The following is a 54486-nucleotide window of genomic DNA, read 5'->3' on the forward strand; positions in this document are numbered from 1 at the left end:
AAACGGCGAAACCGGGGCCAATGGCGGGCTCTGCCAAGCCTTTTTCCGCAGCCTGTTAAATCCCGCTCAGGCTGAGCCTGTCGAAGCCCCCGCCGAGTGCCCCCATCGACGACACCTGCCGGAAGCGACAACATCCCCACTATTGTATGGTTGGCCCCGGCGCACCCCGCCGCTAAGACAGTCGCGCCTCCCCCACGCGACACTCCCGAAAGGCCCCGATGGAAGAACATGCCCAGGCATTCCTGCTGCGCGACGGTTTCCTGCTGCTGGGGACCGCGCTCGGCTTCGTCCTGCTGTTCCGGCGGCTGGGCATCGGCGCGACGCTGGGCTTTCTGACCACCGGCGCGGTGCTCGGCCCTTATGTGCTGGACCTCGTCGGCGATCCCGAAAGCAAGATGGGGATCGCAGAACTGGGCATCACCCTGCTGCTGTTCATCGTCGGCCTCGAACTCGCCCCCGCGCGCCTGTGGAAGATGCGGCACGAGATCTTCGGCCTCGGGCTCTTGCAGGTAGTGCTGTGCGGGCTGGCGGTATCGGGGGTGATCTACCTCTTCACCGGCTTCAGCCTGGAAGCCTCGCTCGCGCTGGGGTTGCCGCTGGGTCTGTCCTCGACCGCGCAGGTGCTGCCGATGCTGCAGAGCGCCGGCCGCCTGCACACCCCGTTCGGTGAGCGGTCATTCGCGATCCTGTTGTTTCAGGACCTGTCGATCATACCGCTTATCACGATCATCGCCGCGATGAACCGCAATCCGGCACTGCCTTCCGGGCCGCCGGGATGGGTGCTGGGCCTGGAGACGGTCGCCGCCATCGTCGGGCTGGTCCTGGCCGGGCGCTTCGTGATCCGGCCGCTGTTTCGCCTCATAGGCAACCTCGGCGAGCGCGAGATGTTCGTCTTCGCCGCCCTGTTCACGGTCATGGCCTCGGGCGCGCTGATGCAGATGCTGGGTCTGTCGACCGCGCTGGGCGCCTTCATCGCGGGCGTCATGCTGGCGGATTCCCCTTACCGGCACGAGTTGGAAGCCGACGTCGAACCGTTCCGCGCGATCCTGCTCGGCCTGTTCTTCATGTCAGTCGGCATGTTGCTGGACTTGTCCGCCATCGCCGAACGGCCGCTGTTCGTTATTGCCATGGCGCTCGCGCTGATCGCGGTGAAGGGCGGCATCATCTTCCTGCTCGGCCTCGCCTTCCGCATGGAGTGGCGCAGCGCGCTGGCGCTAGGCCTGCTGCTGAGCCAGGGCGGCGAGTTCGCCTTCGTGCTGTTTGCACAGGCCAGCAACGCGATGCTGGTGGGGCCGGAGGCGACCAGTCTGTTCAGCGCCATCGTCACGCTCTCGATGGTCACCACGCCGTTCCTGATGATGGCGACGCGCGGCATCCGCGAGCGCCCCGAAGGCAAGAAGGAAGAACGCGAAGGCCCGCACGAGGACGGCGCCAACGCGATCGTCGTGGGCTATGGCCGCTTCGGGCAGACGGTGGCGCAGATGCTCATCTCCGCCGACATCGAAGTGACGATGATCGACACCGACATCGAGATGATCGACATCGCCAAGGGCTTCGGCGCGCAGGTCTGGTTCGGAGACGGCACCCGCATCGATCTCCTGCGTCAGGCGGGCGCCGCCGATGCCGAGCTGATCGTCTTCTGCATCGACGGCGACCAGCTGACCGAACCGTTCCTCCAGGCGGTGCATCAGGCATTCCCGAACGCGCAGATCCACGCCCGTGTATTCGACCGCCGCGCACTGCTGCGCCTGAAGGATTCGCCCGTCACCTCGATGGCGCGTGAAGTGATGGAATCGGCGGTGGTGCTGGCGCGCAAGGCGCTCAAGGGACTGGACGTGGCGCTGGCCGACATCGACCGGGCGGAACAGGCCTATCGCAAGAGCGACAAGGAGCGCCTGACGCTGCAGTACGAAAGCGGCGACCTGCGCGCGGCAAGGGAACACATCATCACCCAGCGACCGAGGGACCGGCGGTAAACCTCCGTCGTCATTGCGAGAGGTGGTCAACCCACGAACGGCGCCGCCACTTCCGGCGGCACGCGCATCAGCCGACCGGAGGCGATGTCGATCATCGCCCATGTAGTGCGGGCCGAGACGATCACCTTGCCCGCCGCGTTCCGGAAATCCACCCGCCGGTCGAAGCGCGCGCCGCTCGGCCCTTCGGGAATGAAGGTCTCTCCCGTCACGCTCTCCCCCTCGCGGATGTTGCCGCGATAGTCGATCTCGTGACGGGTAACGAGCCAGGCGTACTTTTCCTGATGTTCGGCCGGGGCGACGGCGGCCCAGTGCGCGCCCGCCATCGCCTCCATCCACTGCACCCACACCGCGTTGTTGACGTGGCCCATCACATCGATGTGCTCAGGCAACGCGGTGAAGGTGAGGGTGAACATCAGCCCTCGATTCCCAGCTGCCACAGGATGAAGGCGAACTCCTCCGCGGTTTCCTTCAGGCTCTCGAACCGTCCCGACTTGCCGCCGTGGCCTGCGCCCATGTTGGTCTTGAGGATCAGCTCGTTGCCGTCGGTCTTCACCTCCCGCAGCTTCGCCACCCACTTCGCGGGCTCCCAGTAGGTCACGCGCGGGTCATTGAGGCCCGCCGTCACCATCAACGGCGGATAGGCCTGCGCCTTGACCTGATCGTAGGGGCTGTAGCTCAGGATCAGGTCGAAGGCGGCCTTGTCCTCGATAGGGTTGCCCCATTCGGGCCATTCGCCCGGGGTCAGCGGCAGGGTGTCGTCGAGCATGGTGCTCAGCACATCGACGAAGGGCACATGCGCGACCACCGCACCGAACAGTTCGGGATCGGAATTGATAACCGCACCCATCAGCTCGCCGCCCGCCGAGCCGCCCGAGATGCTGATCCTGCCCGCCTCGGTGAAGCCGCGCTCGATCAGGCCCTTGGCGACATCGACGAAGTCGTTGAAGGTATTCTCGCGCCGTTCCAGCTTGCCCGCCTTGTACCATGCGCGGCCAAGATCGTCGCCGCCCCGGATATGCGCGATGGCATAAGCGAAGCCGCGATCGACGAGGCTGAGGCGCGAGGTCGAGAAGCCCGGATCGATGGCGATGCCGTAAGCGCCGTAGCCATAGAGATGCAGCGGCCCGGCTCCGGTCCGGTCCTTGCGGTAGACGATCGAGACGGGGATCGCGGTGCCGTCACGCGCGGTGATCTCAAGCCGCTCGGTGGCGTAGAGCGAGGCGTCGTAGCCCGAGGGGATTTCCTGGACCTTGAGCGTCTCCAGCGTGCGCGCGGCGACATCGTAGTCCATTACCGAGGACGGAGCGACCATCGACTCATAGGTCAGCCGCAGCTTCTCCATGTGCCATTCGGGATTGTTGGACATGCCTGCCGAATAGCTGGCCTCCGGGAAGGCGATCGGCTCGATCCGGGTCGGATCGTCGTAATAGCGCAGCTCGATCTGGTCGAGACCGGCGCCTGCCCCTGCCGACTTGCGCCCCTCGATCACGTAGAAGTCGCGGAACAGGTCCATGCCGGTGAGATAGAATTCGTCCGTGCCCTCGATCAGCGTCGTCCACTCGCCGGGGTTCGCCAGCGGCGCGGTGGCGAGGCGGAAGTTCTCGTGCGTGTCGTTGGTGTGGATGTAGAGCACGTCCTCGCGCTCATCGACGTCGTACTCCACGCCCTTGACGCGCGGCTTCACCAGAATCTGCTCGCCGAGCGGATCGTCGGCGAGGACCATGCGGCATTCGCTGGTCTCATGATCGCTGGTCCCGATCAGCAGCCACTTCTCGTTCGACGAGAGCGAGGAGCCGACGCGGAAACCCTCATCGTCCTCGTGGAACAGCTCGACGTCGTCTTCCACCGGCTGACCCAGCCAGTGCAGGCGGGCATTGTCGGTGCGCCACTGCTCGTTCGCGAGCGAGTAGACGAGGCCCTTGTCCTGCGCCACCCAGACCAGCGAGGACAGCGTGCCGGGGATTTCGTCAGGCAGCAGCTGCCCGGTGGTCAGGTCCTTGATCCGCGCGGTGAAGCGTTCCGAACCGTTGTCGTCATAGGCGTAAGCGAGCAGCCTGCCGTCCGTCGTCGTCGAGATCGCGCCGAGGCGGAAGTAGTCCTTGCCCTCTGCCAGCGCCACTTCGTCGAGCATCAGTTCGGGCTCGCCGCCCGCGACGGGTTTGCGCCACCACTTCTTGTATTCGGCGCCTTCCTCGAACTCGATCCAGTAGAGCCAGTCGCCGTCCTTCTGCGGCACCGACGAGTCGGCTTCCTTGATGCGGCCGCGCATTTCCTTGAACAGCGCGTCGATGCGGCCCTTGTGCTGGTCCATCTTCGATTCGAACCAGCGGTTCTCCGCCTCGAGATGGTCGAGGACCTCCTTGTCCTTCACCTCGGGATAGCCGGGATCGCGCAGCCAGGCGTAGTCGTCGCTGACGGTGACGCCGTGATGGGTGAAGGAATGCGGCTTCTTCGCCGCCTGCGGGGGACCGATGAGGGTCTGGGTGGAATCTGCCATGGGCACTCATCTAGAGTCTGCGCGGGTGGAGTTGAAGCGCCTTGCGAAAAATTCGCAGGTGAGCGCCGGGTTCGCATTCCTGCCGCATGGCTCCGGGTGTGCGGCACGATGGATGCTGAAACGAGTTCAGCATGACGGGGGTTGGGAGCGATCAATCCCTCCCCCTCACCTTCCTACTTTCGTCACCCTGAACTTGTTTCAGGGTCCATCCATCGGTTAATTCTGCCCCATCGGCGGGAAGCCCAACCCCACCGCCAAATCCCTCCACTCCGGGTTCTCGGCATTGATGAGGTTGATCTTCCAGTCGCGATGCCAGCGTTTCAGTTGCTTCTCTCGAGCGATGGCGCGAAGCATGTCACCGAACATCTCGAAATGAACGAGGCGGTGAACATCGTAACGTGATGTGAAACCGGGCAATACATCATTCCGGTGCTGCCATAGCCGACCGATCAGGTTGGACGTGACGCCGATGTAAAGCGTGCCGTAGCGCCCGCTCGCGAGGGTGTAGACGCAAGGCTGGCGTTCCTGCCGCATGGCTCCGGGTTTGCGGCACGATGGATGCTGAAACAAGTTCAGCATGACGACCTTGCGGAAGGTTAACCCAATGCCGGCCTCCCTTCCCCTCCCGCCGCGCAAAGCCTATGTTCGCCGCAACACCCCCCCGAAGTGCGAAAGCCCATGACATGCTGATGAATACCCATGAAGCCCGCCTCGATGCGCTCCGCAAGGAACTGAAGGCGCGCGGCCTCGACGGCTTCGTGATCCCGATTTCCGACGAGCACATGAGCGAGTACGTCGGCGCCTATGCCCAGCGGCTCGAATGGCTGACCGGCTTCGGCGGCTCGGCCGGGACCGCCGTGGTGCTGACCGATGCTGGTCGCTCGCCCGCCGCCGCGATGTTCGTGGACGGGCGCTATACGCTGCAGGTGCGCGATCAGGTGGACGGGCGCATCTATGCCTACGAAAGCGTGCCCGCGACCAGCGTTCCGGCATGGCTGGCCGCCAACGCCCCCGAAGGCGCCAGGATCGGATACGACGCATGGCTCCACGGATCGAAGTGGGCGCAGGCCGTGGAAGCCACCCTGGCGGCAAAGGGCGGCGCCCTCATCGCGGTCGAGGGCAATCCGATCGACGCTGTGTGGGAAGACCAGCCGCTGCCTTCCGCTGCCCCCGCGATCGTCCATCCCGACCAGTTCACCGGCGAGGCCAGCGAGGCCAAGCGCGCCGCCGTTTCCGAATGGCTCTCCGCCAAGGGGCTCGACGCGACGGTGATCACCGCGCTCGATTCGATCGCCTGGCTGCTCAACATCCGCGGCGCCGACGTGGACCGTACCCCCGTCGCGCTGTCCTACGTGATCGCGCGAAAGGACGGCACCGCCGACCTGTTCATCGCCGGGGAGAAAGTGACCGACGAGGTCCGCCGCCACCTCGGCAACGCGGTCACCATCCGCGAACGCGCCGCCTTCACTCAGGGCCTGCGCGAACTGGCGGGCAAGCGCGTTGCCGTCGATCCCGAACGCGCCGTCAGCGCCATCTTCGAGGAGCTTCGCGGCGTCGGCGCCACTCTGGTCGAGGAGCGCGACCCCACGGTGCTGCCCAAGGCGATCAAGAACCCGGTCGAGCAGGCCGGTCACCGCGCCGCTCAAGGCCGCGATGCCGCCGCCGTGACGCGCTTCCTCCACTGGCTCGCGGTCGAGGCGCCCAAGGGCGAAGTCACCGAACTGTCGGCCGCCGCGAAGTTGCAGGACTTCCGCGCGCTCGATCCGACCTTGCGCGACCTGTCGTTCGACACGATCTCCGGCGCCGGGCCGAATGGCGCGAGCCCGCACTACCGCGTGTCGGAGGAAACCAGCCTCACGCTGGAGCCGAACTCGGTCTATCTCGTCGACTCGGGCGGGCAGTATCCGGACGGCACCACCGACATCACCCGCACCGTCTGGGTCGGGCCTGATGCGCCCTTCGCCGAAGTGAAGGACCGCTTCACCCGCGTGCTCAAGGGCCACATCGCGCTCGCCCTCGCGGTGTTCCCCAAGGGTACGGCAGGCAGCCAGCTCGACGTGCTGGCGCGCCATGCGCTGTGGCAGGCCGGGCTCGACTATGCCCATGGCACCGGCCACGGCGTCGGCAGCTTCCTTGCGGTCCACGAAGGGCCGCAGCGCATCGCCAAGTCCTCGGGCGGGCAGGCGGGCACCGACCAGCCGCTGCTGCCGGGCATGTTCCTCTCCAACGAGCCGGGCTATTACAAGACGGGCGAATACGGCATCCGCATCGAGAACCTGATCCTCGTCGAAAGCCGGGAGATCGCGGGCTCGGACGGCGAATACTGCGGCTTCGAGACGCTGACCCATGTGCCGATCGAGCGGCAGCTGGTGGACACATCGCTGCTCTCTCCGGCCGAGATCGCGTGGTGGAACGACTACCACGCACGGGTGCTGGAGATCGTCGCGCCGCAGCTTGAAGGTGACGCGCTGGCATGGCTGCGCGCCCAGTGCGAGCCGCTCTGACATGACGGCGCGCGACCTTCGCACTTATCCGGTCCACCTCGGCCTCGGTGCAAAGGTCGCGGACCAGCCCGCCTTTACCGGCATGGACTGGTACGCGGCCTATGGGGAGCGCACCGCAGCCGACGGGAAGGAAGGTCGGCTCGTCAGCATGTTCGACTTCGCGTCGAGCTGGGATTCGTGGGAGATGCATCCGGAGGGCGACGAACTGGTCGTGTGCCTCTCCGGCGAGATCACGCTGATCCAGGAATATCCCGATGGACGGCTTCACTCCGAGACGCTGCAGCCGGGGCAATACATCGTGAACCCGGCGGGCGTGTGGCACACCGCCGACGTCTCGCAGCCTTCGAGCGCGCTGTTCGTGACGGCGGGAATGGGCACCGAAGGCCGCCCGCGCTGATCGAGGCTTTTGCCCTCGGCGTGGCGCGGCCTCAAGTCCCGGAGCCTGCCGGTTTGCAATCGGATGAACACCCCGCCCCACTTGTGACAATTCACGACAATAAACGCTCCTCCCGGCACAACTGCGCGACAACCCGCGTTTAGACAGGATCACAGAGAGCCGCAGGACAGTTCTTCCCCCTCCCTTCCCTTGCTGTCCTGTGGCTCTCATCCAATTGTTACGGGACAAGACACATGACCTCGATGAAGACCCTGCTGCTCGGCCTTTCGGCCGCTGCACTGACGATCGGCGGCGTGGCCTGCGCCCAGGCCCCTGCGAACAACGCCCCTGCGAACCAGAAGCCGCGCATGGAGCGTCCGAAGATGGACGCCGACGGCGACGGCGTGATCACCCGCGCCGAGGCGCAGGCCCGCGCCACCGAACTGTTCGCGAAGCTCGACGTCAACAAGGACGGCAAGCTCGACAAGGCCGACCGCGAACTGATGCACCAGCAGAGGCGCGAGAAGATGTTCGCGAAGCTGGACACCAACGGCGACGGCTCAATCTCCAAGGCCGAGTTCATGTCCGATCGCGGTCCCGAAGGACGCGGCCCCGGTGGTCCCGGCCCGGACGGCATGGATGGCCCGCCGCCCCCGCCTCCCGGCGGTGAGCACGACGGCATGCGCCCCGGTATGCATGGCGGCAAGATGGGTCGCGGCGGCCATCACGGCGGCCCCGGTCGCTTCGGCGGTCCGCGCGGCGGCATGATGATGGAGAAGCAGGCCGACACCAACAACGACGGCGCCGTCACCCAGGCCGAGTTCGTTGCTGCTGCCCTCAAGCGCTTCGATGCGCAGGACACCAACCACGACGGCAAGGTGACCACGGAAGAGCGCGCAGCCGCCCGCAAGGCCCACATGGACGAGCGCAAGGCCCGCTGGGAAGCCCGAAAGACGCAGACCAAGGCTGACAAGTAAGCTGCGAACTGACAGGAAGGCGCGGTAACGCCATGGATTTAGAGATGAACGATACCGCGCCTCCAAAGCTGCTGCTCGTCGACGACGAGGCTTCCCTTCGCGAACCCCTGGGCGACTACCTGTCGCGGCAGGGGTTCGCCGTCGTCCAGGCATCGAGCGCGGCCGAGGCCCGCTCGCGCCTGCGGGACGCCAAGTTCGACCTCGTCCTGCTGGACATCATGATGCCCGGCGAGGATGGCCTGTCGCTCTGCCGCCATCTGGTCGAGGCGCAGGACGTGCCGGTGATCTTCCTCACCGCGCGCGGCGAGGCGACCGACCGCATCGTCGGGCTGGAGATCGGCGCCGACGACTATGTCGTGAAGCCCTTCGAGCCGCGCGAACTGGTCGCCCGCGTGCGCAGCGTGCTGCGCCGCGCCTCGCGCGCCGCGCCCGCCGCGGTAGAGAACGAGGCGTTCGAATTCGAGGGCTGGCGGCTCGATCCCCTCAAGCGCCGCCTGATCGATTCCGAGGGCGCCGTGGTGGCGATCTCTTCCGTCGAGTTCCGCCTGCTCATGGCCTTCCTCGAACATCCCCGGCAGGTGCTCAACCGCGACCGCCTGCTCGACATGGTGCAGGGCCGCGAGGCGCACCTGTTCGACCGCGCGGTGGACAACCAGGTCAGCCGCCTGCGCCGCAAGATCGAGCAGGACAGCCGCAACGCCCAGCTCATCCAGACCGTCTGGGGTGGCGGCTACATGCTTGCGGCCGACGTGCGCCGCGTTCCGATCGAGGACTGATGCGCCTGCCCATCCCTTCCGTGCCGATCGCTTCCGCATTCAGGCCCCGCAGCCTGATGGGCCAGATGCTGCTCGCAGTCGCGGCAGCGCTGCTGCTGGTACAGGGTATCGGCGCCCTGCTCGTCTACCGCGCCCAGTTGGAGGGTTACGAGGCGGGCATGAGCAATGCCGTCGCCTTCAAGCTCATCGCCGAGACGCGCGGACGCGGGGCGCTGGGCCGGATGCTGCGCGGCAATGACCGGGATCGCGACCGCACGCCCTTCGGTGGGCCGCCCCTGCGCGGCTTCCCGCTGGAATTCAGCGAAGGCTCCCCCCTGCGCACCGGCGAGAAGCGCGACGACGACATGGAAGCCCGCCTCCAGCACACGCTGGCCGAACAGGACTTCCCCGCCTCGCAGATCGTCGTCGTCCACCGCACCGTCGGCCGCGACGCCTTCGCCCGCGCCCATACCTTCAAGCGCGCCGCCCATGGCCGGCTCGAAGGCCCGGAAGTCAACGAGATGATGGACGATCACCTGCTGGTGGTCGGCGTCAAGCAGCCGGGCCGCGCCAACTGGATGGTCGCCCGCGTGCGCAGCCCGCGTGCCTTCAACGTCATGATCCGCCCGCTGATCGTGCAGACGGTCATCATCTACATCGTGCTCGTCGGCGCGGTCGCGCTGATCCTGCGCCGGATCACCCGCCCGCTGGCCGCGCTCACCCGCCGTGTCGAGCAGTTTGCGATCGCCCCCGGTTCGGCGGGCCAGCTTGAACCCAGCGGCCCGGACGACATGCAGCGCCTGATCGTCGCCCACAACGCGATGGAAGCGCGGATCGTCGCCATGCTGGACGAGAAGGACGTCATGCTCGGCGCCATCGGCCACGACCTCAAGACCCCGCTCGCGGCGCTGCGCGTGCGCATCGAATCGGTCGAGGACGATACCGAGCGCGCCCGCATGGCCGCGACGATCGAGGACATCGTGCGCACCCTCGACGACATCCTCTCCCTCGCCCGCGTCGGCCGCCCGAGCGACCCGCGCGAACGCACCGAACTGTCCGCCCTCGTCGCCTCGGTGGTCGAGGAATACGAGGACATGGGCGAACCGGTGGACCTCGGCGACACCCAGCGCACCGTGCTGGAACTGCGGCCGACCTGGCTGCGGCGCGCCCTGCGCAACCTCATCGACAACGCCCTGCGCTACGGCGGCGGGGCACGGGTAAGTCTCGATCGCGATGGCGAGCGCGCGGTGATCCGTATCGAGGACGACGGCCCCGGCATCCCCGATGACGAGATCGAGGCCATGACCAATCCCTTCGTGCGCGGCGACCCGTCGCGCAACAAGGCGACCGGCGGCGCGGGTCTCGGCCTGGCGCTGGCGCGCGCCATTGCCGACCAGCACGGCGGTGCGCTGGTGCTGGCGAACCGGCTGTCTCCCACCGGCGACGTCGAGGGCCTGACGGTTACGCTGGAACTTCCGTTGGGCTAGTTCCAAGGGTCCTCCCCATCCCTGCGGGACGGGGAGGATTTCAACTTAGCCGATCAGCGCTTCCGCGATCTGCACCGCATTGAGCGCCGCGCCCTTGCGCAGGTTGTCGTTCGACAGGAACAGCGCGAGGCCGTTCTCGACGCCCGGGTCCTTGCGCACGCGGCCGACGAAGACCGGGTCCTTGCCGGTGGCCTCCAGCGGGTTGGGCACTTCGGTCACCACCACGCCCGGCGCGCTGCCCAGCAGTTCAAGCGCGCGCTCGACGCTGACGGGACGCTCGAACTCGGCATTGATCGACAGCGAGTGGCCGGTGAACACCGGCACGCGCACGCACGTACCCGAAACCGGCAGCCCCGGGATTTCGAGGATCTTGCGGCTCTCGTCACGCAGCTTGATCTCTTCCTCGGTGTAGCCGTCCTCGGCATAGACGTAGTTCAGCGGGACGACGTTGTGCGCCATCGGCACCGCCCACTTCTTCGCCTCGGGCAGCAGCGGCGCGGTATCACCGGCGGCGAGTTCGCGGGTACGGTCGCCGACGTGCTCGATCTGGCTGGCGAGAACCTCGATGCCCTCAAGGCCGCCGCCCGACACCGCCTGATAGGTCGAGACGATAAGGCGCTTCAGGCCCGCCTCGTCATGCAGCGGACGCAGCACCGGCATCGCCGCCATGGTGGTGCAGTTGGGGTTCGCAACGATGCCCTTGGGCAGGTTCGCCAGCGCATGCGCGTTCACTTCGGCGACGACCAGCGGCACCTCCGGGTCCGAACGGAAGGCCGAGGAATTGTCGATCACGATCGCCCCCGCCGCAGCCGCCTTGGGCGCGAGTTCCTTGGCGGTCGAACCACCGGCCGAGAACAGCACGACGTCGAGCCCTGCGAAATCGGCGGTCGCCGCATCCTCGACGACCACGCCGTCGATCTCCTTGCCCGCCGAACGGGCCGAGGCGAACAGGCGAAGCTGGGCGACGGGGAAATTGCGCTCGGCGAGGATCTCGCGGATCATCGAACCGACGAGCCCGGTCGCGCCGACGACTCCGACGTTGAGCTTCTGACCGGGGGTAAACTTGGCTGCCATGACCTATGCGTCTCCTACTTGGTAGTGGAGCAGCGCGAGGGTCTTGTGTCTTCGTTTGGAGAGCCCCGCGTGCCGTTAAGTGCGGGGTGGGTGCCGTTGAGTGCCGTTCAGTACCAGCACGCCGACGCCCACCGCGCGGACGCGGTCGGTTTCGGGGTGATAATAATGATCGGCTTCACGAACATGTCGGCGCCACTAGCGGCAAGCGCAGGCGGTGTAAATGGAATTTATGTTGCGTGTGCGGCCGGGGCTTCGACTGGCTGTGTCTGACCCTGAGCTTGTCGAAGCCCCGTCGTACTACACCGCCGCCCACAGCCGCTCCAAAGCCGCATCGCGCCCGATCAGCGGCAGCAGAGCGCCCATGTCCGGCCCATGCTCCATCCCCGTAAGCGCCTGACGCAAAGGCAGAAAAAGCGCTTTCCCTTTGCGCCCGCCGACCTCCTTGAGCGCCCCCGTCAGTGTCTTCCAGATCTCTGCGTCCCACTCCAGCCCGGCCAGCACTCCAGCAGCCTGCCCGCAGTAGGCCCGGTCCTCTGCGGACAAGTCCACCGCCGCCACCGGCCCGGTCACGACAGCCCACCAGTCCGCCGCCTCGGCCACTTTCGCAAGGTTCGGGCGAATCGCCTCCCACGCCGCCGAGTCCATGCCCTCGGGGAGTCGCGCCGCCACGGCATCGAAGCCGAGCGCATGCACTACCGCGGCGTTGACACGCTCCAGTTCGACCTCGTCGAAGCGCGCAGGAGCGCGGCCGAAGCGCGAAAGATCAAAGACTTGCGCCAGTTCCTCCAGCCCCAGCGCGGGATCGACCGGGTCGCTCGTCCCCAGCCGCCCGAGCAGCGCCACCAGCGCCTGCGGCTCAATTCCCGCCTCACGGAAATGCGCGGCGCCCAGCGAGCCGAGGCGCTTGGACAGCTTGCCCTCGGTTCCGACCAGCAGCGCCTCGTGCGCGAAGGCAGGCACCGGTGCGCCGAGCGCGGTGAACATCTGGACCTGCGCCGCCGTGTTGGAAACATGGTCCTCGCCGCGCAGGATGCCGGTCACGCCCATGGCGATATCGTCGATCACCGAGGGCAGCATGTAGAGCCAGGAACCGTCGGCGCGGCGCACCACCGGATCGCTCATCTGCGCGGCGTCGAATTTCTGGGGTCCGCGCACACCGTCATCCCAGGCGATCGGCTCGTCATGGTCGAGCAGGAAGCGCCAGTGCGGCAGGTCGCCGCCCGCGATCTTCGCGGCCTTTTCCTCAGCCGTCAGTTTCAGCGCGGCGCGGTCGTAGATTGGCGGAAGTCCGCGTCCGAGCAGGACCTTGCGACGCAAGTCCAGTTCCTGCGGCGTCTCCCAGCACGGGTAGACGCGGCCCGCCGCTTCCAGCTTCGCGAACGCCTCCTCGTAGATCGCGAAGCGTGCGGACTGGCGCTCCTCGCCCTCGGGATGAATGCCCAGCCAGGCGAGATCGGCGCGGATCGCCTCGACATACTCCTCCTTCGAGCGCGCCGGGTCGGTATCGTCGATACGCAGCAGGAACTTGCCGCTGCCTTGCCCCTGTTTACTTTTTTGGGCCAGCAGGAAGTTGTGCAGCGCCGTGCGGATGTTGCCGACGTGGAGGTGCCCGGTGGGCGAGGGAGCAAAGCGCGTGACGGTCATACCGGCGCGATTACGGGGCCGCGCGGTGCAGGTCAATTTCGGCCGTCATTTCCGGCGCGCAAAGGTCCACTTCGCCGCCAGCGCCGCAAAGCCCGCCAGCAGTCCCCAGAACGCCGATCCCACGCCCATGAGCGACACGCCCGAGGCGGTCGCAGCGAACGTCAGGATCGCGGCGTCACGCTCGCTCTTCTCGGCCAGCATCTGCTCGACCGCGCCTGACAGCGGGGCGATCAGCGCGATGCCGGTCAGCGCGGCGATGGCTGAGGCCGGCATCGCCAGGAAGAACAGCACCAGCGGCGTCGAGAACAACGCCAGCAGCAGGTAGAAACCGGCGTAGATCACCCCCACGACCCAGCGTCCTGCGGCATCGGGGTGCGCATCCGAGCCGGTGCAGATCGCTGCGGTGATCGCCGCCAGGTTCACCCCGTGCGCGCCGAAAGGCGCCAGCACCAGCGTCGCGAGTCCCGTTCCGAGCAACAAAGGGCGCGGCGTGGGCGCATAACCGGCGGATCGCAGCACGACGAGGCCGGGCAGGTTCTGGGACACCAGCGTCACCAGGAACAGCGGCACGCCGATGGAAGTCACCGCGCGCCAGTCGAATTGCGGCGCTACGGGCTGCAGACTGCCCAGCAGAGCGCCGCCGTGGTGACCGGACAGGTCTCCGCGCAGCAGCAGCACCGCAATCCCTGCGCCGAGCACCAGCAGCAGCGCATAAAGCGGCAGCCGCTGGCGAGCGATGACGAAGACCGCCAGCAGCACGCAGACCAGCAGGACATCGCTTTCCAGCGTGCGGAAAAGCTGCAGGCAGAACGGCAGCAACACCCCCGCCAGCATGGCCGAGGCGACCGATGCCGGGATACGCCGCGCCGCCCGCTCGAGTACCGGCACCACAGCCAGCACGCACATCATGGCTGCGGCCGCGACGAACGCGCCGATCGCGACCGGCCAGCTGACCGCACCGGCGCTGGCCACGAGCAGCGCCGCCCCGGGTGTCGACCAGGCCAACACCACCGGAATGCGCAGCCGCAGCGACAACAGCGCCCCGCACACCGCGATGCCCAGGCACAAGGCCGTCACGGCCGAGCCCACCTGCTCCGGGTCCGCGCCCAGTCCGCGCATGGCCTGCACAATCAGCGGGACCGTGCCCCCGAAACCGACGAGCGCGGCGATGAAGGCGGAAGTCCAGGCGGAAAGCGGCACAAGACGGAAGGTCGAGGTGGGCAGAGACATCAGTGCCCTATGACAGGTTTCACTCGTGAGAAAAGCCACCGGCGGACCATCCGGTGCCGCGACCGCTTATCGGGTGAACACGATGTGCAATTTTCGGCACACCGCTTTTGCACGATGTGCTTGAAATGGCACAATTGCCCTCGGACGCACCAATTAACATACTGCTTTATATAGATAAATATTCGCGATCCGACAATTTGACCCGCCGTGCACACGGCAAGATAGTCCCGGCCGCGCGGGGCCGGCGACCAGCCGGTTTCTTCCGGAACCAATCCATGAATACGAGAAGCGGAAACATCCATGCATCCCTGCCTCCCCTTCGATGTCTCCTCCGAGGCGTCGTCATGAAGAAGACGCTCAAGATCATCGGCATCGCGGTGCTGGTACTGGCCGTCGCCGGCCTTGCCTTCCTGTTTCGCCCGGTCAGCTGGGCCGGCTCGCCCGAAGCCGAGAACGACAAGCCGGTAGACGTCGTCCTCATCGGCGGCGGCATCATGAGCGTGACGCTCGCCACCTACCTGCAGGAGCTGGAGCCGACCTGGAACATCCACCTGTACGAGCGCATGGACAACGTGGCAGAGGAAAGCTCGAACGGCTGGAACAATGCGGGCACCGGCCACTCGGGCTATGCCGAGATGAACTACACGCCGGAAAAGAACGGGAAGATCGAGACCGAAAAAGCCGTCGACATCGTCGAGAGCTTCGAGATTTCGCGCCAGTTCTGGGCGCATGAAGTGGCGCAGGGCCGCCTGCCCGCGCCTTCCGAATTCATCAACCCGACGCCGCACATGAGCTTCGTGTGGGGTGACGACAACATCGCCTATCTGAAGAAGCGTCGCGACGCGCTCGTCAGGAACCCGATGTTCTACGGGATGCAGTACAGCACCGATCACGCGCAGATCGCCAAGTGGGCACCGCTGGTCATGCAGGGCCGCGATCCGGCGCAGAAGGTCGCCGCGACCTACATGCCGCTGGGAACCGACGTGAACTTCGGCGTGATCACCCGCAGCCTCACCACGTCGTTGCAGCGCAACCCCAACTTCCACCTCTCGCTTTCCACCGAGGTCCGCGGCCTGCACCAGAACGGCGACAAGACCTGGAACGTCACCGTTCACGATCTTAAGGGCAACACGGATCGCACGATCAAGACACGCTTCGTCTTCATCGGTGCGGGCGGTGCCTCACTCAAGCTGCTGCAGCTTTCAGGTATTCCCGAGGCGCAGGATTACGCCGGCTTCCCGGTCGGCGGCCAGTTCCTGGCGTTCGAGACCCCGGCCGTCGCCGACAAGCACCACGTGAAGGTCTACGGTCTTGCCGAGACCGGCGCCCCGCCGATGTCGGTGCCCCACCTCGACGCGCGCAAGCTCGACGGCAAGGCGGTGACCCTGTTCGGCCCCTTCGCGCTGCAGAGCACCAGGTTCCTCAAGAACGGTTCGTGGACCGACCTGTTCAACTCGGTCTACGACACCAACGTCGTGCCGATGACCAAGGTGGGCATCGAGAACCTCGACCTCGTCAAGTACCTCGCGCAGCAGGCCTCGCTGACCGACGCGGACCGTCAGGCGCAGCTGGTGAAGTATTTCCCGCAGGCCAAGCGCAGCGACTGGAAACTGATCACGGCCGGTCAGCGCGTCCAGATCATCAAGCGTGACCCGAAGAAGGGCGCCGTCCTGCAGTTCGGGACAGAGATCGTGGCCGACAAGGACGGCACCATCGCGGCCCTGCTCGGCGCATCGCCGGGCGCCTCGACTTCGCCGGGCATCATGCTCAAGGTGCTGGACAAGGCTTTCCCGCAGCAAACCAGGGGCATCTGGGCCGACAGGATTCGCGCCATGGTTCCCTCGGTCGGGAGGAAGATCAACGATAGCCCGAAGCTGACCAACGAGATCCGCCGCATGACCAGCCAGGCCCTGCATCTGCCCTATCTGCAAGTGCCCGAGGACCTCGCCGCCGTAAAGACGCCCATCGCCCCGGCGCCGAAGACCAAGCCCGGGCGCAACCTCAATGCCGAGGAACAGGCACTCTAAGCTACCGGAAACGGCCTGGTTTCGGACACGACAGGACGACCGGTGCGATCCGGTCGTCCTTTTCGCATCTGCCGCTGCAACCCTCCGACACATAGATGCTACATTATTGCGATTGACTCGCATTTACGAGAACCTTAGGCCGCGCAAAAGTCCAGCAACAATCATGAGGGTCCCAATGCGCTCGCCCGTCCGACACTCCCTGCTCGCCAGCACGCTTCTCTTCGCGCCCGCCCTTTGCGGCACGGCTCATGCAGAAGACGCCGAAACCGCGGCCAATGCCGACACCATCGTCGTCACCGCCGGCCTCGAGCAGTCCAGCTCGGCCACCGCGCTGGCACTGCCGGTGAAGGACACGCCGCAGTCGGTGACGATCATCGATCGCAAGCGCATCGAGGACTTCGCGATCACCAACGTCAACGACCTGCTGGAGCAGGCCGTGGGCGTGAATGTCGAGCGGGTCGAGACGGACCGCACCTATTTCTCCTCCCGCGGGTTCGACGTGTCGAACTTCCAGGTCGACGGCATCGGCCTGCCGCTGGCCTGGGGCATCCAGTTCGGCGATCTCGATACCGCGCTGTTCCAGAACGTCGAAATCGTGCGCGGCGCCAACGCAATCATGACAGGGATCGGCAATCCCTCGGCGACCGTCAATTACGTGCGCAAACGCCCGACCGACGAGCTGAAGATCACCGGCTCCGCGCAAGTCGGAACCCGCGATTACTGGCGCGTCGAGGGCGACGCCAACATCCCCCTCACCGACACCCTGGCCGTTCGCGCGATCTATGCGCACGAGGACCGCGACGGATACCTGTCGTACAACCACGTCAACCGCGACGTCTATGGCGCTATCCTGCGCTGGCAGGCCACACCTTCGCTGCGCGCGACGGTGGGCTACACCCGGCAGGAGAACGACGCCGACGGGGTGCTGTGGGGAGCGATCCCGCTGGTCTACACCGACGGCACCCGGATCGATCTCAAGCGCTCGGCCACCACTTCGGCAGACTGGACCTATTGGAACACCAGCGACCAGAGCCTGTTCGGGGAACTGGTCTACGACTTCGGCGGCGGCTGGTCGGCAACCGGGATCGCCACCTACCGTCGCTTCCAGGAAAAATCCAAGCTGCTCTACGCTTACGGCTACCCCGACCGCGAGACGGGCGAAGGCGTCTACGGCATGAGCGGCATCTATCCGTCGGACTACAAGCAGTACCTGGGCGACGTGTACGTCTCCGGCCCGTTTCAGCTGCTGGGACGCGAGCACAAGCTGGCGCTCGGCGTATCCGTGTCGAAATCTGACGCCAAGGAGTACGAGAACTTCTCGACGGACACGATCGTCTACCCGGGGCCATCGCAGTGGGGCGAGACCGGCATCCCCGAGCCCAGCTATCCGGGCAGCTACCTCGCCGCCGACTACAGCGACCGCCTGACGCGCGTGTACGGCGCCGCCCACCTCAACCTGACCGACCAGCTCAAGGCCGTGGTCGGCGCCAGCGCGATGTGGATCAAGTCGACCGGCTTCTCCTACGGTGCCGACCAAGCGCGCAAGGACAGCAAGGTCAGCCCTTACGTCGGCGCGATCTACGACCTGACCCCGAACGTCTCATTCTATGCCAGCTACACCGATATCTATAATCCGCAGGTCGAAGTGGGCATCGACGGTACACGCCTCGATCCCGCCAAGGGCACAAGCCTGGAAGGCGGCATCAAGAGCACCTGGCTGGACGGCAAGCTCTACGCGACGGCGGCCGTGTTCAAGGCCAAGCAGAAGGGCCTCGCGGAGTATGCCGGCTACTTCGACGAGAATGGATGTCCGGTCGGAGTCGACGGCGTGGCATGCAACGGCAAGGCCGGCGGCAGCTACTACGCCCCGCAGGACACCACCTCGACCGGCTTCGAAGTCGAACTCTCGGGCCAGGTCACGAGCAACTGGACGCTGTCGGGCGGCTTCACATATCTCGATATCGAGAATGCCGCCGGAGACGACACCCGCACCTGGATTCCCACCCGGTCGCTCAAGCTGGCGAGCACCTATTCGGTGCCTGAACTGAACGACCTCAAGGTCGGCGCACAACTGCGCGTGCAGAATGCGACGACGGCCGTAGTCAGCGACTTGTCCGCTTATGGCGGCGCCGAGGGCGATGTGACGTTGAAGCAGAAGGGCTATGCGATCCTCGACCTCATGGCCGGCATGCGCGTGGCCGAGCATGTGCGCGCAAGCCTCAACCTGCGCAACGTGACGGGCGTGAAGTACCTCAACAGCCTCAAGTGGGGGCAGGCGTTCTATGGCGCCCCGCGCAGCGCGGTGGTGACGCTGAGTGTTGAATACTGAGATTCGCGTTTTTGCAGCGGGTCGGGCGAGCGCCCCTCACCCGCTGCGAAAGGCGTGCGTGATCGGATAGCGCCGGTCCCGGCCGAAGTTGCGCGCAGTCAGCTTCACGCCGGGCGGCGACTGGCGCCGCTTGTACTCGGCACGATGCAGCAGGAGCTCGACATGGCGAACCACGCCATGCTCGAAGCCCTCGTTGACCAGTTGCGCGACGCTCTTGTCGTGCTCCACCAGTCCGATGAGGATCGGATCGAGCACGTCGTAGGGGGGAAGGCTGTCGCTGTCGCGCTGTCCCTCGTAGAGTTCGGCCGTGGGATCGCGGGTCAGGCTGCCTTGCGGGATTACCGTGCCACCCGGCCCGAACCCGATGCGCGGCACCTGCCCGTTGCGCCAGCGGGCCAGGGCATAGACGGTGCTCTTGTAGGCATCCTTGAGCGGGGCGTAGCCGCCCGCCATGGCGCCGTAGATCGCCGCGTAGCCGACGCTCAGCTCGCTCTTGTTGGCCGTGGTGAGGAGCATCGGACCAAACTTGTTCGACAAGGCCATCAGTCCCGCGCCGCGTACCCGCGACTGCAGGTTCTCCTCGGCCAGATCGCGCTGCGTCCCCTCGAACGCTTCACCCAGCATGGCGTCGAATCCATCGACGGCGGCCCCGATCGGCATCTCAGAGTAGCGAATCCCCAGCGACCGCGCACAGGCCGCCGCATCGTCGAGGCTCTGGGCACTGGTGAAGCGCGAAGGCATCATCACCCCCCAAACCTTCCCGGCACCCAGCGCATCGACGGCGATCGCCGCGCACGTCGCTGAATCGACCCCACCCGACAGCCCGAGGACGACACCGGGAAAACCATTGCGCTCCACGTAGTCGCGCAACGCGAGGATCATGGCGCTGTAGATGTCCTCCGGGTTCTGCGCCAGCGGCTCGACGGCGCCGCGATCGCAGCGCCATCCCTTTGCGGTCTTGGTCCAGCGGGTTTCGACGACCTGCTCTTCCCAGTCGCGCAACTGGACAGCCAGCGCCCCGTCGCCGTTCACCGCGAAGCTTGCCCCATCGAACACCAGTTCGTCCTGCCCGCCGACGCGATTGAGATAGGCAAGCGGCAGTCCGGTATCGACCGCCCGCCGCTTGGCCACGCCCTCGATGCGCAGGGCCTCCTTGTTGATCTCGTAAGGACTGCCGTTGATCGAGATGAGGATTTCCGCACCGAAATCGGCCAAGTGGCGACAGACCTCGTAGCGCCAGATGTCCTCACCCACCGGCACGCCGATCATGGTGCCGCGCAGGATCACCGGCTCTGGCAGCGGGCCGGGCTGGAACAGGCGCATCTCGTCGAAAGTGCCGTAATTGGGCAGCTCGTGCTTCAGGCGCACTGCTGCTACCTTTCCCTGATCGAGCAGGGCCACCCCGTTGTGCAGCGCACCATCACGGACGAAGGCGGACCCGACCAGCATCGCCGGTCCGTCACCGGCAGTCGATTCGGCAAGGTGTTGGAGTTGTGCTGCGGCTCGCTCGATCAGCGAGGGCTTGAGGATCAGGTCCTCAGGCGGATAGCCGATCAGATGAAGCTCGGGAAAAACGACGAGGTCGCTTCCCCTCGCCGCGTCGCGGGCTGCCAGAATGCCGGCGACATTGCCGGGAATGTCCCCGACCGACTGGTTGAGCTGCGCGAGCGTGATCTTCAGCGTATCGGGCATGGCCCGGTTGATGCCCCGCCCCCGAAGGCAGTGCAAACAAAAACCCGCCCATCATCGACGGGCGGGTCTTGCTGCTCCACACCATGCGTAAATGCGTAATGCAGAAACAAAAAACCCTCCCATCGGGGAGGGCTTCTGTCCGTCGTGAAACGGACTTTCCACAAGCCGGTTGGACCCGGAAGCGGAAAGCGGCGGGGGTCAGTGCACCGAAAGGTAGCGCCGAACCCCCGAGCCGATTACATCGCCTCGGACGCAGCCTCGGTCGGAACGTCGGTGGCGTCACCGGTCATCAGCTCCTCGGGAGCGGTCTCGACCGAATCCGTGGTAGCTTCGGCGGCGGGCTCACCACCGCAAGCAGCGAGCGACAGTGCGGCAACCGACGCGAACGCGGCGAAAGCAATCTTCTTCATGCGAATCCCCTTGCATTGTTTGGCGCATAGGCCAACGCTTGCAGGCAAGCCTGCAGTGGCATTCTTTAGACGAGACAATGGTGCAACGCAAATAGGAATACGACAGGCGGAAATCCGCAGAATTCCTAGGGCTTGCACACATATAAAGATATCTTTATATGATCCGGCATGCGGATCGACCCTCTTCTGCGCGCTCTTTCGGAGCCAACGCGCCTGCGTATGCTGCGTCTGCTCGCGCATATGGAACTTGCCGTGGGGGAGCTTGCGCAGGTCCTCGGCCAGAGCCAGCCGCGCGTCTCGCGCCATATAAAGATCCTGTGCGACGCCGGCCTTGCCGAGCGGCGCAAGGAAGGCAGCTGGGTCTTCCTGAGAATCGCCGTCAGTGAAACGGGCGAATCGTCGCTCGGCACGGCGGCGGCGAATCTGCTCAACATCGCCGAGCGGGACGACAGCCAGTTCGCCGCCCGCTGCGCCGAGGACCGCCGCCACCTCGCCGCCATCCGCGCCGGGCGCGAGGCGAGCGCCGAGGCCTACTTCGCCCGCCACGCCGCCGAATGGGATACGCTGCGCCGCCTACACGGCGCCGACGAGCCGGTCGAGGCCGCGTTGCTCCGCGCGCTCGGAGAAGAAACCATCGGCGGCCTTCTCGACGTTGGCACCGGCACCGGGCGCATGGCACAGCTTCTGTCCGCGCGCGCGGGGCGGGTGACGGCGCTCGACAAGAGCCCTGAGATGCTGCGCATCGCCCGCGCCCGGTTGCAGGACCTGCCCGCCGACAAGGTCGATCTGGTGCAGGGCGACTTCACCGCCCTGCCCTTCGCGCCCGACGCCTTCGACACCGTGCTGTTCCATCAGGTGCTGCACTTCGCGCAGGACCCCGCCGTGGTGCTGACCGAAGCCGCGCGCGTGCTGCGGCCGGGCGGGCGCATCGCCGTCGTCGACCTTGCCGCGCACGAGCGCGAGGAAATGCGCGAGCGCCATGCGCACGCCCGTCTCGGCTTTTCGGACGAGCAGATGCTCGCCCATCTCGCTTCCGCGGGCCTTACCCCGGCCGAGCCCGTCGCTCTGCCGGGCGACCCGCTCACCGTTAAAATCTGGACTGCGCGCCGCGATGGTGTAACCGCGCGCCCTGAAAACCGAGAGACCGTTTGATGACCGCTTCCCCACGCGCCGCAGAAACCCCGATTTTCGCAGGGTTGCCCGGCGACATTTCCGTCTCCTTCGAATTCTTCCCGCCCAAGTCGGAGAAGATGGAGGAGCAGCTGTGGGACGCGATCACCCAGCTTGCCCCGCTCGATCCGGCCTTCGTTTCGGTGACCTACGGCGCGGGTGGCTCCACCCGTGAGCGTACCCACGCCACCGTCTCGCGCATCGTGAAGGAGACCTCGCTGGTCCCCGCCGCGCACCTCACCTGCGTCGCCGCCAGCAAGGGCGAGATCGACGAAGTGGTCGACCAGTACTGGGAAGCGGGCGTGCGCCACATCGTCGCCCTGCGCGGCGATCCGCCGCCGTCGGACGGCGGCCGCTTCGTACCGCACCCCGAAGGCTACGCCAGCGCCGCAGAGTTGGTCGCGGGGCTGAAGAAGCGCCACGATTTCGAAATCTCGGTCGCCGCCTATCCCGAAGTCCACCCCGAGGCCGTCAGCGCCGAGGTCGATCTCGATAATCTCAAGCGCAAGATCGATGCGGGCGCGACCCGCGCGATCACGCAGTTCTTCTTCTCGACCGACGCCTATTTCCGCTTCATGGACAAGGCGCTGGCGGCGGGAATCACCGCGCCGATCCTGCCGGGCATCATGCCCGTCACCAGCTTCTCCGCGATCCGGCGCATGTCGGGCAACACCGAGATCCCCGGCTGGCTGGAGACGATGTTCGACGGCCTCGACGACCGCCCCGGCCCGCGCGCGCTGGTCGCTGCCGTCGCGGCGGCGGACTTGTGCAAGCGCCTGTATGAAGGCGGGGTACGCGATTTCCACTTCTACACCCTCAACCGCGCCGAGCAGGCCTATGCGATCTGCCAGCTTCTCGGCCTGCGCCCCAAGGAGCTGGTTGCAGCATGAGCGTCCGTGAAACCTTCCTCGCCGAAGCGGCCAAGCGCATCCTCATCACCGACGGCGCCTTCGGCACCGAGATCCAGAACTGGAAGCTCTCGGAAGCCGACTATGCGGGCACGCTCGGCCTCTCGCACGACCAGAAGGGCAACAACGACATCCTCGCGCTAACCAAGCCCGAGGTGCCCGAGGCGATCCACCGCGCCTACTTCGAAGCGGGCGCGGACATTGCCGAGACCAACACCTTCTCGGCCAACCGCATCAGCCAGGCCGACTACGGCGCCGAGCATCTGGTGCGCGAGATCAACGTCGAATCGGCCAAGCTGGCCCGCCGCCTCGCCGACGAATATCAGGCGAAGGATGGCCGTCCGCGCTTCGTGGCAGGCGCGATCGGGCCGACGAACAAGACGCTCTCGCTCAGCCCCGACGTCAACGATCCGGGCTACCGCGAGATCGACTGGGACACGCTGGTCGATGTCTACAAGGAACAGGCCGCGGCCCTCGTCGAAGGCGGCGCGGACTTCATCCTGATCGAGACGGTGTTCGACACCCTCAACGCCAAGGCGGGCGTCATGGCCGTGCGCCAGCTTGAGGCCGAACTCGGCCGCGAAGTGCCGATCATGCTGTCGATGACGCTCACCGACCTGTCGGGCCGCAACCTCTCGGGCCACACCGTCGAGGCGTTCTGGCATGCGGTGCGGCATGCCAAGCCGGTGACCATCGGCCTCAACTGCTCGTTCGGCGCGACGCAGTTGCGCCCGCACGTGAAGACGCTGTCGGAAATCGCCGACACGCTCATCATGATCTACCCCAACGCAGGCCTGCCCAACGAACTGGGTGCCTACGACGAAATGCCGGACACTACGGCGGGCTTCGTCGGCGAATGGGCGATCGCGGGTCAGGTTAACGTGCTGGGCGGCTGCTGCGGGTCGACCCCTGCCCACATCAAGGCCATTGCCGACAAGGTGACCGGCATGGCGCCGCGCCATCTGCCCGAACTGGAGCCGGTGACCCGCCTCGCGGGCCTCGAACCCTTCACCATGGCGTCCTGATGGATTCGCTGCCGATCTGGCGCCTGCGGCCTGCCGGGCCGGACGATGCCGACGCGCTCGCTCTGGTGGGCGCGGCGACCTTCCTTGAAAGCTTCGCAGGCGTGATCGACGGCGCGGGCCTCGTCGCGCACTGCGCGAAGCAGCATTCGGCCGAAACCTACCGCGCCTATTTCGCCAAGGGCGCGAAGGCATGGCTGGCCGAGATCGAGCCCGGCGGCGCACCGGCCGGCTATGCGCTGCTGTGCGAACCCGAGATCGAGCATGCGCAGCCGGGCGACATCGAGCTCAAGCGCATCTACATCCTCTCGCGCTTTCAGGGCTCAACCATCGCGCCCTCTCTGATGCAGGCCGTGGTCGCGGAAACGGCGGGCCGCTCGCGGCTGCTGCTGGGCGTCAAGGATGACAACCACCGCGCCTTCTCCTTCTATGCCAAGCACGGCTTCGAGACGATCGGCACCCGCCAGTTCGATGTCGGCGGCAAGACCTACAACGACTTCGTGCTCGCCCGAGCGCTTTGACCTGACGAGAACAACACCCATGACCGCCACTCCTTCCGGCTCCCGCTTCGTCAACATCGGCGAGCGGACCAACGTCACCGGCTCCGCTAGGTTCAAGAAGCTGGTCATGGCCGGCGACTATCCCGCCGCCATCGAAGTCGCCCGCCAGCAGGTCGAGAACGGCGCGCAGGTCATCGACGTCAACATGGACGAGGGCCTGCTCGACGCCGTCGAGGCGATGACCACCTACCTCAAGCTGATCGCCGCCGAGCCGGACATCGCCCGCGTGCCGGTGATGGTCGACAGCTCCAAGTGGGAAGTGATCGAGGCCGGCCTGAAGTGCGTGTCGGGCAAGCCGATCGTCAATTCGATCTCGATGAAGGAAGGCGAGGAACAGTTCCTCGATCACGCGCGAAAGTGCATGGCCTATGGCGCCGCCGTGGTCGTCATGGCCTTCGACGAGACCGGCCAGGCCGATACCAAGGAGCGCAAGATCGAGATCTGCGAGCGCGCCTACAAGCTGCTCGTCGGCATCGGTTTCCCGCCCGAGGACATCATCTTCGACCCCAACGTCTTCGCCGTCGCCACCGGCATCGAGGAGCATGACCGCTACGGTCTCGACTTTATCGAGGCGGTGGCCGAGATCAAGGCGCGCTGCCCGCACGTCCACTTCTCGGGCGGCCTGTCCAACCTCTCGTTCAGCTTCCGCGGCAACGAGACGGTGCGCCGCGCGATGCATTCGGTGTTCCTGTACCACGCGATTCCCGCCGGTCTGGACATGGCGATTGTCAACGCCGGGCAGCTCGACGTCTACGACCAGATCGACCCGGCGCTGCGCGAAGCCTGCGAAGACGTGATCATGATGCGCCGCCCCGGCGTGGGCGAGGACGGCAAGACCTCCACCGAGCGGCTGATCGAGCTGGCGGAAAGCTACAAGGGCAAGGACACCGTGGCCGAGAAGGCCGCCGAGGAATGGCGCGGCTGGGACGTCACCAAGCGCATCGAGCATGCGCTGGTGCGCGGCATCGACGCCTACGTGGTGGAAGACACCGAGGAAGCCCGCGCCGCGATCGCGGCTGCCGGTGGCCGCCCGATCGAGGTCATCGAAGGCCCGCTGATGGGCGGCATGAACGTGGTCGGCGACCTGTTCGGTTCAGGCAAGATGTTCCTGCCGCAGGTAGTGAAATCGGCGCGTGTGATGAAGAAGGCCGTCGCCCACCTGATCCCCTTCATCGAGGCGGAAAAGGACGCCAAGACCAAGGCGAAGGGCCGCATCATCATGGCCACCGTCAAGGGCGACGTCCACGACATCGGCAAGAACATCGTGGGCGTCGTGCTCCAGTGCAACGGCTACGAGGTGATCGACCTTGGCGTCATGGTGCCCTGGAGCAAGATCCTCGAATCGGCGAACGAGAACGAGGCGGATATCATCGGCCTCTCCGGCCTCATCACCCCCTCGCTCGACGAGATGGTGACCGTGGCCGAGGAAATGCAGCGCGCCGAGATGAACATTCCGCTGCTGATCGGCGGCGCGACGACTTCCAAGGTCCACACTGCGCTGCGCATCGACCCGGCCTATACCGGAACCGTGGTCCATGTGCTCGACGCCAGCCGCGCGGTGGGCGTAGCCTCGCAGCTCTTGTCCGACACGCAGGCGGAGGGCTTCAAGTCCTCGGTTGCGATCGATTACGAGAAGGTGCGCGAAGCCCGCGCGAACAAGGGCCAGAGCGACCTGCTGCCGATCGCCGAAGCGCGCGCCAACGCCTTCCCCGCCGACTTCGCGCAGAAGCCTGCCGCGCCCGCGCAGCCGGGCCTACATGTCTACGAGGACTGGGATCTCAAGGATCTGGTCGAAACCTTCGACTGGATGCCCTTCTTCCGCGCGTGGGAACTGGCGGGTAACTATCCGGCGATCCTGACCGACCCGATCGTCGGCGAAAGCGCCAGCAGCCTGTTTGCCGATGCACAGGCGATGCTCGCGCAGATCATCGACGAGAAGTGGCTGACCGCACGCGGCGTCTGCGCCTTCTGGCCCGCGCATTCGGAGGGTGACGACGTGCTCCTCGAAGACGGCACCCGCCTGCCGTTCCTGCGCCAGCAGTTCAAGAAGTCGCGCGGGCGCGCGAACTTCTGCCTGTCGGACTTCATCGCGCCCGAAAACGACTGGCTCGGCGGCTTCGCGGTCGGCATCCACGGCATCGAGCCGCATCTGAAACGCTTCAAGGCCGCGCACGACGACTATTCGGACATCCTTCTCAAAGCCCTCGCCGACCGCTTCGCCGAAGCCTTCGCCGAGCGCCTGCACCAGCATGTCCGTACCACCCTGTGGGGCTATGCCCCGGACGAGCAGTTCACCAACGAAGCGCTCATCCGCGAGGAATATCGCGGCATCCGCCCGGCCCCCGGCTACCCGGCGTGCCCGGACCATTCGCTCAAACCCATCCTGTTCGATCTGCTGAAGGCGCAGGACAATGCCGGCATCGTCCTCACCGAAAGCCAGGCGATGCTGCCGACGGCGGCGGTTTCGGGCTTCTACTTCGCGCACCCGGAAAGCGAGTACTTCGGCGTCGCCCGCATCGGTCGCGACCAACTGGAGGACTACGCATTGCGCCGCGCAGTTGACCTGCCGACCGCCGAACGCTGGCTTCGTCCGAACCTCGACTGATTCCATATCCCGTCCCGGATGAGGTCCGGGACGGCCACGGGTTCAGTCCTCTTGGCTGGCACGCCATAAAGCCCGGAGGTCGCAGTAACCAGGGCAAATGCGCGCCAGCCATCGCATCCGATTTGCCGTCTGCATCCCCCACGGGGGCCGGACAAGGCGGCTTCATCGGCCATCGCTATTCCCGGCCCGAGAGCGTCTCTCAATCGGCCAAAGTCGCATTCGCACTTGCAACATGAGGTGCAGCCCATCACCCTGCCATCATGACCACAGCGCGCATCACCGGCCGAACGCTCGTCTATGACGGATGGTACAAGTTCTATCGGCTGGAAGTGGAGATGCCTGACGGCGCGGTCGTCGAACGGCATCTGCTCGACAACGGCTCTGCCGTGGCGGTGCTGCCCTACGATCCGATCCGCCGCGTCTGCATGCTGATTGATCAGCCGCGCGCGGGGGTCCTCGCCGCAGGCGAACCGCCGGTGCTGGAAGCCATCGCCGGCAACCTCGATGGCGTTTCCCCCGAAACCCGCATCGTCGAAGAAGCCTTCGAGGAGGGTGGGTTGAGGATCGAAATCTTGGAACCCGTCACTAACATGTGGTCGCTGTGCCCCGCCTCGACCGAGCGGGTGCAACTCTACCTGGCACGCTACGCCAGCGAAGACCGCATCGGCAGTGGCGGCGGAGCCCACGACGAGGACGAGAACATCACCGTCCACGAAATCGGGCTCGATGCCTTGCGCGACATGGCGCTCTGCGGCGAACTGACCGACGCCAAGACGCTCATCCTCGCCCAGGCCCTGTTGCTGCGGCATCCGGATTTGTGGGCCACACCAAGTTAAATTGGCGAAAACCGACCAGTCGAGGTTTCCCCCGGGTGCCCGCCTCTGCCATAAAGCGCGGCGTGAACGACGACGACTGGCCTTTCGAGACGACCTTCTACGGCGAACCTGACGCCGAAATGATGGACATTCATGCGCCGGACGTGGACTGGACGCCCGCGCCGCCGCCCACCGATGACGACATATCCAGGGCGCTCCATGACGTCTTCGGCTTCTCGGGCTTTCGCGGCGTGCAGGACCAGGTGGTCGATCGCGTGATCCATGGCCGCTCGACGCTGGCGGTAATGCCGACAGGTGCGGGCAAATCGCTCACTTACCAGCTTCCCGCCGTGCTCCTGCAGGGCACTTGCGTCGTCGTCTCCCCGTTGATCGCGCTGATGCACGACCAGCTGCGCTCGGCCCGGGCCAACGGTATCCGTGCCGCGACGCTGACCAGTGCCGACACCGATCGCGGCCAGACGATGGACGCCTTCCGCGCGGGCGAACTGGACCTGCTCTACATCGCGCCCGAGCGCGCCAGCCAGGCGCATTTCCGCGAGTTGCTGCAATCCGCCCGTGTCGGCCTCTTCGCCATCGACGAGGCGCACTGCGTCTCCGAATGGGGGCATGACTTCAGGCCGGATTACCGCCTGCTGCGCCCGCTGCTGGACGCCTTCCCCAATGTCCCCCGCCTGGCGTTGACGGCAACGGCCGATCACCATACCCGAAGCGACATCCTCGCCCAGCTCGGCATTCCCGAGGAAGGGCTGATCGTCGCCGGCTTCGACCGTCCCAACATCCGCTACGCCATCCGCCCGCGCGAGAACGCGATGCGTCAGCTCAAGGCTGTCGTCGAGGAGAATCCCGGCCCGGGCATCGTCTATGCACCCACCCGTGCGCGCGTGGAACAACTGGCCGAAACCCTCGCGCGCGAAACGGGGCGGCGCGTGCTGCCCTATCACGCCGGCCTCGATCCCGAAATCCGCGCCCGCAACCAGGCCGCCTTCGTCGCCAGCGAGGACATGGTCATGGTTGCGACCGTCGCCTTCGGTATGGGCATCGACAAGCCCGACGTCCGCTTCGTCGCCCATGCCGGCATTCCCAAGTCGATCGAGGCCTATTATCAGGAAACGGGCCGCGCAGGGCGCGATGGTGACCCCTCCGTAGCCGTGATGTTCTGGGGTGCCGACGACTTCGCCCGTGCACGCCAGCGACTCGCCGAAATTGAGCCCCACCGCCAGCAGAGCGAGCGCCAGCGCCTCGATTCGCTCGCCGGCCTTGTCGAGACCGCCGAGTGCCGCCGTGCCGTGCTGCTACGCCACTTCGGCGAAATTCCGGCACAGACCTGCGGCAACTGCGACAACTGCCTCCAGCCGGTCGGCGTCGTCGACGTGACCGATGTGGCGCGTAAATTGCTGTCGGCCGTCTATCGTACCGGGCAGTCCTATGGCCTTGGTCATCTGGAAAAGGTGCTGTCGGGTATGGCCGACGACCGCGTGATCCAGCGCGGCCATGACAAGCTTTCGGTCTTCGGCATCCTGACCGAAGAGGAAAAGCCCCTTCTCAAGGCTCTTGCCCGCGCACTGCAGGCCCGCGGCAGCCTGACCGCGACCGAGCACGGCGGCCTCGCGCTGGGCGGAGACGCCCGCGCCATCCTCAAGGGCGAGGCCGCGGTAGCGATCGTCGTGCCGCCCAAGCCGGAGCGCAAGCGTCGCTCGCGCGGCGGTGATACCGGCGCCAATCCCATAGGCGATCCCGTGTTCGACGCTCTGCGCGAGTTGCGCCGCGAACTGGCCAGAGAAGCCGGCGTCCCGCCCTATGTCATCTTCCACGATTCGACCCTGCGTGAAATGGCGGCAGCGCGGCCTTCTTCGCTCGCGGAACTTGGGTCCATCGGCGGTGTCGGTACTCGCAAGCTGGAAGCCTACGGCGACGCTTTCCTCGACGTTATCCGGCAGACCTGAATTTTGGCAGGCTGAGTCAGGCGCTTTGATCGCGCCCGTCAAATCTCACCGGAACAGCCAGCAGGAACGGCAGTTCAGGCGAAGCGATACGCGATTCCGATCCGTTCTCGTGGATCAGGACGACTCGCCCGACACCGGGCGTGGCCACCACCGCAGACACGGTATCGACCCATTGATGAAGAACGGCGCGCACGCGGGCCAGAGCCTCTGCGTCCCGCGTCGTCGTGCCGGAAGCTTCCAGTTCGGCCTCGAGATCGGCGATGCGGCTGGTCGCCTCATCTATACGGTCTGGGGTCTGATCGGTCATGGCGGCTCTCCTCGCGAACAGCCTTAGAAGCCTGCCTCCCAGGCCGACAAGCGAGAGGATAGCCTCATCGCCGCTGCGGTGATCTCAGGTCAGCCTGCCGATATGCTCGAAAATTCCACGGCCGGGCAATACGCAGCGCTGCGTTCAGCGGATCAGGGCGATGACCAGCGGTGACACACCTTCGATGTACCACTTCACGGCGATGATCGCGGAAGCAACGGACGCCGAATTGACAACAAACCTGAACCAGCTGGGCTGGCTCCCCCGGTTACCCGCACTGAGTTCCAAGACCGCCGCCACGCAAACGAAAACAGCGATCTGCCATCGCGTCTCGACAAATTGAAACGTCGCACGGGAAGCAGCGCCGCAAAGCGCAAAAATCGCCGCTACGACAAGAATTCGAACGGGCGAAAACGATCGCTGCATTGCAGCAACCTACGCATGGCATCATTCTTCCGCAAGTCTGGCTTGGCAGTCCCGTAAAATCCCTATGACGACAGATGATCCGAACGGTTCCTGCCCGCGCAAAAGATCTTCTGGTGAGTTCTCCCGATGGACAGGCCTTGAGCCCCTCGAATAGGAACTTGAGAGCTTCATCGACAAGGAGATGTCGAGTGACTGCAAGCTATGTCGAGGCTTCCTCGGGGGCATCGCTCACGCTCATGGCGTACATTGCGACATGTCTTGCGACGTTGCGCGCAGCCTCGCGCGATGGCCCTGCAAATTCCGGAATATGGCTCTGCATATTCACGCTTTTCGGCCTTCTGACCATCAACAAATACTTTGACCTGCAAACCAGGTTCGCGGATTTCATGCGCTATGAGGCAGAGATTTATGGATGGTATGGAAACAGACGATTATTTCAGCACATATTATTCATCTCGTCGGTCGCATTATTCCTGCTCACGACATTCTGGATAATCCCGCTGATCAAGCGCCGTGGCTATGCACTGTCGATAGCTATTTTCAGCAGCTTTTTCCTGACTTTGTATATCTGCATTCGCGCCACATCCTTACATGGCATCGACAGTTTCCTGGGATCCCAATTTCTAACGATCAGGATAAATGATTTTCTTGAGCGCTTCGGTATAGTGGTCACTGGAATTGCCGCATTGACAATGCGCCGCCCCATGCACGCCGACCGACGATAACAGCCACTCACAGATGAGATGGGTTAAGGCGACCACATCGCATTCTCGTCCACCCGCTTTACGATTCCCGACTCGCTGAAAGTGCCTTGCAAGGCCCCCTCTGTGACCCCCGCCAAGTCGCTCTAGGCTGGCGAATAGGCTGTGGCGTTGCGGGCGCGGCCTGGCAGCCAGCGTGCGATCGTGTCGAGGAAGTTGGGGGTCCGGCTGGTCGGGACGGCTCCGAAGAGGGGTGCGCGCACCGCACGGCGCAGGCTTTCGGTGCCGTGGATGGTGCCGGTCAGCATCTCGCGCGCGATGACGAAGACGAGGCCGAGGCCGAAACCGGCGACGATGCCCATCAGCACGACCATCCAGATGCTGCGGCCGAGCGGATGCAGCGGCAGGCTGGGAGCATCGACGACGGTAAAGCGCTCGCCCTTGTCCTCCGACTGGAGGTTGGCGGCGACTTGCGCGTCGAGCTGCTTTTCGCGCAGGGAATCGTACTGGCGCTTGATGTTGTCGTATTCGCGCTCGATCGTGTTGAGCTCATAGGCCGACTGGGGCGCCTGGGCGACGCGGCGGTCGAGGTCGGCCATGGTGCGCACCAGTTCCGCGCGACGGGCGGCAAGGGTGGCGATACGTTCGCGTCCGGCGGCGATCTCGGCTTCGATCAACGTCTCGCCGCGGGTCGGGTCCCGTCCGACCATGGCGCGCTGGCGCTCGACTTCGGCGCGTGCGGCGATGACGTCGGGGAAGCGTTCCGAATGGGTGGAGAGCAGCGTGGCGAGGCGTTCCTCGGCGCGATTCAGTCCTTCGATACCGGCCGGGGCGCTCTCGAGTTCCTGCTGGCGGGCCGCGAGCAGGCTCGACTGCTGCGCCACGCCCAATGTCTCGGCATCGGTGCGCGACACCTCGGCCCGCATCGCCGAGTTCGACTGCAGACTGAGCGCCAGGTCGGTGGCAAGGGCGCCGGCATAGCGGGCCTCCACGTCGCGCCGCTCCTCGGCAAGGTCATGCAACTGGCTTCGCATCCTGTCGGAGCGCGCGGCAAAGAACGCGGCGGTCCCGGTCGCCTGCTCGGTGCGGAAGCGCTTGTCCTCGACAAGGAACATCATCGCCAGTTGCTCGGTCACCGCCTGCGCGGCCCGGGCGTCGCGATAGTCGAACGAGAGGTCGAAGGCGATCGTACCGCCCCGCCCTCCGGCCGGATTGGCCGCGACGAGATTGACCCCGACTTTCGTCCGCATGATCTCCAGCAATCTGGCCCGAGGCATAATCGTGCGCTCTTGCGCGTAGAGATCATTTTGCTCGATCAGCCGGGTCAGGCTGTCACTGCTGATCACCTGCTGGCGAATCTTGGCGATGCGCTCGTCCGCGGCTTGCGCCAGCGACGAGGATATTAAATTCCGCCTGGCTTGGGGTGAATCGAGCAGCAGCGTCGCACTGGAACGATAGACCGGCTCCTGCCTTGAGGCGGCAACGCCGGCCACCATGCCCCCGACAAGGGCCGGCGCGACCAGCCAACGCCAGCGACGCCGCAATATTGCGAGCAATTCCGCCGGACAGATGGTGAGACCATCGGGCGGGCTGAGGGCCAACGCCGGCCGGTCGACAGCCGGCGACAAGGGGAGCGGCGCATTCACGGGACGAGGGTGCAATGCGTTTGCCCGCATTGCTGCAAAGGATCCGGCCAGAGCTCCCGATACCAGCCACGTCACCGGTGTGAGGGAAGAGTTCGGAATCATGTCAACGAGGTTGAATGACAGGATCAGGGCCAACGCCCCGGTTTCACGCGAAATCTGGCGCTTGTAGCGCAGCAGGCCCAGGAGCGGGAAACACATCATTCCGAATTGCGCCAGATAACCGATCCAGCCGGCATAACCGAAGGATATCACCCACATGCCATCGGTGATCGAAATGTCCCTGCCCGTCTGCGGATCGTAGACGCGGGACCGTCCCCAGCCACCCCAGCCGAACCACGGGCGCTGATTGGCTTTGGCCAGCAGATTGTCTTCATTGGTGATACGGGTCTCGAACGAGCCCGATCGCTCCGAACTATACTCGGCAACCGTGCGGTTGAACCATTCGACCGGAATCAGGCCCGCCCCTCGCGTGGCAGGATAGGTGAGGAAGATCACCGCGACGATGGCGGCAATGGCAAGCTGACGACGCGGCCGCATCAGTAGGGCAAGAGCCATGAGGCTGCCCAGCAACAGCGCTCCAAGCGATTTCTGCAGCAGCAGGATCACCCACAAATAGGCGGACAAGACCTGCGGGCGGAATCCGAAAATCCTGGTCGGGGTGCCGCGAAGCGCCATCAGGGCTACCGTGCCCATTGCCAAAAACCAGGCCAGTATAAGCCCATGCGACAGGAACACCGTAGCCCGGAAGCCGCCTCCACGCATCTGCTGCCCGAACATGGAGGGATGGATGCCGTAAACCCACCGGTGAAGCTGGGGACTTATCTTGAATTCAAGCAGGGTCGGCAGCGAATACAGCAGCATCGCGCTCCCCAGAAGTATGAGGATATTGCGATGGGAATCCGCAGAGTACAACACTTTTACACCGATAACCACTATGGCTATCGTAAGCGTATTCTCAAAAACTACGCCGAATACGTCATGCATCGTGAGGGCGGGGAGAGGAATTGGCATTGGAATGACATCGGGATTTGTCAGCACCGTCATCACGGACGATACGACGAGCATCGCCATGAGGAGCATCAAAGCCCGGGGTACGCCAACCACAGGACCAACCCGTCGATGACAAAGGTACGTGAGTACGATTCCGAGAGAGACCACCGATTGCTTGGACAAATCCGGCAAGCCCGGCAAATCGACATTGATGTTGGAGGGCAGCAGCAAGTACCCGGCGAGGCAGCTCGAGATTACCGCGCGGTCCACCGGGAGCGCTCGAAATCCTAATGCGGCGAACCAGGGCCAAAGCCACAGGACCACGGTTGAAAAAGCATTAGGAACGGCACGTCTCCTGGAAATGAAGGGAAATCGACGCAAGGCAATTTGCTTGCCTCGTCTCGGCGGCACCATTCTGGTGACCACGCAGCCTGAATAGGGAGGGGAAAATCCCTACCCATGGGCCGTCCCGTCTGCTGCACGAGACCTTCCCTCCGGTATCCCGATCACGAAGCCGGAATCCACATGGCGCATTATAAGGTGGTGGTTTCTCGCGATAGACAGGCGCCCAGTCGTCCCGCTAGATATTGTCCTGTGAATTCAATCCACAGTCATATGCCGCCACGTTACCTCAAGAAGGTATATTGCGTAAAAGATCATACAACTAATATTCTAAAATAGAACGTGATTAGATACCGATTATCTATAATGGTTTTTGTAAATTTACTTGACCATTAAATCGCGCAAAATCCTTACAGCACCCCTATTGGCGACTGAGCCGCGATGGGATGATTTCTTGAGGCATCGCGAGGCCCGATCGTCCGGTCGTGTCTGTCGCATGCCGAATCGCGTCCGCTACGACCACCGTTGGGCACACAAGAGCAAGGTATGAAATATGCGCTACCGTGTGCTGTTGATCGCCGAAGCGGCTAACCCGGAGTGGGTGAGCGTACCTCTCGTCGGCTGGTCGATCGCAAATGCCCTGCGCTCGGTCGCCGACGTTCACCTGGTTACCCAGGTCCGCAACCGACCGGCGATCCTGCGGGCAGGACTGGTTGAAGGGGTCGACTTTACCGCCATCGACAACGAAGCCGTGATGCGGCCGTTATGGTCGCTAGCGGAGAAACTCAGGGGAGGCGCCGGAAAAGGCTGGACCACCCTCGCCGCGCTCGGGGCGCTGGCATACCCCCAGTTCGAGAGAATGGTTTGGAAACGGTTCGGCGATGCGATCACCGCAGGCCGGTTCGATGTGGTCCATCGCGTGACCCCCCTCAGTCCGACGGCCGCGAGTTCCCTGGCGCACCGCTGCGCCCGCGTCGGAGTGCCGTTTGTAGTTGGCCCGATCAATGGCGGGATCCCGTGGCCCAAAGGGTTCGACAGTGAACGTCGTCGGGAAAAGGAATGGTTGTCGTATGTGCGTGGCATCTACAGGATAATGCCCGGAATTCGCCAAACGTGGCGGAACGCCTCGGCCGTGGTGGTGGGCTCGAAACACACCGCGACGGAACTTCCGGCCAGTTCCGCCGGCAAGACCGTCTACATACCCGAAAACGCGATCGACCCCGCACGCTTTTCCAGTCCCGTTGCATCACGGCGAGAGGACATACTCAATCTGTGCTTCATCGGCCGGCTCGTGCCTTACAAGGGGCCTGACATTGCGATCGAGGCTGCCGCCGACCTGCTGCGTACCGGAAAAGCCAGGCTGACCATCATCGGCGACGGCCCGATGATGCCCGCATTGCGTGCATTGGCCGAACGGCTCGGCGTGGCCAGCGCCGTCGATTTCGCGGGATGGGTCGAGCACGGAGAAATCCCTAGCCGGGTTGCCGATCAATCGGTGTTCCTTTTCCCCAGCGTGCGTGAATTCGGTGGCGGCGCCGTCGTCGAGGCGATGGCGCTCGGGCTCGTGCCGATCGTTGTGGACTATGGCGGGCCAGGCGAGATCGTCAGCGACGAGACCGGATTTCGCCTGCCTCTCGGCACCCGGACGGCATTGCTCGCGAGCGCCCGTTCCGTGCTCCTGGAGATCGTCAACGGCGTCCATGACCTGCCGATGATGGCCAGATGCGGACGCGCCAGAGTGAATTCGCTCTACACATGGAGGCGCAAGGCCGCACAGCTTGTCGACGTCTACCGATGGCTTCACGGACAACGCCAGGGGCCTCCCGAATTCGGCTTCTTCGACCGCCCCGCCACCGAAGACCGGGGGGTGTCCCCCCGCCGCCTCGCCGGAGCCACGGGAGCGGCCGGCTGAAATGCTCGCCGACAGCAAAATCGGCCGTCCGGGCGGTTCGCACGCACGGACCGCGTTCGCGCAAGATCACGTTGCCACGGACGCTTTTGACAACCGCCGGCTTGGACGGCCGCATGCAATGATCAGGATCGCAGCCGCATGAACCATGCCCAGCTTTCAGACGTATCTGGTGCCTCCATCCCCGCTGGCTCGGCCCTTTACGGCCGGATCAGGAACCTGCTTTTGCGGGACACCAATATCGTCGTCATTTCCGTTGTCCTGACCAATCTCCTGCGCGCGCTCAGCAGCGTCCTGCTCACCCGCTTGCTGGTCCCGGAGGTATTCGGCATCACCGGCATCATCAGTTCGATCGCATTCACGGTCGGCATGATGTCGGACCTCGGCTTCCAGAGCTTCGTGATACGTCATCCCGACGGAGACAAACCACGGTTCCTCGATACCATCTGGACGATGCAGGTAGCGCGCTCGGTCATGCTGACCGTGGCGATACTGGCTGCCGCGCCCGCCATAGCGGCCTTGCTGGGCAAGCACGACCTCGAGATCGTCATCATCATCTCCACGCTGTCGTTCCTGATCGACGGTGTGGCGTCTATCACCATGCTGACGGCGCTTCGCCATCGCTTGATCCTGCGCCTGTCCCTGCTGGAACTGGCGGTCCTTGCCGTCCAGGTGCTGCTGTCGGTTTCATTCGCGTATTTCTGGCGCAGTTACTGGGCCATCCTGGCAGGCGGCATGATCGGCAGCGCGTTCAAGACATTGCTGAGCTATGTCATGTTTCCGAACTCCCTGCGCAGACCCGCACTCGACCGCGGATACATCAAGGACCTTTGGGGCTTCGCAAGGTTCGTGACGGGGTCGAGCATCATAACCCTGCTGCTGCTCCAGGGCGACAAGCTGGTCCTGGCGCGATTGATGCCGCTCGATCAGTTTGGCATCTACATGCTGGCTGTAAACCTTGCGGGAGCGCCGTTGGCATTCGCCTGGGGGTATGCAAGCCGCGTGCTCTCCCCCTATTATGCGCAAGCGTGGCGCGACGGGCTGCCCGACCTGAGGGGCCTGTTCTATGCGAAGCGTCGCCTGCCCTCGCTGCTGTACAGCTTTGCGGCCGGCGGGCTGATCGGCAGCGCCCCGCTGATCATCGCCATACTCTACGACCCGCGTTACGCCGCGACGGCCACCTACCTCCAACTGCTTTCCATTTCATCGTTGCTGGCATTGCCTTCCAACAGCGCGAACGAGGCTCTCACCGCGACGGGTCATGTCTCGATGATGTTCCAGTCCAATGTGACGAAGTTCATCGGGATCATCATCACAGGCTCGATCGGCTTCACCGTTTGGGGCATGCTGGGACTGGTCGCCGCCGTGGGCCTGATCGAAATTCCGCCGCTTGTCTTCAAGTGGTACCGGTTGCGGCAGGTCGGCCTGCTGGACCTGCGCAGCGAGTTTCAGTTCCTTGCCGCCAGCATCCCCGGCATGGTGATCGGGGCAACCGGCGACTGGCTGCTCCGTCCGATCTTCATCTGACGGACAGGAGGCGCCGGATACCGCCGCGCGCGAAAGCAGCGATCCGAACTTGCGCTTGAGCGCCGAGCCTTAGGTTCGCTCACCCGTTCGAAAACGCGCTGTTCACGCATATGCCAGGCAGCGAGCAGGTTCCCGGCCGAAAGCGATTACTCGCCTAGCCCGAGGCATCCCCCGAAGCATCCGCGCAGATCCGTCCGCGCAGCAAGCCGTTGCGGGACAGGTCAACACGAAGTGCCCCCCCACTGGGCCTCACGAGCTGGGACGATGGCACCCCCTTGGCTCGTGCCGATCCACTTTCTCGGGCAGCCCCGGCGCACCATCGTCGTCGGGATACGACACCGTTCGGGCGAAAGGGCTACGCCCCTTTACCCGCCAGGACACCGCAAAGATGCCCTGCCGCTGGAAAAGGCGGCTCAAGTTCTAGAGGAACAGGTCGTTTTCAATTCCGGATGCAGGTGACGAGGTCCGCTGCGGAAACGGAAGTCAGAAAGTTCGCATGCGCATGAACTCGCCCGGCACGTCCGATGCAGGCGCGCAATTCAGGGCGCTCTGCAAGATGTGCGAGAATTTCGGCCAACGCCGCTTCGTCGCCTTGCGCAAACAGATATCCTGTAAGTGCGTGCTGGATCATCTCCTGCGTGCCGCCAATGATGGAACACACCACGGGAATCCCGACACTCATGGCTTCCATCACTGCAACAGGAGCCGCTTCTCCGAACCCGACGCTCGGCAACACGAATGCATCATAGCCTGTCAGCCGCTTGCCGATGTCGTCATTGGCCACCGGGCCGACCATCGTGACCTGGCCCTCAAGACGCGCCTGTCCGATTTCCTTTTGTATTTCCTCCGCATGGCCACCCTCGCCGATTATGTCGTAATGAACGACGAAGCCCCTGTCCCTGAGCCTGCGGACGGCAGCGATGGCATGCCTGTGGCCCTTCATATGATCGAGACGCGCGACGGTCACAATCTTCAGAACGCGCGGCGCACTCCAGTCGTCTTCCTTCCGATTGCCCGCATCCAGTTCGATACCCATGCGGATCAGCTTGGGGTCTTCCCCAAGACCGGGAACGTGTTCCCGAACTTGCGCCCGCAGCGCATCCGTGACGCATGCGACGAACTTTGCGTTCTCGAACTTGAAACCATGCCCACGACCATAAATGGCCAGATCACCATGGAGCGAAAGGCTGAAGGGAGGCCCGCCAGCCAGTCGGCAAAATGCCAGCACATATCCGGCATCGGCGCAGCTATGGCCATGAATATGATCGATTTTCATCCGGGAAGACAGCAAGTTCAGTTTCGCACCGATCACAGCGAGCGCAAACAGCTTGCCCCACGTCTCATGTTCCTTGCGCAGCTCTCGAACATCACGCCTGCCGAGAACTTTGACCGCAAGAAACACGGCAATGATCCAGCCCAGGACATCCTTTAACCGAAAATCCGCCAGGTAATGCGTCCTTCCCGCGGCGATTTTTGAGAAGGCATGGCTCACGTTGCACTTCGGACGCCGTGTCGAAAAAATCGTGACCACTTCCCCGGAATTTTCGATGTGCAGGATTTCACGCCAGAAGAAGCCGTGAGTCTGTCCAGGAAACTCCGGCACCAGGTATCCAATGTTCACAGAGACCTCTCAAGATGACGACAAATCCTCGAGGCCGGAAAGACGTGGCGATCGCCGGCCCCACGTGGCTTGCCCCAACGTGGACCCTGTGTGTCATCGCGATGCCGACTGCGCCATTCTCGTGACCAAGCAGCGGAAATCGCGGAGGGACGACACGTAATGAAAAAACCGTGACTGACGGCAGCAAAGCAGTCCGGGTGAAATCGCCCGGAGCACAAGCGGGATGACACCGCACTCGGGGTGTCATTCACCTTCTGAAATGCGGTGCCTCCTTGTCGGACCCATGCGACCGGCCGCGGACGCCTCTCTACGCCCAGCCTCGGGGCATATTCACCCCCGAGGCCGGGTGCATGAGCTTCGCCTTACGAAGCGTCCATGCCTTCAGAGCGGATTGTCGAGCTGAATGATGGCCTCGTCGCTGGCGCGCTGGGTCGTCTTGAGCTGGCGCGGGGCCTTGAAGCTGGCGAGCACCGGCGCATCACGCTCGTAGATGTCGTTGAACGCCTGGAGCGTGCCATCGATCGAGCGGGCGAAAGTGAAGTACGTGAGATAGACCGGGAAAGTCCGGGTCATCGCCACCTTCTTGTACTCGCCCGCGCGCGACAGTTCAGCGGCATCGGTGCCGGACATGCCCGCACCGAGGATCGCCATCGTCATGCCCAGTTCCACCGCGCGCTCGGTGCGGATGCAGCCATGGCTGAAAGCACGCACGTCGGAATTGAAGTAGGACTTGGCGGGCGTGTCGTGCAGGTAGATCGCATGCGGATTGGGCATGTCGATCTTCATCAGGCCGAGCGCGTTGTTCGGTCCGGGCTGCTGGACGACGGTGATCACGCCGTTTTCAGCCTTGTAGCCCTTGTAGCCGTTGTTGGCGGCCCACTTCGGGTTGTTCATGACCTTGGCGCCCAGCCCCTCGCCCTTGACGATCGACTGCGGCACCGTCCAGGTCGGGTTGAACACGACCGCGCTGACCGTCTCGGCCAGCTGCGGCGTGGCGGTGCGGCCGGGCTTGCCCACCACCGTCTTGTAGGTGCGCAGGATCTTGTTCTTGACCACCAGGCGCAGCTGGAATTCCGGCACGTTGGTCATCAGGTAGACGGTGCCGAGATCGCGGGCGAGCCAGCGCCAGCGGTCCATGTTCGCCTGGATCAGCGCGCGGCGCTCCTTCTGCGCCATCGGCGTGGCGTTCAGCGCATCCTTGAGCGCGGCATAGTCCGGGTTGGTCGGCGCGAGCTTGGCGACGACGCCGACAACATCATGATCGGACAGCGCCTGCGCCATGATCTGCTCGGTCGGCATGGCGTCCTGATCGGGATCGACCGCGAACCACTGGACGCGCGCGGGCATCGGCGTGCGACCATCGCGCAAGTCCTCGATCAGCCAGGCGAAGACGCGGCTGGCGAGGGCATCGAGCGCATCGCCCTCACCCTTGGCGATCGCGGCCTTGAGCGCGGCGGGCTGGTAATCGGCGGGGATGAGGCCTTCCTTGCCGATGTAACCAATGGTGGTCAGCAGTGCCTGCGCATCCGACAGCGTCCAGGGCATGACCGGCTCGGCCAGCGTCACTTCCTGCACGATGGGAGAAGAGACGGTAGGCGCCTGTACCGGCACTGCGCCCGGGGCGGAGGAGGGCGTCGCGGTGGGGGCCGCTGCAGGACGCACCGGCCTCGCGGTCGCGGGGGCCGTGGGTGTCGGCGCCGCGACAGTCGGCGGGAGCAGGTCCTCGGGCAATTTCTCGGTCTTGATCTTCTGCGCCTGAACCGGCTGCACGCCGACAGCCAGAAGCGTCAGCGCCGAGACGACGCTGGAACCGAACCGCTTGAAACTCACCATATTGCCTTGAAACCTGCCCGATGGAGACCTTGGGGGGAAGACGCGCGGCGTTCTCCAAGGTTGCCGCCACGCCGCATAGATGTGCCCGTTTACGCGCCTTTCTTCAAGGATGCGACATGTCCCGGCGATGAATTGCTTGCGCACAACCTTGCGCCGGGCGAGAGGCGCAGGCGTCATGCGTGCCTCGTCCGCTCCTTCCTCGCCCCCTCTTCCGGTGCTGGCGCCCGTCATGGCAGTCGTCGCCGGGATCGCGGCGTTCAGCGTCATGGATGCTGCGATGAAGGCCGCTTCGCTGGCGATCGGCGTGGGGACGGCGCTGCTGCTGCGCAACCTGTTCGGCACACTGCTGACGATCCCGCTGTGGCTGGCGAAGGGCCGCCCCGTGCCGACCCGCACGGTGGCGCTGTTCCACTTCCAGCGTTCCTGCGTGACATCGGTGATGGCGGCGCTGTTCTTCTACGGCCTCGTCCGCATTCCGATGGCCGAGGGCATGGCGATCTCGTTCTTCGCGCCGATCATCGCGCTCTATTTCGCGGCGCTGCTGCTGGGCGAGACGATCCGGCCGCGTGCGATCCTTGCCGCGCTGCTCGGCCTCGTCGGCATGGTGGTGATCGGCGCGGACCGTTTCGGTGCGGGGGAATACGGCGCCGAAGCGATCAGGGGCACCGCCGCGATCGTGCTTTCCGCCGTGTTCTATGCGCTCAACCTCGTCATGCAGCGCAAGCAGGCCCTGCTGGCGGGGCCGGTGGAGATCGCGCTGTTCCAGAATCTGAACGTCACGGTGTTGTTCGCCCTGTTCGCCCCGCTCTACTGGACCGTTCCTGACGCCGTGAGCCTTGCCTGGACGGTGCTCGGCGCGGCGCTCGCCACTACCGCGCTGCTGTTCCTGTCCTGGGGCTATGCACGGGCCGAGGCGCAAGTGCTGGTGCCGGTCGAATACACCGGATTTCTCTGGGCCGCGCTCATGGGCTGGATGGTCTTTGGCGAGCACCTTGGCCTCGGCGTCGTGGCGGGCGCGGCATTGATCGTCGTAGGTTGCTGGATCGGCACTCACCGGAACCAAAACAACACCTAAGTCTAGGGCTTCGTGCCCTTGACGTCGCGCCGGGCAAAGCCCACGTCCGGGGCAGAGATTTCCGCCTGTCGCACTGCAACACGACACTGGAACGTGTGTTGTGGCCGAGGCAGGCTCATCACAGAAGGGGATAAAGCCCACCATGACACAGGTCGGACAGGACTCGCTCGGCACCCGCAGCACCATGACCGTCGGCGGCAAGACAGTCGCCTACTACTCGCTCGGCAAGGCAGCCGAGAAGCTGGGCGATGTTTCGCGCCTGCCATTCTCGATGAAGGTGCTGCTGGAGAACCTGCTGCGTTTCGAGGACGGCGGCTTCACCGTCGGCGCCGAGCATATCCAGGCCGTAGTGGACTGGCAGAAGAACCCCGTCACCGGCGAGGAAATCCAGTACCGTCCCGCCCGCGTGCTGCTGCAGGACTTCACCGGCGTCCCCTGCGTGGTCGACCTTGCCGCCATGCGCGACGCGATCGCCAAGCTCGGCGGTGACACCAGCAAGATCAACCCGCTGGTCCCGGTGAATCTCGTCATCGACCACTCGGTCATGGTCGACGAGTTCGGCCACCCCAAAGCCTTCGAAGAGAACATGGAGATCGAGTACGCGCGCAACATGGAGCGCTACGACTTCCTCAAATGGGGCTCCAAGTCGCTCTCCAACTTCTACGCGGTGCCGCCGGGCACCGGCATCTGCCATCAGGTGAATCTGGAGAACATCGCCAGGACCGTATGGTCGAGCGAGGACCAGAACGGTGAACTGGTCGCCTACCCCGACACCTGTGTCGGCACCGACAGCCACACCACCATGGTCAACGGCCTCGGCGTCCTTGGCTGGGGCGTCGGCGGGATCGAGGCGGAAGCGGCGATGCTGGGCCAGCCGGTCTCGATGCTGATCCCCGAAGTCGTCGGCTTCAAGTTCGTGGGCGAACTGAAGGAAGGCGTCACCGCCACCGACCTCGTGCTCACCTGCACCTCGATGCTGCGCAAGCACGGCGTGGTCGGCCGCTTCGTCGAGTACTTCGGCCCCGGCCTCGCCTCGCTCAGCCTTGCCGACCGCGCGACGCTCGCCAACATGGCGCCCGAATACGGCGCGACCTGCGGCTTCTTCGGCATCGACGGCAAGACCCTCGACTACCTGCGCCTGACCGGCCGCGAGGAGGAGCAGATCGCCCTCGTCGAAGCCTACGCCAAGGAGCAGGGCTTCTGGATGGAGCCGGGCGCACCCGATCCGATCTTCTCCTCGACGCTGGAACTCGATCTGTCGACGGTCGTGCCCTCTCTCGCCGGCCCCAAGCGCCCGCAGGACTGGGTCGCCCTTCCCGAAGTGGACGACGTCTTCAACGCCGACATGGCGCAGACCTACAAGAAGGCCCCGCAGCGCGTCCCCGTCGAGGGCAAGAACTTCGACATCGGCGACGGCGACGTGATGATCGCCGCCATCACCAGCTGCACCAACACCTCGAACCCGAGCGTGCTGGTGGCCGCCGGTCTCGTCGCCAAGAAAGCGGATGAACTGGGCCTCAAGCCCAAGCCCTGGGTCAAGACCAGCCTCGCGCCGGGATCGCAGGTCGTCACCGACTATCTGGAGAAGGCCGGGCTGCAGGCGCACCTCGACAACATCGGGTTCAACCTCGTCGGCTACGGCTGCACCACCTGCATCGGCAACTCCGGCCCGCTGGCAGAGCCGATCAGCAAGGCGATCAACGACAACGGCCTCGTCGCCAGCGCGGTGATCTCGGGCAACCGCAACTTCGAGGGCCGCGTCAGCCCCGACGTGCGCGCGAACTTCCTCGCCTCGCCGCCGCTGGTCGTCGCTTACGCTCTCAAGGGCACCGTGGTCGAGGACTTGCTCACCACGCCCATCGGCCAGAGCAAGGACGGCGTGGACGTGTTCCTCAAGGATATCTGGCCCACCAACCTCGAAGTCGCCGAGACGATGACCGCCGCCGTCGACCGCCAGATGTTCCAGGCCCGTTACGCCGACGTCTACAAGGGCGACAAGCACTGGCAGGCGATCAACGTGGTCGGCTCGGAAACCTACCAGTGGCGCGCCGGGTCCACTTACGTCGCCAACCCGCCCTACTTCGAGGGCATTGAGATGACCCCGGCTCCGGTCACCGACATCATCGAGGCCAAGCCGCTGCTGATCCTGGGCGATTCGATCACCACCGACCACATCTCTCCGGCCGGGTCGATCAAGGCCGACAGCCCGGCTGGCCAGTGGCTGATGGAGCACCAGGTCGCCAAGGCGGACTTCAACTCCTACGGCTCGCGCCGCGGCCACCACGAAGTGATGATGCGCGGCACCTTCGCCAACATCCGCATCCGCAACGAGATGGTCCCCGGCATCGAAGGCGGCATGAGCCGCTTCGGCGAGGAGCCCGGTGCGGTCTACGACGTCGCGCAGAAGTACAAGGCGCAAGGCACCCCGCTGGTGGTCATCGCCGGCAAGGAATACGGCACCGGCTCCTCGCGTGACTGGGCGGCCAAGGGCACCAACCTTCTGGGCGTGCGCGCGGTCATCGTCGAGAGCTTCGAGCGCATCCACCGCTCCAACCTCGTCGGCATGGGCGTGCTGCCGCTGCAGTTCAAGGAGGGCGAGAGCCGACACTCGCTGGCCCTCAACGGCGACTGCGCCTTCACCATCAAGGGCGTCGCCACTCTGAAGCCGCGTCAGGACGTGGAGGTCGAGGTCACCCGCCCGGACGGCACGCAGTTCACCTTCACCGCGCTGTGCCGCATCGATACTGCCAACGAGGTCGAATACTTCAACAACGGCGGCATCCTGCAATACGTCCTGCGCAACCTCGCCGCGAGCTGACCCGGCGCGGAGACGATAAAACCCCGCCCGGCACGATCCGGGCGGGGTTTTTCGTTATGCACCCAGACTCCGAGCCCACCCCATTCCGTCACCCTGAACTTGTTTCAGGGTCCATCGTGCTGCCAAAGCTGGAGCGTGGTTTCACCAGCGGATCCATCGGTTCTCTATTCCGCGCTCCGGTCTCGCTGCAAAATGGACCCTGAAACAAGTTCAGGGTGACGGAGCGGGAAACCGAAGTCGCCACCTCAGAAATAAACGTCGATGTAGTCCGTCAGGCCGTCGCACCACTCGAACTCGCGGAGGCGGTAATACTTGCGGTTCTGCGTGATCGCGAAATGCCAGGTCTTCGTCTTGTCGCACCGGCGCCCGGCATCAGGCGTATCGGTGATGGCGATGCGGCCCTCGAACGTGAAATAGTCCGCACCGATCTCAGTGATGGCCCCGTCGAGGAACAGCCGCCCCGGCCCACCCGCCTCGGCCTGCGCACCGCGCAAATGCCAGACCCCGGCGTCCTGGTGTATCGCTGCGGTGCCTCGGGTGTTCCAGTCGATCCATTGCAGCGCCAGCCCCTTGTTCGCCGCCAGCCGATGCGCGCCCTTCGTGTCGAGGATGCGGGTGGGCTCGTGAGCACCTTGGGCGGACGCGGCTGCGCCAAGTGGGAGAAGCAGGCAGGCGAGCAGGAGGGAACGGATGCGCATGATGCGACAGTATGGGGCTCGGCGCGCGGATGGAAGACCTTGCGGAGTGCGAGCCTTTGCCGCGCCGCCAATGCCGAGCCGATTGGGCGTGGCGGGCTGCCATCACAAAATTGGATCGTCATCCCAGCGAAGGCTGGGACCGTTGTGACCATGATGTGCCCTGTCGGCAGGGCAATGCGAACTTCATCCCGGCCTCGCCGAGAAGCAGTGTGATGACGAGAGCGGTCCCAGCCTTCGCTGGGATGACGATGATGTTTGGACGACGACTTTGAGGCGTTAGCCACCCTTCCGAATATTCCTGAAAGCTCTACCCAACCACGGCACCGGCTACCCCGCCTCGCTCACCCAGGCCCTGATCTTCTCCGCCAGCCCACGCGGCATCTGCGGTGGCAGGCCTTCCAGCGCGAAGAAGCCCGCCTCCACGATCTCGCGCTCATCTATACGCGGTACCCCCTCGGCGCTCCCCAGCACCACGCGAACCACGTTGCGGCCGCCATGCAGGTCCTCGGCGCTCATCGCCAGCAGCCGCGCCCCGACGAGCGTGCAGCCGGTCTCCTCCAGCATCTCGCGCGCGGCCGCCACCAGAGGGTCTTCGCCAGACTTGAGGCCACCGCCGGGCGGCATCCACTTGTCCGAGCCATAGGAATGCCGCACCAGCAGCACGCGCCCCTCCCCGTCGAGCGCCAGCACGCGCACCCCGTCGAGGCGCGGGCGCCATAGCCGCCATACCTGCACCCGGACCGCATGCGCCGCCCGGTAGAGCGCTCGGTGCAGCCGCGCAGGAAGCCAGTTCAGCAGAAGCAGGTGACTTTCGCGGAAGTCGCGCGCAGCAGGCGGGCGACGGGCAGGTCATGCTCGCCCCTGAGCGCCGCGTCGAAGACCGCGCGCTTGTCGGCGCCGCGGATCACGAACACGATCTCGTCGCTGTCGAGCAGCGAGGGGATGGTGAGGCTCAGCCGGTCGAACGGCGCCTCGGGCGGGAGCGGATCGGGGGTGAGGCGGCGCACGGCCAGCGCGTCGTCCACCCGAGGATCGGTGTTGGGGAACAGCGAGGCGATATGCCCGTCGCCGCCCATGCCCAGCCACGCGATCGCGAAGTGCGGCGGGATGGCGTCCTCGGTCAGCGGGACGATCTTCGCGCCGACGGGCTCCAGCCGGGTGCGAATCTTTCCGACGTTGCTGGCCGGATGATCCTCGGAAACGATGCGGTCGTCGCCCGGCCATAGGGCGATGCGGGGCCACGGCAGGTCCTCGGCCGCAAGCCGATCGAAGATAGGGAACGGCGTGGAGCCTCCCGGCACGGTCACGGCGATGTCGGAAGAGACGGCCAGCGCACCGCGCAGGCGTTCAGCGAACCAGGCGGCGATGGCAGCGTCGTCCGCGCCTTCGATCATGTCGACGTTGAGCATGGAGAGCGCCCTAGCACTCCCCTGCCCGATGCGGAATGGTTCAGGCGAGAATCTCGCGCAGGAACCATGCGCGCTGCTCGGCCTGATCGGTCCAGTCGTCGATAATGCCGTCGGTGGCATTGTCGCCGGCCTCTCCAGCCAGTTCCTTGGTCGCCTTCAGGGTGGCGACGTAGGCGGTGTTGTCCTGGAACAGTTCCTTCACCATCGTCATCGCGTCGAGGCTGGTGTCGTCCTCGTCCTTGATCGAGGTCTTCGCGCCGATCGCACCGATCGAGGTCAGCGTCTTGCCGCCCAGCTTGCGCACGCGCTCGGCGATGAGGTCGGTCAGGCCGAAGATCTCGGTCGCATGGGCATCGAACAGCAGGTGCAGGTCATGGAACTGCGGACCACGCACGTGCCAGTGGAAGTTCTTGGTCTTCACGTAGAGCGCGAAGGTGTCCGCCAGCAGCCCGTTGAGGCTGTCGATGAGCGCGGCCTGCGAGTTGTCTTTGGAAGTCATGCGTGAATCCCTCGATTTGTCGTGTTGTGAACAGAACTAGGCTCAAGAAACGCGATTGGAAAGGATAGGTTCGATTGCAAAAATCGATCAGAGAATGCCGATTTGGCGAAGGAACATCCCGATCGCCACGGTGAGGAGCGCGGCGCCTACGACGCGACGCATCCATCGCGCCGCCACCGTTCCCAGAAGCTCCGGCCTTGCCCACGCAAATGCAACCAGAACCACGCCGCCGAGTGCGCCCGCCGCACCTGCAGGCCCGGGACCGGCAAATCCGACGCCCATGCCGAAGACGAGGAAACGCGCGGCGTCAGTAACCTGATGCGCGAGCAGGACCAGCGCCAGAGCACCAAGCGAGTTCGTTGGCTCCCGCAGATCGCGACGCGGCGCAAGCACCATCGATTCAAGCCCCGCCATCCCAAGCGCGATGGCGGCAAAGATGGTGCGGGCAGGCGGAGGCAACTGCGCCAGCATCAGCATAGCTGCGTAAGCGGCCAGCGCCGCCGTCGCAATGCTCGTTGTCATCGCGACGATCAGCACTGCCGGACGCCGCCCCTGCCCTGCGGCGAGCCCGGCGATGGTGACCTGGTCACGCGCACCGATGCCCGCCAGAAGCACCGCGATGAATGTGAGGTAGAAAGCAGGCATCAGACGCGCACCATGCCCGCTTCATGCACTCCGCGCGAGCCCGATCAACCCGCCTTCTGGCAGGCGACGATCGCGGTGATGACGTTTGCCGTGTCCGACGGGTCGCGCACGCAGACGGTATCGAGCCCCATCGCCTTGGCCGGGTAGTCATTGCCCCCGGGGAAGATGGCGTCGCCGATGAACAGCATGTCGGCTTCAGCCACGCCACTATGCTCGGCAAGGCGCTTGAGGCCCCACGCCTTGTCCACGCCCGGCTGGGTCACGTCGACCGAAGTGGCGCCGCCCAGGTTGATAGAGACGCCCGGCAGGCGCTTGACGAGATCAGCCTGGATGACCTTGCGCTTGGCAAAATCCGGATCCCAGTGCTCCTTGGCTTCGAGCGGAGCCTGCTGGCCAAGCGCCGAGAAGGTGATCTGGCTGCCGCGATCCTCGATACGCTCGCCCCATGTCTCCTCGGGCGTGAAGCCGGTGGCGGCGAGGGAGGCATCGAAAGCGTCGAGAATTTCCGTCTTCTGTTCTTCGGTGAATAGCTCGGCGTAGATCGGCGACCAGGCCCCCTCGCGATACAGGTAGAGCTTGGCGCCGCTGGTCGGCATCATCCACAGGCGCGAAACATCGGCATGGGCGGGCAGGCGGCTGGCCACCTGCTTTTCAAACTGCGGCCAGTCACCACCCGAAATCACGGCCACCTGCGCCACCGTGAGCAATTGGGCCAACAGTTCCGCCATCTCTTCCGTCAGCGGCTGCTTGCTCAGCGCCAGCGTACCGTCGAGATCGAACGCAACGACTTTCTTCATTCCCTATCCTTCAACAGCTGGCGAGAGGCCGGACGGCCGTAAGCCCATGAATGAGGCCGAGTTTGGTCCCGAAATCCGACTTTGTGATGACCGACCGGCCGCACATTTGCATTTACGGCCACTGAGAGAGATTTGCGCCGTATACAAGCGATCGAGAGCAAGCACCTATCAGTTCACGGCACGCTGCGGCCATGCCGGCATTCTGTCCCGCTGCACCCGTGACAATCATGATCTTATCCCCATTAACCATGATGACTGTACCCTGCGGCCCGATAACCTAGACGCTCGGGCCGTCGCTGTCGACCAGCACGCCCCACCAATCCTTCCAGCTCGACAGTTCCCCGGGCCACCCGACTGCGAACCTGCCCTGGCAGACCAGAGCATTTTTGCAAAGGAACACTGCCGCGCGTCGCTCGTTGACCCCTTCGCAATTGCGGAAGGGCACGCCGCAGGATGATACTGCCGTCCCGAGCTCTCGGGTGCATACCAACAAATGCAGGACTGACAGACAATGACCATTTCGAGCGGCAGCACTCAACCGCGCGGCCAAAGGGATGCGATCACGCCTGCTACTTGTCCATTGGGTCTACCTCTTCCCCTCGAACCGGGCATGCGCTGCGCCCTCTTTCTCGACTTCGACGGCACACTGGTGGAAATCGCGGAAAATCCCGATGATGTTGTAATTGCAGAAGGATTGCCCGAACTGATCGCAGGTCTTGCCGATGCCCTCGAAGGGCGGTTGGCAATCGTCACCGGACGCTCCATTGCTGCGCTCGAAAGCCTTCTAGGATCATTGAAGGTAGCGGTCGCCGGCTCTCATGGCGGTGAATTTCGGCCGTTCGCCAACGCAGAAATCCAGCCGCTCGCTCAACCACTGCCGGATGCGATCGTCGATAGCCTCCAACTCTTTGCCGATCACAACGGCGGCTTGCTGGTGGAGCCAAAGCCATTCAGCGCTGCGATTCATTATCGGCACCATCCCGAGGCACTGGAAGGCCTGCTCCAATGGGCAAAGAGGCTTGCCGCGGAGTTCGGCCTGGGGCTGAAGCATGGCAAGCAGGTAATCGAACTCGTAATGCCGGGGTCGGACAAAGGCACCGCCGTCGCCCGCTTCATGCGCTTGCCCAACTTCGCGGGCGCAACACCACTTTTCCTCGGCGATGACGTGACCGACGAAGATGCTTTCCGCGCGGTGAAGGACTTCGACGGCCATGGCGTGCTGGTCGGAGACATTCGCCCAACTGCCGCTTCATTCCTCCTGCCTGATGTTGCAGCCGTGCATACCTGGATGGAAGCCGGCCTCGAAGCGATCCTCAAATCCGCCCCCAAAAGGGAGACCCGTGCATGACCTCACCTTCACCCACGACCCTCGAACTCTGGCCGATCGGAAATTGCCAGGTCAGCGGGCTGATCGACGAGGCTGGTGCCCTGGTATGGGGGTGCGTTCCACGTGTCGATGGCGATCCTACTTTCTGCGCTCTCCTGCGTGGAAACGATGGACAGGATGCCGGCACCTGGCGCTTCGAACTGGAAAACCAGGTCGCGGTCCGCCAGCACTATCTGCGAAATACACCCATCCTGGTTACGCGGCTGGAGGACGCGACTGGCGGCGCGGTCGAAGTTTATGATTTCTGCCCCCGATTCCAACGCTCGGGCCGGATGTACCGGCCCGTGGCGTTCGCCCGGATCGTGCGCCCGGTCGCGGGCGCGCCGCGCATCCGCACCATCCTTACGCCGATGAGCGGCTATGGTGCGAAACTCGCATCGACGACGCAAGGCTCGAACCACATCCGCTACCTGGTGGAGCGCAATACCCTGCGGCTCACTACCGACGCTCCGGTTGGATATGTCTTCGACGAGCGCTGGTTCCGGTTGGAAAAATCGCTGCATTTCTTTCTTGGCCCCGATGAACCCTTCGCCGGTGACATCGAGTATGACCTGCAGTCGATGCTTCAGAAGACCGGCGACTACTGGCGGCTGTGGGTTCGCGGGCTCGCTACGCCGCTGGACTGGCAGGACGCAGTGATCCGCGCCGCGATCACTCTCAAGCTCTGCCAGCACGAGGAAACCGGCGCCATCGTGGCCGCACTGACCACCTCCATTCCGGAAGCCCCGGGCAGCCAGCGCAACTGGGACTACCGCTACTGCTGGATCCGAGACGCCTACTATACCGTGCAGGCCCTCAATCACCTCGGCGCGCTGGATGTGCTCGAGAAGTATCTCGCTTACTTGCGAAACATCGTCGCCGACGCACCGGATGGCGTGATCCAGCCCCTCTACGCGGTAAGCGGTGCCAAGGAGATCATCGAATGGGAAGCCGCTGATCTTCCCGGTTATCGCAACACCGGCCCGGTGCGTGTAGGCAACGCAGCTTACTATCAGGTCCAGAACGATTGCTATGGCCAGATCGTGCTCCCGTCCATTCAGGGCTTCCTCGACCAGCGCCTGCTGCGCATCGCCAACGAGGATGATTTCCGCAGCCTGGAACAGGTCGGCGAAATGGCCTGGAAGACTCACGACAAGCCCGACGCCGGCCTGTGGGAACTGCGAACCCGCACTGCCGTGCATACATATTCCAGCGTCATGAGCTGGGCAGCCTGCGACCGCCTGGCCAATGCCGCACATTACCTCGGCCTGCTCGACCGCGCGGATTTCTGGAGCGAGCGCGCAGATGCCGTTCGCGCAAATATCGACGCAGGTGCATGGCACCCGGTCGACGGGCACGACGCCGGGGGGCACTATGCGGCCAGCTTCGGCGGCTCGCAACTGGACGCCAGTCTGCTTCAGATGGTGGAATTGCGCTACCTGCCAGCCGATGACGAGCGATTTCGCGCGACGCTGAAAGCCGTGCAGAACGCCTTGCGCCGCGGCGAGCACATGCTGCGCTATGACAGCGAGGATGACTTCGGCTTGCCAGAGACCGCTTTCAACATATGCACCTTCTGGCTCATTGAAGCGCTCCACCGCAGCGGAGAGGATGAGGAGGCGCGCCGCCTCTTCGAGGCGATGCTGGCGCATCGGACCCGGTCCGGGCTCCTGTCCGAGGACATGGATTTCGAAACCGGTGAGTTGTGGGGGAACTTTCCGCAGACCTATTCGCTAGTGGGTATCATAAATTGCGCCGGGCAGTTGTCCCGGTCTTGGCGGGACTGGCGCTGAGACGTCGGTCGTTCCGCCTTTTCGTGCGTGTCCCATACCCGACGCGCCTTTCCAGATGTGTTCCACGTGAACGCTACAGGGGACAGTGCATGAGCCGATTGATCGTCATCTCCAACCGGGTCAGCGTGCCCAATGCCGCTGGCGCAGCAGGAGCGCAAGGCGGCCTGGCGGTCGCCCTCAACTCCGCCCTGCGCGAGAATCGCGGCATCTGGTTTGGCTGGTCAGGACAGGAAACTGCCGAATTCACAGGCCATCTGGACATGCAGCGCAACGTGGGAGTGACCACCGCAACGATCGACCTCGAACCTCAGGACATCGAGGAATACTACAATGGATACGCCAATCGCACGCTCTGGCCCCTGTTTCATTATCGCATCGACCTGACCGAATACGACCGTAACTTCGGTGAAGGATATGAAAGGGTTAACGAGAGATTCGCCGGCTCTGTCCTTCCCCTTATAGAACCCGATGACCTCGTGTGGGTGCACGATTACCATCTGCTCCCGCTGGGCTCGATCCTTCGCGGGAAAGGCGTCAGGAACAGGATGGGCCTGTTCCTTCACACGCCCTGGCCGCCGACCCGCCTGCTGACGTCGCTTCCCTTCCACGAACGGCTTGTTGCATCCATGCTGGAATACGATGTCCTCGGTTTCCAGACGACGGAATGGCTCGAAAGCTTCCTTCACTACGTGCAGAAGGAAATGGGCCTGAAGGTCAATCTCGACAACTCGATCGATTACCAGGGCCGCCGGGTCGTGGCGCGGGCGTTCCCCATCGGCATCGATTATGCCGAGTTCATGGAGTCCGCTGCCGGCGACGAAGCTCGCGAAGCCGCCCAAATGCTGAAGAACAGCGTTCGCGGCCGCAAGATTCTTATCGGCGTGGACAGACTGGACTATTCCAAGGGCCTTGGCGAAAGGTTCGAGAGTTTCAGCCGCTTCCTTTCAGAGCATCCACACATGGCCGGAAGCGCCGTGCTGCTCCAGATCGCCCCGCCCAGCCGGGGTGACGTGGCCAGCTATCAACAGATTCGCGAAGACCTTGAACGCAAGACCGGGCATATCAATGGTGCCCACGCGGAAGTGGACTTCGTTCCGATCCGCTACGTAAACCGGGGCTACCCTCGCGCCCGCCTCGCAGGGTTCTACAGAGCGGCCGATGTCGGCCTGGTAACGCCTTTGCGAGACGGAATGAACCTCGTGGCAAAGGAATATGTCGCAGCCCAGGATCCCGAGGACCCCGGCGTGCTCATTCTGTCTCAGTTTGCGGGCGCTGCACTGCAATTGAAGGATGCCTTGCTCATCAATCCGCATTCCGTCGAGCATGTTGCCGAAACCATAAAGCGCGCGCTCGACATGCCTCTTGCCGAACGCAAGCGCCGGCACGCTCGCCTCCTGGCGTCGGTGCGGGACGAGGATGTGATCCACTGGCGCGAGCAGTTCGTGCGAGCGCTTGCCGGCAAGGACGGCAATGCGGGAACGTCGGCACATCAGGATAAAGCCGCGTGAGAGTGCGGCATGGCACTGACGGCGCCATGGCTGGCCGACACTGAAAATCCATTCGAGGCCCGCAAAGAAATGTGGATGACGCTGGTTCACGGCAAACACCGAACTGCTGTCTGCATCGATGAACGCCAAGTCGGCCATGCCATTTTTTGCACCTGCTCTTTCACAGCAAGTGCATGAAAGACATCGTAAGCATATTCATTCACCAGCCACGCGCATCAAGCCGCCGTCACCGACATCACAATCGACGGCATTTGCGTTCGCGAAAATTTGCCTTGGGATTTTTCACAATCCTGACGGCAATGCTTTGCGGCGCTGATTGTCCTATTGCGTTGCAGCATGATTTCTCCGATGAGGACTTACGCACAATCTCGGAGGTCATCACAATCCCGCCACACACCGCCATGATGACATGACCCAAGCGCCGCATTGCCGAAGCATTCGGCAGTGCGGGACTGTGGCGCGCGCTGCCGATGTATCCATCGAAATGCCATGAAATCCTGCCAGACACACCCGCCAGTTCAGAAGAGGGGTTGAAGTTGAGAAAAGGTATCATT

General features: G+C 64.5%; 44 protein-coding genes. 24 read left to right on the plus strand and 20 right to left on the minus strand.

Annotation, left to right across the window (positions count from 1 at the left end):
* Positions 1 to 218 precede the first annotated feature (218 nt).
* Positions 219 to 1976, plus strand: coding sequence for a cation:proton antiporter domain-containing protein (locus ACODRZ_RS21250; protein WP_488972459.1), 1758 nt, complete (start codon positions 219 to 221; stop codon positions 1974 to 1976).
* A 26-nt stretch (positions 1977 to 2002) separates the two neighbouring features.
* On the opposite strand, the gene ACODRZ_RS21255 is transcribed toward ACODRZ_RS21250, so the two are convergent.
* The 3 genes from ACODRZ_RS21255 to ACODRZ_RS21265 form a co-directional block, all read right to left on the minus strand.
* Positions 2003 to 2389, minus strand: a complete 387-nt coding sequence (locus ACODRZ_RS21255) for an acyl-CoA thioesterase (RefSeq protein ID WP_271180838.1) — start codon at positions 2387 to 2389, stop codon at positions 2003 to 2005.
* Positions 2389 to 4473, minus strand: coding sequence for a S9 family peptidase (locus tag ACODRZ_RS21260; RefSeq protein WP_488972458.1), 2085 nt, complete (start codon positions 4471 to 4473; stop codon positions 2389 to 2391). Before ACODRZ_RS21260 ends, ACODRZ_RS21255 begins: the two co-directional genes overlap by 1 nt.
* Positions 4474 to 4689: 216 nt before the next feature.
* Positions 4690 to 5052: a GIY-YIG nuclease family protein gene (locus ACODRZ_RS21265; protein ID WP_488972457.1), complete on the minus strand. Its 363-nt coding sequence runs from the start codon at positions 5050 to 5052 to the stop codon at positions 4690 to 4692.
* Between the two features lie 104 nt (positions 5053 to 5156).
* On the opposite strand from ACODRZ_RS21265, the gene ACODRZ_RS21270 reads away from it, so the two are divergent.
* The 5 genes from ACODRZ_RS21270 to ACODRZ_RS21290 all read left to right on the plus strand — a co-directional run bounded on the left by ACODRZ_RS21270 (position 5157) and on the right by ACODRZ_RS21290 (position 10572).
* Positions 5157 to 6977 carry an aminopeptidase P family protein gene (locus tag ACODRZ_RS21270; protein WP_488972456.1) on the plus strand — a complete coding sequence of 607 codons (1821 nt, stop codon included), beginning with the start codon at positions 5157 to 5159 and terminating at the stop codon, positions 6975 to 6977.
* Between the two features lies 1 nt (position 6978).
* Positions 6979 to 7374 carry a cupin domain-containing protein gene (locus tag ACODRZ_RS21275; protein WP_488972455.1) on the plus strand — a complete coding sequence of 132 codons (396 nt, stop codon included), beginning with the start codon at positions 6979 to 6981 and terminating at the stop codon, positions 7372 to 7374.
* 233 nt (positions 7375 to 7607) lie between these two features.
* On the plus strand, positions 7608 to 8330 hold the full coding sequence (locus ACODRZ_RS21280) for an EF-hand domain-containing protein (protein WP_488972454.1): 723 nt from the start codon (positions 7608 to 7610) through the stop codon (positions 8328 to 8330).
* A gap of 44 nt (positions 8331 to 8374) precedes the next feature.
* Complete coding sequence (locus ACODRZ_RS21285; RefSeq protein WP_488972453.1) at positions 8375 to 9106, plus strand: response regulator; 732 nt, start codon at positions 8375 to 8377, stop codon at positions 9104 to 9106.
* Complete coding sequence (locus ACODRZ_RS21290) at positions 9106 to 10572, plus strand: ATP-binding protein (RefSeq protein WP_488972452.1); 1467 nt, start codon at positions 9106 to 9108, stop codon at positions 10570 to 10572. Before ACODRZ_RS21285 ends, ACODRZ_RS21290 begins: the two co-directional genes overlap by 1 nt.
* Positions 10573 to 10617: 45 nt before the next feature.
* Here the strand turns inward: ACODRZ_RS21290 and ACODRZ_RS21295 are convergent, their stop codons facing one another.
* From ACODRZ_RS21295 to ACODRZ_RS21305, 3 genes are all read right to left on the minus strand, one after another.
* Positions 10618 to 11646: an aspartate-semialdehyde dehydrogenase gene (locus ACODRZ_RS21295; protein ID WP_488972451.1), complete on the minus strand. Its 1029-nt coding sequence runs from the start codon at positions 11644 to 11646 to the stop codon at positions 10618 to 10620.
* 297 nt (positions 11647 to 11943) lie between these two features.
* A complete protein-coding gene (locus tag ACODRZ_RS21300; RefSeq protein ID WP_488972450.1) occupies positions 11944 to 13290 on the minus strand; it encodes a glutamate--tRNA ligase in 1347 nt (448 codons plus the stop codon).
* Between the two features lie 45 nt (positions 13291 to 13335).
* Positions 13336 to 14520: a benzoate/H(+) symporter BenE family transporter gene (locus tag ACODRZ_RS21305; protein WP_488972449.1), complete on the minus strand. Its 1185-nt coding sequence runs from the start codon at positions 14518 to 14520 to the stop codon at positions 13336 to 13338.
* A gap of 344 nt (positions 14521 to 14864) precedes the next feature.
* Here ACODRZ_RS21305 and mqo point away from each other — a divergent pair, with 344 nt between their 5' ends.
* Positions 14865 to 16547, plus strand: coding sequence for a malate dehydrogenase (quinone) (mqo, locus tag ACODRZ_RS21310; RefSeq protein WP_488972448.1), 1683 nt, complete (start codon positions 14865 to 14867; stop codon positions 16545 to 16547).
* A 175-nt stretch (positions 16548 to 16722) separates the two neighbouring features.
* A complete protein-coding gene (locus ACODRZ_RS21315; RefSeq protein ID WP_488972447.1) occupies positions 16723 to 18876 on the plus strand; it encodes a TonB-dependent siderophore receptor in 2154 nt (717 codons plus the stop codon).
* 36 nt (positions 18877 to 18912) lie between these two features.
* On the opposite strand, the gene ACODRZ_RS21320 is transcribed toward ACODRZ_RS21315, so the two are convergent.
* Both ACODRZ_RS21320 and ACODRZ_RS21325 read right to left on the minus strand, forming a co-directional pair.
* Positions 18913 to 20568, minus strand: a complete 1656-nt coding sequence (locus tag ACODRZ_RS21320) for an NAD+ synthase (RefSeq protein ID WP_488972446.1) — start codon at positions 20566 to 20568, stop codon at positions 18913 to 18915.
* 236 nt (positions 20569 to 20804) lie between these two features.
* Complete coding sequence (locus ACODRZ_RS21325; protein ID WP_170065941.1) at positions 20805 to 20978, minus strand: hypothetical protein; 174 nt, start codon at positions 20976 to 20978, stop codon at positions 20805 to 20807.
* Between the two features lie 168 nt (positions 20979 to 21146).
* Between ACODRZ_RS21325 and ACODRZ_RS21330 the strand changes: the two genes are divergently transcribed.
* The 7 genes from ACODRZ_RS21330 to recQ all read left to right on the plus strand — a co-directional run bounded on the left by ACODRZ_RS21330 (position 21147) and on the right by recQ (position 30022).
* Positions 21147 to 22130, plus strand: a complete 984-nt coding sequence (locus ACODRZ_RS21330) for an ArsR/SmtB family transcription factor (protein WP_488972445.1) — start codon at positions 21147 to 21149, stop codon at positions 22128 to 22130.
* Entirely contained in the window at positions 22130 to 23038 is a 909-nt protein-coding gene (gene metF, locus ACODRZ_RS21335; protein ID WP_488972444.1) for a methylenetetrahydrofolate reductase [NAD(P)H], read from the plus strand. Before ACODRZ_RS21330 ends, metF begins: the two co-directional genes overlap by 1 nt.
* Positions 23035 to 24081, plus strand: a complete 1047-nt coding sequence (locus ACODRZ_RS21340; RefSeq protein ID WP_488972443.1) for a homocysteine S-methyltransferase family protein — start codon at positions 23035 to 23037, stop codon at positions 24079 to 24081. The genes metF and ACODRZ_RS21340 overlap by 4 nt, the downstream gene beginning before the upstream one ends.
* A complete protein-coding gene (locus ACODRZ_RS21345) occupies positions 24081 to 24599 on the plus strand; it encodes a GNAT family N-acetyltransferase (RefSeq protein WP_488972442.1) in 519 nt (172 codons plus the stop codon). Before ACODRZ_RS21340 ends, ACODRZ_RS21345 begins: the two co-directional genes overlap by 1 nt.
* A 19-nt stretch (positions 24600 to 24618) precedes the next feature.
* Positions 24619 to 27243 carry a methionine synthase gene (gene metH, locus ACODRZ_RS21350; RefSeq protein ID WP_488972441.1) on the plus strand — a complete coding sequence of 875 codons (2625 nt, stop codon included), beginning with the start codon at positions 24619 to 24621 and terminating at the stop codon, positions 27241 to 27243.
* A 260-nt stretch (positions 27244 to 27503) separates the two neighbouring features.
* Positions 27504 to 28079, plus strand: a complete 576-nt coding sequence (locus ACODRZ_RS21355) for an NUDIX hydrolase (protein ID WP_488972440.1) — start codon at positions 27504 to 27506, stop codon at positions 28077 to 28079.
* Positions 28080 to 28201: 122 nt separating this feature from the next.
* Positions 28202 to 30022 (plus strand): DNA helicase RecQ, encoded by a 1821-nt coding sequence (gene recQ, locus ACODRZ_RS21360; RefSeq protein WP_488972460.1) that lies wholly within the window; start codon positions 28202 to 28204, stop codon positions 30020 to 30022.
* 16 nt (positions 30023 to 30038) lie between these two features.
* Here the strand turns inward: recQ and ACODRZ_RS21365 are convergent, their stop codons facing one another.
* Complete coding sequence (locus tag ACODRZ_RS21365; RefSeq protein ID WP_488972439.1) at positions 30039 to 30329, minus strand: hypothetical protein; 291 nt, start codon at positions 30327 to 30329, stop codon at positions 30039 to 30041.
* Positions 30330 to 30473: 144 nt separating this feature from the next.
* Complete coding sequence (locus tag ACODRZ_RS21370; protein ID WP_488972438.1) at positions 30474 to 30755, minus strand: hypothetical protein; 282 nt, start codon at positions 30753 to 30755, stop codon at positions 30474 to 30476.
* Between the two features lie 188 nt (positions 30756 to 30943).
* Here ACODRZ_RS21370 and ACODRZ_RS21375 point away from each other — a divergent pair, with 188 nt between their 5' ends.
* Positions 30944 to 31480, plus strand: coding sequence for a hypothetical protein (locus ACODRZ_RS21375; protein WP_488972437.1), 537 nt, complete (start codon positions 30944 to 30946; stop codon positions 31478 to 31480).
* A gap of 122 nt (positions 31481 to 31602) precedes the next feature.
* On the opposite strand, the gene ACODRZ_RS21380 is transcribed toward ACODRZ_RS21375, so the two are convergent.
* Positions 31603 to 34173: a hypothetical protein gene (locus tag ACODRZ_RS21380; protein WP_488972436.1), complete on the minus strand. Its 2571-nt coding sequence runs from the start codon at positions 34171 to 34173 to the stop codon at positions 31603 to 31605.
* A gap of 814 nt (positions 34174 to 34987) precedes the next feature.
* Between ACODRZ_RS21380 and ACODRZ_RS21385 the strand changes: the two genes are divergently transcribed.
* Both ACODRZ_RS21385 and ACODRZ_RS21390 read left to right on the plus strand, forming a co-directional pair.
* The gene (locus ACODRZ_RS21385) at positions 34988 to 36346 is read left to right on the plus strand and encodes a glycosyltransferase family 4 protein (protein ID WP_488972435.1); all 1359 of its coding nucleotides are present in this window, start codon (positions 34988 to 34990) and stop codon (positions 36344 to 36346) included.
* A 138-nt stretch (positions 36347 to 36484) separates the two neighbouring features.
* Positions 36485 to 37870, plus strand: a complete 1386-nt coding sequence (locus ACODRZ_RS21390; protein ID WP_488972434.1) for an oligosaccharide flippase family protein — start codon at positions 36485 to 36487, stop codon at positions 37868 to 37870.
* A 439-nt stretch (positions 37871 to 38309) separates the two neighbouring features.
* Here ACODRZ_RS21390 and ACODRZ_RS21395 read toward each other — a convergent pair whose 3' ends face one another.
* Entirely contained in the window at positions 38310 to 39491 is a 1182-nt protein-coding gene (locus ACODRZ_RS21395; protein ID WP_488972433.1) for a glycosyltransferase family 4 protein, read from the minus strand.
* A 381-nt stretch (positions 39492 to 39872) separates the two neighbouring features.
* Positions 39873 to 41324: a L,D-transpeptidase family protein gene (locus ACODRZ_RS21400; RefSeq protein WP_488972432.1), complete on the minus strand. Its 1452-nt coding sequence runs from the start codon at positions 41322 to 41324 to the stop codon at positions 39873 to 39875.
* A gap of 229 nt (positions 41325 to 41553) precedes the next feature.
* Between ACODRZ_RS21400 and ACODRZ_RS21405 the strand changes: the two genes are divergently transcribed.
* The gene (locus ACODRZ_RS21405; RefSeq protein ID WP_488972431.1) at positions 41554 to 42399 is read left to right on the plus strand and encodes a DMT family transporter; all 846 of its coding nucleotides are present in this window, start codon (positions 41554 to 41556) and stop codon (positions 42397 to 42399) included.
* Positions 42400 to 42541: 142 nt separating this feature from the next.
* Complete coding sequence (gene acnA, locus ACODRZ_RS21410; protein ID WP_488972430.1) at positions 42542 to 45217, plus strand: aconitate hydratase AcnA; 2676 nt, start codon at positions 42542 to 42544, stop codon at positions 45215 to 45217.
* Between the two features lie 245 nt (positions 45218 to 45462).
* Here the strand turns inward: acnA and ACODRZ_RS21415 are convergent, their stop codons facing one another.
* The 6 genes from ACODRZ_RS21415 to ACODRZ_RS21440 all read right to left on the minus strand — a co-directional run bounded on the left by ACODRZ_RS21415 (position 45463) and on the right by ACODRZ_RS21440 (position 49265).
* Positions 45463 to 45915 (minus strand): hypothetical protein, encoded by a 453-nt coding sequence (locus tag ACODRZ_RS21415; RefSeq protein WP_488972429.1) that lies wholly within the window; start codon positions 45913 to 45915, stop codon positions 45463 to 45465.
* Between the two features lie 327 nt (positions 45916 to 46242).
* Positions 46243 to 46650, minus strand: coding sequence for an NUDIX domain-containing protein (locus ACODRZ_RS21420; protein ID WP_488972428.1), 408 nt, complete (start codon positions 46648 to 46650; stop codon positions 46243 to 46245).
* Positions 46651 to 46706: 56 nt separating this feature from the next.
* Positions 46707 to 47324 (minus strand): 6-phosphogluconolactonase, encoded by a 618-nt coding sequence (locus ACODRZ_RS21425; RefSeq protein WP_488972427.1) that lies wholly within the window; start codon positions 47322 to 47324, stop codon positions 46707 to 46709.
* A 40-nt stretch (positions 47325 to 47364) separates the two neighbouring features.
* Positions 47365 to 47823 (minus strand): Dps family protein, encoded by a 459-nt coding sequence (locus tag ACODRZ_RS21430; protein WP_488972426.1) that lies wholly within the window; start codon positions 47821 to 47823, stop codon positions 47365 to 47367.
* 87 nt (positions 47824 to 47910) lie between these two features.
* A complete protein-coding gene (locus ACODRZ_RS21435; protein WP_488972425.1) occupies positions 47911 to 48468 on the minus strand; it encodes a hypothetical protein in 558 nt (185 codons plus the stop codon).
* Positions 48469 to 48512: 44 nt separating this feature from the next.
* Positions 48513 to 49265 carry an HAD-IIB family hydrolase gene (locus ACODRZ_RS21440; protein WP_488972424.1) on the minus strand — a complete coding sequence of 251 codons (753 nt, stop codon included), beginning with the start codon at positions 49263 to 49265 and terminating at the stop codon, positions 48513 to 48515.
* 511 nt (positions 49266 to 49776) lie between these two features.
* Here ACODRZ_RS21440 and otsB point away from each other — a divergent pair.
* The 4 genes from otsB to ACODRZ_RS21460 all read left to right on the plus strand — a co-directional run bounded on the left by otsB (position 49777) and on the right by ACODRZ_RS21460 (position 54109).
* Positions 49777 to 50613 carry a trehalose-phosphatase gene (otsB, locus tag ACODRZ_RS21445; protein ID WP_488972423.1) on the plus strand — a complete coding sequence of 279 codons (837 nt, stop codon included), beginning with the start codon at positions 49777 to 49779 and terminating at the stop codon, positions 50611 to 50613.
* Entirely contained in the window at positions 50610 to 52424 is a 1815-nt protein-coding gene (locus tag ACODRZ_RS21450; RefSeq protein WP_488972422.1) for a glycoside hydrolase family 15 protein, read from the plus strand. Before otsB ends, ACODRZ_RS21450 begins: the two co-directional genes overlap by 4 nt.
* An 89-nt stretch (positions 52425 to 52513) precedes the next feature.
* A complete protein-coding gene (otsA, locus tag ACODRZ_RS21455) occupies positions 52514 to 53932 on the plus strand; it encodes an alpha,alpha-trehalose-phosphate synthase (UDP-forming) (RefSeq protein WP_488972421.1) in 1419 nt (472 codons plus the stop codon).
* A 9-nt stretch (positions 53933 to 53941) separates the two neighbouring features.
* Entirely contained in the window at positions 53942 to 54109 is a 168-nt protein-coding gene (locus tag ACODRZ_RS21460; RefSeq protein WP_488972420.1) for a hypothetical protein, read from the plus strand.
* Positions 54110 to 54167: 58 nt separating this feature from the next.
* Here ACODRZ_RS21460 and ACODRZ_RS21465 read toward each other — a convergent pair.
* The coding region (locus ACODRZ_RS21465; protein WP_488972419.1) for a hypothetical protein at positions 54168 to 54486 on the minus strand (319 nt) is incomplete at its 5' end.

It is taken from the genome of Novosphingobium sp. FG90 (genome assembly GCF_057808725.1).

Excerpts from the sequence above, each read along its gene's own strand:
- ACODRZ_RS21250 (WP_488972459.1), top strand. The coding sequence starts at position 219 with ATGGAAGAACATGCCCAGGCATTCCTGCTGCGCGACGGTTTCCTGCTG.
- ACODRZ_RS21255 (WP_271180838.1), bottom strand. The coding sequence starts at position 2,389 with ATGTTCACCCTCACCTTCACCGCGTTGCCTGAGCACATCGATGTGATG.
- ACODRZ_RS21260 (WP_488972458.1), bottom strand. The coding sequence starts at position 4,473 with ATGGCAGATTCCACCCAGACCCTCATCGGTCCCCCGCAGGCGGCGAAG.
- ACODRZ_RS21265 (WP_488972457.1), bottom strand. The coding sequence starts at position 5,052 with ATGCTGAACTTGTTTCAGCATCCATCGTGCCGCAAACCCGGAGCCATG.
- ACODRZ_RS21270 (WP_488972456.1), top strand. The coding sequence starts at position 5,157 with ATGCTGATGAATACCCATGAAGCCCGCCTCGATGCGCTCCGCAAGGAA.
- ACODRZ_RS21275 (WP_488972455.1), top strand. The coding sequence starts at position 6,979 with ATGACGGCGCGCGACCTTCGCACTTATCCGGTCCACCTCGGCCTCGGT.
- ACODRZ_RS21280 (WP_488972454.1), top strand. The coding sequence starts at position 7,608 with ATGACCTCGATGAAGACCCTGCTGCTCGGCCTTTCGGCCGCTGCACTG.
- ACODRZ_RS21285 (WP_488972453.1), top strand. The coding sequence starts at position 8,375 with ATGAACGATACCGCGCCTCCAAAGCTGCTGCTCGTCGACGACGAGGCT.
- ACODRZ_RS21290 (WP_488972452.1), top strand. The coding sequence starts at position 9,106 with ATGCGCCTGCCCATCCCTTCCGTGCCGATCGCTTCCGCATTCAGGCCC.
- ACODRZ_RS21295 (WP_488972451.1), bottom strand. The coding sequence starts at position 11,646 with ATGGCAGCCAAGTTTACCCCCGGTCAGAAGCTCAACGTCGGAGTCGTC.
- ACODRZ_RS21300 (WP_488972450.1), bottom strand. The coding sequence starts at position 13,290 with ATGACCGTCACGCGCTTTGCTCCCTCGCCCACCGGGCACCTCCACGTC.
- ACODRZ_RS21305 (WP_488972449.1), bottom strand. The coding sequence starts at position 14,520 with ATGTCTCTGCCCACCTCGACCTTCCGTCTTGTGCCGCTTTCCGCCTGG.
- mqo (WP_488972448.1), top strand. The coding sequence starts at position 14,865 with ATGAAGAAGACGCTCAAGATCATCGGCATCGCGGTGCTGGTACTGGCC.
- ACODRZ_RS21315 (WP_488972447.1), top strand. The coding sequence starts at position 16,723 with ATGCGCTCGCCCGTCCGACACTCCCTGCTCGCCAGCACGCTTCTCTTC.
- ACODRZ_RS21320 (WP_488972446.1), bottom strand. The coding sequence starts at position 20,568 with ATGCCCGATACGCTGAAGATCACGCTCGCGCAGCTCAACCAGTCGGTC.
- ACODRZ_RS21325 (WP_170065941.1), bottom strand. The coding sequence starts at position 20,978 with ATGAAGAAGATTGCTTTCGCCGCGTTCGCGTCGGTTGCCGCACTGTCG.
- ACODRZ_RS21330 (WP_488972445.1), top strand. The coding sequence starts at position 21,147 with ATGCGGATCGACCCTCTTCTGCGCGCTCTTTCGGAGCCAACGCGCCTG.
- metF (WP_488972444.1), top strand. The coding sequence starts at position 22,130 with ATGACCGCTTCCCCACGCGCCGCAGAAACCCCGATTTTCGCAGGGTTG.
- ACODRZ_RS21340 (WP_488972443.1), top strand. The coding sequence starts at position 23,035 with ATGAGCGTCCGTGAAACCTTCCTCGCCGAAGCGGCCAAGCGCATCCTC.
- ACODRZ_RS21345 (WP_488972442.1), top strand. The coding sequence starts at position 24,081 with ATGGATTCGCTGCCGATCTGGCGCCTGCGGCCTGCCGGGCCGGACGAT.
- metH (WP_488972441.1), top strand. The coding sequence starts at position 24,619 with ATGACCGCCACTCCTTCCGGCTCCCGCTTCGTCAACATCGGCGAGCGG.
- ACODRZ_RS21355 (WP_488972440.1), top strand. The coding sequence starts at position 27,504 with ATGACCACAGCGCGCATCACCGGCCGAACGCTCGTCTATGACGGATGG.
- recQ (WP_488972460.1), top strand. The coding sequence starts at position 28,202 with ATGGACATTCATGCGCCGGACGTGGACTGGACGCCCGCGCCGCCGCCC.
- ACODRZ_RS21365 (WP_488972439.1), bottom strand. The coding sequence starts at position 30,329 with ATGACCGATCAGACCCCAGACCGTATAGATGAGGCGACCAGCCGCATC.
- ACODRZ_RS21370 (WP_488972438.1), bottom strand. The coding sequence starts at position 30,755 with ATGCAGCGATCGTTTTCGCCCGTTCGAATTCTTGTCGTAGCGGCGATT.
- ACODRZ_RS21380 (WP_488972436.1), bottom strand. The coding sequence starts at position 34,173 with ATGGCGATGCTCGTCGTATCGTCCGTGATGACGGTGCTGACAAATCCC.
- ACODRZ_RS21385 (WP_488972435.1), top strand. The coding sequence starts at position 34,988 with ATGCGCTACCGTGTGCTGTTGATCGCCGAAGCGGCTAACCCGGAGTGG.
- ACODRZ_RS21390 (WP_488972434.1), top strand. The coding sequence starts at position 36,485 with ATGAACCATGCCCAGCTTTCAGACGTATCTGGTGCCTCCATCCCCGCT.
- ACODRZ_RS21400 (WP_488972432.1), bottom strand. The coding sequence starts at position 41,324 with ATGGTGAGTTTCAAGCGGTTCGGTTCCAGCGTCGTCTCGGCGCTGACG.
- ACODRZ_RS21405 (WP_488972431.1), top strand. The coding sequence starts at position 41,554 with ATGGCAGTCGTCGCCGGGATCGCGGCGTTCAGCGTCATGGATGCTGCG.
- acnA (WP_488972430.1), top strand. The coding sequence starts at position 42,542 with ATGACACAGGTCGGACAGGACTCGCTCGGCACCCGCAGCACCATGACC.
- ACODRZ_RS21415 (WP_488972429.1), bottom strand. The coding sequence starts at position 45,915 with ATGCGCATCCGTTCCCTCCTGCTCGCCTGCCTGCTTCTCCCACTTGGC.
- ACODRZ_RS21425 (WP_488972427.1), bottom strand. The coding sequence starts at position 47,324 with ATGCTCAACGTCGACATGATCGAAGGCGCGGACGACGCTGCCATCGCC.
- ACODRZ_RS21430 (WP_488972426.1), bottom strand. The coding sequence starts at position 47,823 with ATGACTTCCAAAGACAACTCGCAGGCCGCGCTCATCGACAGCCTCAAC.
- ACODRZ_RS21435 (WP_488972425.1), bottom strand. The coding sequence starts at position 48,468 with ATGCCTGCTTTCTACCTCACATTCATCGCGGTGCTTCTGGCGGGCATC.
- ACODRZ_RS21440 (WP_488972424.1), bottom strand. The coding sequence starts at position 49,265 with ATGAAGAAAGTCGTTGCGTTCGATCTCGACGGTACGCTGGCGCTGAGC.
- otsB (WP_488972423.1), top strand. The coding sequence starts at position 49,777 with ATGACCATTTCGAGCGGCAGCACTCAACCGCGCGGCCAAAGGGATGCG.
- ACODRZ_RS21450 (WP_488972422.1), top strand. The coding sequence starts at position 50,610 with ATGACCTCACCTTCACCCACGACCCTCGAACTCTGGCCGATCGGAAAT.
- otsA (WP_488972421.1), top strand. The coding sequence starts at position 52,514 with ATGAGCCGATTGATCGTCATCTCCAACCGGGTCAGCGTGCCCAATGCC.
- ACODRZ_RS21460 (WP_488972420.1), top strand. The coding sequence starts at position 53,942 with ATGGCACTGACGGCGCCATGGCTGGCCGACACTGAAAATCCATTCGAG.